Annotated in this window: 46 protein-coding genes, 1 tRNA gene and 1 pseudogene (2 of these 48 running past the window's edge); 24 read left to right on the top strand and 24 right to left on the bottom strand. The window is 72.9% G+C overall.

What is annotated here, in order from left to right; all coding sequences use genetic code 11:
- Both IE207_RS14860 and IE207_RS14855 read left to right on the top strand, forming a co-directional pair.
- A protein-coding gene (locus IE207_RS14860) for an MFS transporter (RefSeq protein WP_190184618.1) crosses the window boundary here: on the top strand, nt 1-1,104 show its 3' portion. Its footprint begins 186 nt before the window's first position; the window shows 1,104 of its 1,290 coding nt (coding positions 187-1,290); the start codon falls outside the window, past its left edge; the stop codon is at nt 1,102-1,104.
- 40 nt (nt 1,105-1,144) lie between these two features.
- Nucleotides 1,145-2,176, top strand: coding sequence for a TolB family protein (locus tag IE207_RS14855; RefSeq protein WP_190184617.1), 1,032 nt, complete (start codon nt 1,145-1,147; stop codon nt 2,174-2,176).
- Nucleotides 2,177-2,241: 65 nt separating this feature from the next.
- Here the strand turns inward: IE207_RS14855 and IE207_RS14850 are convergent, their stop codons facing one another.
- Entirely contained in the window at nt 2,242-2,928 is a 687-nt protein-coding gene (locus tag IE207_RS14850) for a GNAT family N-acetyltransferase (protein WP_190184616.1), read from the bottom strand.
- A gap of 140 nt (nt 2,929-3,068) precedes the next feature.
- On the opposite strand from IE207_RS14850, the gene IE207_RS14845 reads away from it, so the two are divergent.
- The 3 genes from IE207_RS14845 to IE207_RS14835 are packed head-to-tail and all read left to right on the top strand — an operon-like array spanning nt 3,069 to nt 5,919.
- The gene (locus tag IE207_RS14845) at nt 3,069-3,899 is read left to right on the top strand and encodes an alpha/beta fold hydrolase (RefSeq protein ID WP_190184615.1); all 831 of its coding nucleotides are present in this window, start codon (nt 3,069-3,071) and stop codon (nt 3,897-3,899) included.
- Nucleotides 3,900-3,953: 54 nt separating this feature from the next.
- Nucleotides 3,954-5,192 carry an MFS transporter gene (locus IE207_RS14840; protein WP_190184614.1) on the top strand — a complete coding sequence of 413 codons (1,239 nt, stop codon included), beginning with the start codon at nt 3,954-3,956 and terminating at the stop codon, nt 5,190-5,192.
- Between the two features lie 37 nt (nt 5,193-5,229).
- Nucleotides 5,230-5,919, top strand: a complete 690-nt coding sequence (locus tag IE207_RS14835) for a (2Fe-2S)-binding protein (protein ID WP_229873729.1) — start codon at nt 5,230-5,232, stop codon at nt 5,917-5,919.
- Between the two features lie 98 nt (nt 5,920-6,017).
- On the opposite strand, the gene IE207_RS14830 is transcribed toward IE207_RS14835, so the two are convergent.
- Nucleotides 6,018-6,980: a hypothetical protein gene (locus tag IE207_RS14830; protein ID WP_190184613.1), complete on the bottom strand. Its 963-nt coding sequence runs from the start codon at nt 6,978-6,980 to the stop codon at nt 6,018-6,020.
- 139 nt (nt 6,981-7,119) lie between these two features.
- Nucleotides 7,120-7,542, bottom strand: coding sequence for a hypothetical protein (locus tag IE207_RS14825; protein WP_190184612.1), 423 nt, complete (start codon nt 7,540-7,542; stop codon nt 7,120-7,122).
- Nucleotides 7,543-7,664: 122 nt separating this feature from the next.
- On the opposite strand from IE207_RS14825, the gene IE207_RS33770 reads away from it, so the two are divergent.
- Nucleotides 7,665-8,087: a transposase gene (locus IE207_RS33770; RefSeq protein ID WP_190184611.1), complete on the top strand. Its 423-nt coding sequence runs from the start codon at nt 7,665-7,667 to the stop codon at nt 8,085-8,087.
- Nucleotides 8,088-8,174: 87 nt separating this feature from the next.
- Here IE207_RS33770 and IE207_RS14815 read toward each other — a convergent pair whose 3' ends face one another.
- A complete protein-coding gene (locus IE207_RS14815; RefSeq protein ID WP_190184610.1) occupies nt 8,175-9,935 on the bottom strand; it encodes a S8 family peptidase in 1,761 nt (586 codons plus the stop codon).
- A gap of 259 nt (nt 9,936-10,194) precedes the next feature.
- Nucleotides 10,195-11,619: a cation:dicarboxylate symporter family transporter gene (locus tag IE207_RS14810; protein ID WP_229873728.1), complete on the bottom strand. Its 1,425-nt coding sequence runs from the start codon at nt 11,617-11,619 to the stop codon at nt 10,195-10,197.
- Nucleotides 11,620-11,723: 104 nt separating this feature from the next.
- Here IE207_RS14810 and IE207_RS14805 point away from each other — a divergent pair, with 104 nt between their 5' ends.
- Entirely contained in the window at nt 11,724-13,406 is a 1,683-nt protein-coding gene (locus tag IE207_RS14805) for a sensor histidine kinase (protein WP_190184609.1), read from the top strand.
- Complete coding sequence (locus tag IE207_RS14800) at nt 13,403-14,119, top strand: response regulator (RefSeq protein WP_190184608.1); 717 nt, start codon at nt 13,403-13,405, stop codon at nt 14,117-14,119. Before IE207_RS14805 ends, IE207_RS14800 begins: the two co-directional genes overlap by 4 nt.
- Here IE207_RS14800 and melC2 read toward each other — a convergent pair.
- Both melC2 and melC1 read right to left on the bottom strand, forming a co-directional pair.
- On the bottom strand, nt 14,077-14,922 hold the full coding sequence (melC2, locus tag IE207_RS14795) for a tyrosinase MelC2 (protein ID WP_190184607.1): 846 nt from the start codon (nt 14,920-14,922) through the stop codon (nt 14,077-14,079). The genes IE207_RS14800 and melC2 overlap by 43 nt on opposite strands.
- Nucleotides 14,922-15,329, bottom strand: a complete 408-nt coding sequence (melC1, locus tag IE207_RS14790; RefSeq protein ID WP_190184606.1) for an apotyrosinase chaperone MelC1 — start codon at nt 15,327-15,329, stop codon at nt 14,922-14,924. Before melC1 ends, melC2 begins: the two co-directional genes overlap by 1 nt.
- Nucleotides 15,330-15,595: 266 nt before the next feature.
- Between melC1 and gad the strand changes: the two genes are divergently transcribed.
- On the top strand, nt 15,596-16,987 hold the full coding sequence (gene gad / locus IE207_RS14785) for a glutamate decarboxylase (protein WP_190184605.1): 1,392 nt from the start codon (nt 15,596-15,598) through the stop codon (nt 16,985-16,987).
- 24 nt (nt 16,988-17,011) lie between these two features.
- Here the strand turns inward: gad and IE207_RS14780 are convergent, their stop codons facing one another.
- Nucleotides 17,012-19,507 carry a DEAD/DEAH box helicase gene (locus IE207_RS14780; RefSeq protein ID WP_381352108.1) on the bottom strand — a complete coding sequence of 832 codons (2,496 nt, stop codon included), beginning with the start codon at nt 19,505-19,507 and terminating at the stop codon, nt 17,012-17,014.
- Between the two features lie 90 nt (nt 19,508-19,597).
- Entirely contained in the window at nt 19,598-21,388 is a 1,791-nt protein-coding gene (locus tag IE207_RS14775; RefSeq protein WP_190184604.1) for a sigma-70 family RNA polymerase sigma factor, read from the bottom strand.
- Between the two features lie 249 nt (nt 21,389-21,637).
- Here IE207_RS14775 and IE207_RS14770 point away from each other — a divergent pair, with 249 nt between their 5' ends.
- From IE207_RS14770 to IE207_RS14755, 4 genes are all read left to right on the top strand, one after another.
- Nucleotides 21,638-22,276, top strand: coding sequence for a bifunctional 4-hydroxy-2-oxoglutarate aldolase/2-dehydro-3-deoxy-phosphogluconate aldolase (locus IE207_RS14770; RefSeq protein WP_229873727.1), 639 nt, complete (start codon nt 21,638-21,640; stop codon nt 22,274-22,276).
- Between the two features lies 1 nt (nt 22,277).
- Nucleotides 22,278-23,291, top strand: a complete 1,014-nt coding sequence (locus IE207_RS14765; protein WP_229873726.1) for a PfkB family carbohydrate kinase — start codon at nt 22,278-22,280, stop codon at nt 23,289-23,291.
- A 91-nt stretch (nt 23,292-23,382) separates the two neighbouring features.
- The gene (locus IE207_RS14760) at nt 23,383-24,462 is read left to right on the top strand and encodes an NAD(P)H-dependent amine dehydrogenase family protein (RefSeq protein WP_190184602.1); all 1,080 of its coding nucleotides are present in this window, start codon (nt 23,383-23,385) and stop codon (nt 24,460-24,462) included.
- Nucleotides 24,459-24,938 carry a carboxymuconolactone decarboxylase family protein gene (locus tag IE207_RS14755; RefSeq protein ID WP_190184601.1) on the top strand — a complete coding sequence of 160 codons (480 nt, stop codon included), beginning with the start codon at nt 24,459-24,461 and terminating at the stop codon, nt 24,936-24,938. Before IE207_RS14760 ends, IE207_RS14755 begins: the two co-directional genes overlap by 4 nt.
- A 64-nt stretch (nt 24,939-25,002) precedes the next feature.
- Here IE207_RS14755 and IE207_RS14750 read toward each other — a convergent pair whose 3' ends face one another.
- Nucleotides 25,003-26,649: a GMC oxidoreductase gene (locus IE207_RS14750; RefSeq protein WP_190184600.1), complete on the bottom strand. Its 1,647-nt coding sequence runs from the start codon at nt 26,647-26,649 to the stop codon at nt 25,003-25,005.
- A gap of 212 nt (nt 26,650-26,861) precedes the next feature.
- Between IE207_RS14750 and IE207_RS14745 the strand changes: the two genes are divergently transcribed.
- A tRNA-Trp gene (locus IE207_RS14745) sits at nt 26,862-26,938 on the top strand.
- A gap of 556 nt (nt 26,939-27,494) precedes the next feature.
- Here the strand turns inward: IE207_RS14745 and IE207_RS14740 are convergent.
- On the bottom strand, nt 27,495-27,665 hold the full coding sequence (locus tag IE207_RS14740; RefSeq protein ID WP_190184599.1) for a hypothetical protein: 171 nt from the start codon (nt 27,663-27,665) through the stop codon (nt 27,495-27,497).
- Between the two features lie 273 nt (nt 27,666-27,938).
- Here IE207_RS14740 and IE207_RS14735 point away from each other — a divergent pair.
- Nucleotides 27,939-28,230, top strand: a pseudogene (locus tag IE207_RS14735) (transposase); the annotation flags it as partial.
- Here IE207_RS14735 and IE207_RS14730 read toward each other — a convergent pair.
- The 6 genes from IE207_RS14730 to IE207_RS14705 all read right to left on the bottom strand — a co-directional run bounded on the left by IE207_RS14730 (nt 28,214) and on the right by IE207_RS14705 (nt 37,124).
- A complete protein-coding gene (locus tag IE207_RS14730; protein WP_190184741.1) occupies nt 28,214-28,756 on the bottom strand; it encodes a GNAT family N-acetyltransferase in 543 nt (180 codons plus the stop codon). The pseudogene IE207_RS14735 and the gene IE207_RS14730 sit on opposite strands and share 17 nt — an antisense overlap.
- 434 nt (nt 28,757-29,190) lie before the next feature.
- Nucleotides 29,191-30,798, bottom strand: a complete 1,608-nt coding sequence (locus tag IE207_RS14725) for a N,N-dimethylformamidase beta subunit family domain-containing protein (protein ID WP_229873725.1) — start codon at nt 30,796-30,798, stop codon at nt 29,191-29,193.
- 704 nt (nt 30,799-31,502) lie between these two features.
- Nucleotides 31,503-33,896 carry a polysaccharide lyase 8 family protein gene (locus IE207_RS14720; protein ID WP_190184598.1) on the bottom strand — a complete coding sequence of 798 codons (2,394 nt, stop codon included), beginning with the start codon at nt 33,894-33,896 and terminating at the stop codon, nt 31,503-31,505.
- Nucleotides 33,897-33,946: 50 nt separating this feature from the next.
- On the bottom strand, nt 33,947-34,786 hold the full coding sequence (locus IE207_RS14715; RefSeq protein WP_190184597.1) for a sugar phosphate isomerase/epimerase family protein: 840 nt from the start codon (nt 34,784-34,786) through the stop codon (nt 33,947-33,949).
- The gene (locus tag IE207_RS14710) at nt 34,783-35,943 is read right to left on the bottom strand and encodes a dihydrodipicolinate synthase family protein (RefSeq protein WP_229873724.1); all 1,161 of its coding nucleotides are present in this window, start codon (nt 35,941-35,943) and stop codon (nt 34,783-34,785) included. The genes IE207_RS14715 and IE207_RS14710 overlap by 4 nt, the downstream gene beginning before the upstream one ends.
- Nucleotides 35,940-37,124, bottom strand: a complete 1,185-nt coding sequence (locus IE207_RS14705; RefSeq protein WP_190184596.1) for a Gfo/Idh/MocA family protein — start codon at nt 37,122-37,124, stop codon at nt 35,940-35,942. The genes IE207_RS14710 and IE207_RS14705 overlap by 4 nt, the downstream gene beginning before the upstream one ends.
- A 191-nt stretch (nt 37,125-37,315) precedes the next feature.
- Here IE207_RS14705 and IE207_RS14700 point away from each other — a divergent pair, with 191 nt between their 5' ends.
- From IE207_RS14700 to IE207_RS14690, 3 genes are read left to right on the top strand one after another with little or no spacing between them, the layout of a single operon-like run.
- Nucleotides 37,316-38,392 (top strand): LacI family DNA-binding transcriptional regulator, encoded by a 1,077-nt coding sequence (locus IE207_RS14700; RefSeq protein WP_190184595.1) that lies wholly within the window; start codon nt 37,316-37,318, stop codon nt 38,390-38,392.
- A complete protein-coding gene (locus IE207_RS14695; protein WP_190184594.1) occupies nt 38,389-39,240 on the top strand; it encodes a sugar phosphate isomerase/epimerase family protein in 852 nt (283 codons plus the stop codon). Before IE207_RS14700 ends, IE207_RS14695 begins: the two co-directional genes overlap by 4 nt.
- 31 nt (nt 39,241-39,271) lie before the next feature.
- Nucleotides 39,272-39,682 (top strand): hypothetical protein, encoded by a 411-nt coding sequence (locus tag IE207_RS14690; RefSeq protein ID WP_190184593.1) that lies wholly within the window; start codon nt 39,272-39,274, stop codon nt 39,680-39,682.
- Between the two features lie 20 nt (nt 39,683-39,702).
- On the opposite strand, the gene IE207_RS14685 is transcribed toward IE207_RS14690, so the two are convergent.
- From IE207_RS14685 to IE207_RS14665, 5 genes are all read right to left on the bottom strand, one after another.
- Nucleotides 39,703-40,689, bottom strand: a complete 987-nt coding sequence (locus IE207_RS14685; protein ID WP_190184592.1) for a hydroxyacid dehydrogenase — start codon at nt 40,687-40,689, stop codon at nt 39,703-39,705.
- 47 nt (nt 40,690-40,736) lie between these two features.
- Nucleotides 40,737-41,600 carry a carbohydrate ABC transporter permease gene (locus tag IE207_RS14680; protein WP_190184591.1) on the bottom strand — a complete coding sequence of 288 codons (864 nt, stop codon included), beginning with the start codon at nt 41,598-41,600 and terminating at the stop codon, nt 40,737-40,739.
- On the bottom strand, nt 41,597-42,445 hold the full coding sequence (locus tag IE207_RS14675; protein ID WP_190184590.1) for a carbohydrate ABC transporter permease: 849 nt from the start codon (nt 42,443-42,445) through the stop codon (nt 41,597-41,599). Before IE207_RS14675 ends, IE207_RS14680 begins: the two co-directional genes overlap by 4 nt.
- A gap of 1,205 nt (nt 42,446-43,650) precedes the next feature.
- Nucleotides 43,651-45,012 carry an ABC transporter substrate-binding protein gene (locus tag IE207_RS14670; protein WP_190184589.1) on the bottom strand — a complete coding sequence of 454 codons (1,362 nt, stop codon included), beginning with the start codon at nt 45,010-45,012 and terminating at the stop codon, nt 43,651-43,653.
- A 177-nt stretch (nt 45,013-45,189) separates the two neighbouring features.
- Nucleotides 45,190-46,278, bottom strand: coding sequence for a substrate-binding domain-containing protein (locus IE207_RS14665; RefSeq protein WP_190184588.1), 1,089 nt, complete (start codon nt 46,276-46,278; stop codon nt 45,190-45,192).
- Nucleotides 46,279-46,469: 191 nt separating this feature from the next.
- Between IE207_RS14665 and IE207_RS14660 the strand changes: the two genes are divergently transcribed.
- The 4 genes from IE207_RS14660 to IE207_RS14645 all read left to right on the top strand — a co-directional run bounded on the left by IE207_RS14660 (nt 46,470) and on the right by IE207_RS14645 (nt 51,708).
- Entirely contained in the window at nt 46,470-48,323 is a 1,854-nt protein-coding gene (locus IE207_RS14660) for a glycoside hydrolase family 35 protein (protein ID WP_190184587.1), read from the top strand.
- Nucleotides 48,324-48,339: 16 nt separating this feature from the next.
- Nucleotides 48,340-49,398 carry a galactose-1-phosphate uridylyltransferase gene (gene galT / locus IE207_RS14655; protein ID WP_190184586.1) on the top strand — a complete coding sequence of 353 codons (1,059 nt, stop codon included), beginning with the start codon at nt 48,340-48,342 and terminating at the stop codon, nt 49,396-49,398.
- Nucleotides 49,395-50,552, top strand: coding sequence for a galactokinase (galK, locus tag IE207_RS14650; protein ID WP_190184585.1), 1,158 nt, complete (start codon nt 49,395-49,397; stop codon nt 50,550-50,552). Before galT ends, galK begins: the two co-directional genes overlap by 4 nt.
- 220 nt (nt 50,553-50,772) lie before the next feature.
- Entirely contained in the window at nt 50,773-51,708 is a 936-nt protein-coding gene (locus IE207_RS14645; RefSeq protein WP_190184584.1) for an aldo/keto reductase, read from the top strand.
- A 168-nt stretch (nt 51,709-51,876) separates the two neighbouring features.
- Here IE207_RS14645 and IE207_RS14640 read toward each other — a convergent pair whose 3' ends face one another.
- Both IE207_RS14640 and IE207_RS14635 read right to left on the bottom strand, forming a co-directional pair.
- Nucleotides 51,877-52,743 (bottom strand): ABC transporter permease, encoded by an 867-nt coding sequence (locus IE207_RS14640; protein ID WP_190184583.1) that lies wholly within the window; start codon nt 52,741-52,743, stop codon nt 51,877-51,879.
- The gene (locus IE207_RS14635; protein WP_190184582.1) at nt 52,740-55,487 is read right to left on the bottom strand and encodes an alpha/beta fold hydrolase; all 2,748 of its coding nucleotides are present in this window, start codon (nt 55,485-55,487) and stop codon (nt 52,740-52,742) included. Before IE207_RS14635 ends, IE207_RS14640 begins: the two co-directional genes overlap by 4 nt.
- A gap of 316 nt (nt 55,488-55,803) precedes the next feature.
- On the opposite strand from IE207_RS14635, the gene IE207_RS14630 reads away from it, so the two are divergent.
- The gene (locus tag IE207_RS14630) at nt 55,804-57,336 is read left to right on the top strand and encodes an ATP-dependent DNA ligase (protein WP_190184738.1); all 1,533 of its coding nucleotides are present in this window, start codon (nt 55,804-55,806) and stop codon (nt 57,334-57,336) included.
- Nucleotides 57,337-57,399: 63 nt separating this feature from the next.
- Nucleotides 57,400-57,671, top strand: the 5' end (the start) of a protein-coding gene (locus IE207_RS14625; protein ID WP_229873723.1) for a helix-turn-helix domain-containing protein. It continues 388 nt past the right edge of the window; the window shows 272 of its 660 coding nt (coding positions 1-272); its start codon is at nt 57,400-57,402; the stop codon falls past the right edge of the window.

Here is a 57,671-nt window from a genome sequence, read left to right as displayed (position 1 = left end):
GTCGCCGGACTGGGCCTCACCCCCCTCGGCTTCGGACTCCTCGACGGCCTCTACAACGGGGTCAGCGCCCTGGTCCGGCTCACCGGAGGGCACCTCGGCGACCGCCTCGGCCGGCACAAGGCCCTCGCGGGGATCGGCTACGGGCTCTCCGCCCTGTGCAAACCGCTGCTGCTGCTCGCGCACACCCTGCCCGCCATCGGAGCGGTGCTCGCCCTGGACCGCACCGGCAAGGGCCTGCGCACCGCGCCGCGAGACGCCCTGATCTCGCTGGCCGCCGCCCCCGCCGAACGCGGGCGGGCCTTCGGCGTGCACCGGGCCATGGACACGGCGGGCGCACTCATCGGCCCGCTGCTGGCCTTCCTCATCCTGCGCGGCGCCGCCGATGGCTACGACGCCGTCTTCACCGTCAGCGCCTGCGTGGCCGCCCTCGGCGTGCTCGTCCTGGTGCTCTTCGTGCCAGGCCGCCGGACCCGGCCGGCCGCCGACGCGGCCCCCGTCTCGCTGAGGGCCTCCGTCGGGCTGCTGCGCGGCACCGGACTGCGCCGCATCACCCTCGCCGCGCTGCTCCTGGGCCTGTGCACCGTCAGCGACGCCTTCGTCTTCCTGCTGCTCCAGCGGGCCGGCCACTTCCCCGACCGCTGGTTCGCCCTGCTGCCACTGGGCACCGCCGCCGCGTTCCTCCTCCTCGCGCTGCCGCTGGGCCGGCTCGCCGACCGCGTCGGGCGCCGCCGCGTCTTCCTCGGCGGCCACCTCGCGCTGCTCGCCGCCTACGGGCTGCTGCTGACCGGCGGCACACACCCCGCGCTGCCGTACGCGGTGCTGCTGCTGCACGGCACGTTCTACGCCGCCACCGACGGGGTGCTCATGGCGGCCGCGGCCGCCGTGGTGCCCGCAGAGCACCGCGGGGGAGGCCTCGCCCTGGTCCAGACCGGGCAGGCCGTCGCCCGGTTCGCCGCCTCCCTCGGCTTCGGCGCCGCCTGGACCGTCTGGGGCGCGCGCCCCGCGCTGGCCGTGGCCGCCGGACTCCTGGCCGTGGCCCTGGCCGGCTGCGCGCGGCTGTACTCCGCGGACGCCGATGAGGAAACCGTCGCCGAAGCCGTCTGAACCCGCCCCCACACCCCCCCCGCGTGTCCGAAAGGCCCCCATGACCCTCCAACGCCGGATCCTGATCCTCGTCACCGCCGTCGTGCTGCTCTCCGCAGTGGGGGTGATCGCCGTCGTGCGGGCCTCCTCGCGGGCCGACGAGAAGGACCGGGCCCGGCCGGGGGGCCCTGAGGTCACCCGCGGCGAGGTCTCCCTGACCCCGGCGGACGGCGCGCCGCGGATCGTCTTGCGGAACATGGCGTGGGGCCCGCACCGCGACGAGCTCGTCACGGTCCCGGCCGCCTCGCCCGGCGGACCCCGTACCGCCTCCGGGGTGAGCTGCCTGCGCTTCCACTCCGCAGCGGGCACCGGGGTCTGCCTCCAGGCCGAGAAGGGCGGGGTCCAGGAGCAGTACCGGGCGGTCGTGCTGGACGCCCACCTCAAGGTGGTCTCCTCGCACCCGCTCGCCGGGATCCCCACCCGGGCCCGCGTCTCGCCCGGCGGGCACCTCGCCGCCTGGACGGTGTTCGTCGGCGGGGATTCGTACGCCGGTACGAACTTCTCCACCCGGACCTCACTGCTCGATCTGCGCACCGGCCGGTACGACGCCTCGCTGGAGGACTTCACCATCGTCAAGGACGGCAAGGCGTACCGGAACGCCGACGTCAACTTCTGGGGCGTCACCTTCGCCGCCGACGAGCAGACCTTCTACGCGACGCTCGCGACCGGCGGTCAGACCTACCTCGTCCGCGGGGACCTCACCGCTCGCACGGTGACCACGCTCCGCGAGAACCTCGAATGCCCCTCCCTGTCGCCTGACGGCACCAGGCTGGTGTTCAAGAAGCGGGTGCCGGGCCTGTCCGCCGACGCGCCGTGGCGGCTCTACGCCCTGGACCTGGCCACGATGAAGGAGACCCCGCTCGCGGAGCAGCGCAGCGTGGATGACCAGGTGGTGTGGAAGGACGACCGGACCGTCGTCTACGCCCTGCCCGGCGACTTCGGCGCCGATCTGTACGCACTGCCCGCCGACGGCACGGGCACCCCGGCCCCGCTGATGACGTCGGCCCTCGCACCGGCCTTCCTCGGGAGCTAGCGGGAAGGGACGGGGCGAGGGCCGACGTGGAAGGACCGCCCGGCCGGACGCAGGACGCAGGACCGTTACGCCGGAACCAGCGCCTTGCGCCGCCGCCTGCGCGGCGCCGCGGGCGCCAGCCTGAGCTCGATGATCGAGCGGACCGTCGGCCACTCCTCGTCGAGGACCGAGTAGAAGGCAGTGCTGCGCACGGCGCCGTCCAGCCCCCGCGAATGGGCCCGGCGCACCCCTTCGCAGGTGAAGCCGAGACGTTCCATCGCGGCCCGCGAGCGGCCGTTGCGCGCGTCCGCGCGCAGCGAGACGCGGCGCACGCCCCAGGTCTCGAAGGCGTGGCGGAGCATGAGCAGCTTGGCCTCGGTGTTGATGCCGGTGCCCTGCGCCTGCGGGGACAGCCAGGTGTTGCCGATCTCGGCGGCGTCGGGGACCGCCGTCGCCGGATCGCCGAACGGGACCCCCGGCACGGCAGGCCACACGAGCGGCCCCTGCCAGTAATCGAGTTCCAAGAACCGGGTCGAACCGACGACCCGCCCATCGGTGGCTCTGACCACCGCGAACGGGAGGGATCGACCGGCCGCCTGATCGGCGAGCGCGCGGTCGATGTACTCGCGGGACGCCTGCAGCCCGTGCGGCACGGGAGTGAAGGCGTAAGTCGTACGATCCTCGGCACCGGCCACGGCCAGGGCCTCGGTGTGGTGGGGGGCGAGGGGCTCCAGCCGCACGGAGCGGCCGGCGAGGAGTACGGGTACGGGCACGGAGCCTTCGGTCCTTCTGGGCGGTGGGGTGGTTGCACAGTCTGCGCTCCTGACGTCACCCCCCGCGCAAAACGCGGGTGAAAGGCAACGGGCTGTCAGGTGAACGCGAGTGGCTCAATGTAGCTCCTTAAGGTGCTCTCATGAACCCCCAAAATGGCAACGCCGCGACGATGTTTTTCGACGACCTTGGTCCGCGGGGCGCGGAGCCGGTGCTCCTGGTTCACGGACACCCGTTCAACCGCACGATGTGGGCTCCCCAGGCCACCGCGCTGGCCGCCGCCGGCTACCGCGTGATCACCCCTGACCTGCGGGGATACGGGGAAAATCCGGCGCGGCCGGGCGTCACGCCGTTCGCCGCGTTCGCGGACGACCTCGTCGCCCTCCTCGACCACCTGGACATCGAACAGGCGGTCGTCGGCGGGGTGAGCATGGGCGGTCAGATCGCGATGGAACTCTGGTTGCGCCACCCGGGTCGGGTACGGGGTCTCGTCCTGTCCGACACCTCCCCGGTTCCGGAGACGCAGGAGGGCAAGGCGTTCCGTCGAAGCCTCGCCGACCGGCTCCTCGCCGAGGGCATGAAGCCGTACGCCGACGAGGTCATCGACAAGATGCTGGCGCCCTACAACGTCACCGGGATGCCCGGGGCGGCCGCCTCCGTCATGGCGATGATGCGCGCCACCGACCCCGAGGGCGCGGCCGCCGCCCTGCGCGGCCGGGCCGAGCGGCCCGACTACCGTCCCGCGCTGGCCCGGCTGCCCGAGTCGGTGCCCTGCCTGGTGCTGGTCGGCGCGGACGACGTCTACACCCCCGTCGCGGACGCCGAGGCCCTGCACGCGCTCATCGCCCACTCCCGGCTCGCCGTGATCGACCGGGCCGGGCACCTGCCGGGCGTGGAGCGGCCGGACGCCTTCAACCGGGCGCTGCTGGAGTTCCTCGCGGACGGCCGGTCCGAGCGGCAAGTGGCCCGCTGAAACGCCGCCCCACTGGCCCACAGCGGCGGGCCAGTGGACTGGTCCAATGATCAGGTGACCATATGCTTCCTGCCCCCGCCCGGCGCGCCGCGCCGCCTGGCCGCCGCCCAGCTGAGCAACTCCGTCGGCGACGGCGCCTACTACGTGTGTTCGGCGCTCTACTTCAACCTGGTGGTGGGCCTCTCGCCCGGCCAGATCGGGCTCGGCCTGACCGTGGCCTGGGCCACCGGCTCCGTCGCCGGCGTCCCGCTCGGGGCCCTCGCCGACCGGCGCGGGCCCCGGGGCACCTCGGTGCTGCTGGCCGTGGCCACCGCCGCCTCGGTGGCGTCCTTCCTCGTCATCCGCTCGTTCTGGGCCTTCCTGCTCGCGGTGGTCTGCTACGCCACAGCCCAGTGCGGGCTCGCCGCCGCCCGTCAGGCGCTGCTCGCCGGGGTGGTCGCGCCGGGGGACCGGACCGGGGTGCTCGCACACCTCCAGGCCGTCCTCAACGCCGGACTCGCGGTGGGCGCCGCCCTCGGCGGGCTCGCCCTGAGCGCCGGCACCGAGCGGGCCTACCTCACGGTGTTCGTGCTGGACGCGGCCGGCTTCCTGCTGTGCGCCGCACTGCTGCTCCGGTTGCCCGCGGTGGCACCGGCGGCGGGGCGGGCGTCCGGGCAGCCGCGGCTGGCGGTGCTCCGCGACCGGCCGTACGCCCTGGTCACGCTGCTCAACGCGGTCCTGCTGCTGCGGATGCCGCTGCTGAGCCTGGCGATCCCGCTGTGGGTCGTGGAGCGCACCCAGGCCCCCGGGTGGCTGGTGTCGGCGCTGTTCGTGCTCAACACCGCCGCCGTGATGCTGTTCCAGGTGCGCGTGGCCCGGCAGGTGACCGGCCTGGAGAGCGCGGGCCGGGCCGTGCGCCGCTCCGGGCTCGTGATGGCCGCCTCCTGCGGGGTGTTCGCCTTCTCGGCGCTGCCCGGGGCCGGGTGGGCCGCCGCGCTGCTGCTGGTGGCGGGCGCCGTGCTCCAGGTCGACGCCGAGATGCGCCAGTCCGCCGGGTCCTGGCAGATCGGCTTCTCGCTGGCCCCCGCCGGGCAGATGGGCCAGTACCAGGGGTTCTTCGGGACGGGCGTACCCGTCGCCCGGACCGTGGGGCCGCTGCTGCTGACCTCGCTCCTCCTGCTGTGGGGCATCCCGGGGTGGCTGCTGCTGGGCGCCGTGCTGGCGGCCGCGTCGTACGCCATGGGCCCGGCGGTGCGCCGGGCCGGGGCTGTTCACCAGCGGAGCGAGCCCTCGGGTGCCGTCGTACAAGGGTGACGTCCTACAGGAGGCGGCCGCCTGAGATCATCACCGGATGGAAGAGACCGGTATGGAGGAGGTGCTGCGGCGGCTGGCCGCCGTCGGGCCCTTCTTCCGCGTGCCGTACGGGAACACGCCGCCCGGCGCGGGCTTCCGGCCGCTCGCGGAGCTGTACGGGGAAGGCCTCGGGCCCTACGTCTGCGAGATCGGGCGGCGGCTCGGCAGCGGGCCGGGCAGGGTGGCCGCCTCGACCGCGCAGTTCGGCATCGCCTCGCGGCTGTGGTCGCTCGGTCTGGGATGCGCGGCGCTCTCGGGGCGCGTGCCGGACCTGGGCCCGGACCGCGTCTGGTGGCGGTTGCCCGAGGCGGGCTCGCTGGAACTGTGGCTGCCGCGCCCCGACCCGGGAGCCCGGCCCGCCGAGGCCCTCGCGGAGATCCTGCCCGGCCACCTCGGCGTCCTGGACGCGGCGCTGCGCGAGCGGTTCGGGGTATCGCCCCGGGTACTGCGCGGGAACAGCGCCTCGGCCCTGGTCGGCGCGTTGCGCGTGCTGATCGACCGGGTACCGGCGGGGCCGGTGGTACGCCTGGCCGCCTCCCTGCTCGCCGCCGACGGCCCCCTCGCCGGGACGGGCACCTTCATCCACGAGGACGGCCTCGGCGTGGCCTTCACCCGCCGCAGCTGCTGCCTCTACTACCGCGTCCCCGGCGGAGGCCTCTGCGGCGACTGCGTCCTGCGGACGAGATGACGCGGCGGGCGCACCGGTCCACCGACGCGGTGGAGATCGCCTGGCTGACCGCCGCAGTGGGCGGCATCGACTCGGACGAGGGGCCGCCGCTGGGGGACTCAGCCGTTGAGCGCTGCGGTGGCGGCCTTCACCTGGGCCTGTAGGTCGGTCTTGATCTGCGCCATGGCGGCGGCGTTCTCGGCGATCGCCTGCTGCTGGTAGGCGAAGTCGACGGAATACCAGACGCCGACCAAATTCGTCCTGTGCCGGCAGGCCGCGTCGGCCGTCGCCACCTGGATCTCGTGCGGCGTGGGCCCGGGGCTGTCCCACCACGTCTTGTCGCCCAGCGCGGCCACCGGATCCGGGTAGCTGAAGCCGCCCTCCTTCATGCACTGCGACCACTGCCCGAACACCGCCCGGGTCCGGGCGTCCTTCTGGGAGTCCAGCAGTGTACGGAACTTGAGGTCCTCTGCGAGCTGCGCGTCGCCCACTCTGCCGTCCACGGCGCCGGTCAGCGCTTTGACGGCCTCCCCGACGCAGCCGTGGTCCGGCACCGTCTGGCCACTGATGACCTGCCCGCCGGGGCCGAACTTCTGCTTGACGTCGGACGACCCCCGTAGGGCGACCGTCATCTCCTGGCTCAGTTGCGGCCTGGGGGGCATCGATTCGGCGCCGGCGTCACCGCCCTCCGAGTGATAGCCCCACTTCGCCATCACAGCGGCATTCTGCGGCCCGTAACGGCCGTCCCTGCGGGTGGTCGGCGCATCGGTGCCGCGCGTCGGCCGGGGCGGTACCTGGGGCACGTAGTCGAAACCGAAGCGTGCCATGCAGCTCGTGCCGAGCCGCGCCTGGGCCCTCTCGACCGTGAACATCTGCTCCGGATCGAACAGATAGGCGTCCAGGGGCAAAGGGCGGTCGTTCGCCGAATCGAGCACGGGTGTGGCGGACACCGGGGGCGGAACCACCACGCGGGTCGGTGTGCCGGTGCCGCGCTTCGCGTCCGGGTCGGCGCTCGTACAGCCGGCCAGCAGCAGCGGCAGGGCGACCAGGAGGACGAGGGAGCGAGGCGGGCGGCTGAACACAGGCGTGATGTCTCTCGGTTCGGCGAGGCGGGCGGGCGTCGACGGCTGACGCAGGTGGTGCCGCAGCGGTCTCCGGCCGGTGTGAATGGACGGAGACCGCTGTCGCGGCTGTCAGTTCTCAGACGTGGTCAGCTCCGGCTCAGCCGAAGAACCCGGCCGCGTTGTTGTTCTTCATCTGCGCGTTGAGGTCCCTGTACGCGTAGTCCGGGACGGTCTGGCAGGCGTAGCTGCAGTTGCGGTCGCCGCTGCCGTAGTAGACGGTGAAGGAGCCGGCGTAGTAGCTGTCGACCGCGGCGGCGTGGTTCTTGACCGAGACGCCGGCGCCACTGGAACCGTAGGCGCCCCCGCTGAAGTAGTAGCCCGAGTAGTTCGAGATGTCCGAGGTCTGGAAGAACACGGCCCCATGGCCGCTGCTGCTGGAGTTGTAATACAGGCAGACGGTCTCGCTGTGGCCACTGCAGTCGGCCAAGCTGGAGGCGGAGGCAGTGCCAGTGGTCGCCACGCCTGCGGTCAGAACGGTGCCGGCCATGGCGGCGGCGGCGAGAAACTTACGTATGCGCATCGTCGTCTTCTTTCCTGACGCCGGTAACTCCGGCGCTGTTCGCTCATGTTAAGGCACTGTTGGGAGTTGTGATCACTGCGGCGATTCGGCCCGGCACCGCCCCCGACTGGTAAAAAGTTCATGTGACGCGACGTGAACTGAACGATGAGGAATGGGGGTTGGTCGAGCCGTTCCTGCCGATCGGGCGGTACGGCCCCTACCCGCAGCGTCTGCGCGATCAGTTCGAGGGCGTCGTCTGGAGGTTCCGAAGTGGAAGCACGTGGCGGGAACTGCCGGAGGAGTTCGGCAATTGGCAGACGGTTTACGACCGGTTCGCCCAGTGGTGCGACGCCGACGTGTTCGCCTTCCTGACAGAGGCGTTGAGCCCCGGGGCGGCCCGGCGCGACCAGGCGGACATGTCCCTGGTCACCACGGACTCCGCGGCGGCCCGTGCACACCACGACGACGCGGCCAGGGCGGTGGTGGGACCGGAGGTCCTGGCGGCGCTGCAAGAGGCCGCAGCGGCGGAAAAGAGGCGACGGAAACCAGGTGGACCGTCCCGGTGACGGCCGAGTCGCAAGCGTGGTGGGGTCACCACGGCAGCGGGCTCCGGGGGCGGCGGCGCCGCGTCCCGGAGCCCGGGGGCCGGGAGCCTAGAAGGTCAGGTTCCAGGCGTCGATCTTGCCCGTGTCGGAGGCGGCGTTGTCGTTGACGCGCAGCTTCCAGGTGCCGTTCGCGACCTCCGAGGAGGCGTTCACGGTGTAGGTCTGGGCGATGTTGTCGGTGCTTCCGCCGGCCCGGTTGTGCAGGGTGTAGACCGAGCCGTCCGGAGCCACCAGGTCGACCTTCAAGTCACCGATGTAGGTGTGCTTGATGTCCACGCCCACCTTGAGGGTGGCCGGCGCGTTGCCGGTCACTCCGGAGACGGTGATCGGGCTCTCCACGGTCGCGTTGTCGGCGATGGCGAAGTCCCCGAGGTTCTCGAAGTACTTGCCGGGCGGCGGGGTGGTCCCGACCGCCTTGAGGGCGTCGACCTGTCCCTCGCCGAAGAACGAGTTGTTGGCCGTGGTGCCCGTGCAGCGGTTGTCCGACGGGCAGGCGGTGTCATTGGCCTGGGCGGCCAGCTTGGCGCGGATCTGCGCCGGGGTGATGCCCGGGTTGGCACTGGCGATGAGCGCCGCGACGCCGACCACGTGCGGGGTGGCCATCGAGGTGCCGCTCTTGGTGCTGTAGCCGCCGCCGGGAGCCGTGGAGTACACGTTGCTGCCCGGCGCCGCCACGTCGATGACGCCCTGGCCGTAGTTGGAGAACGAGGCCTTGGTGACGCCGGTTCCGTTGGCCGCGACGGTGACCACGCCCGGCAGCTCGGTCGGGATGTCGAGGCAGGCGTTGGTGATGGTGCGGGTGACCGGCGTCGAGTCGTTCGGGCTCGCGGAGTCGGTCGTCTTGTGGGCGAGGTCGTAGTCCTCGTTGCCCGCCGCGGCGATCTGGAGCGAGCCCTTGCCCTCGGCGTACTCCTGGGCGCGCTTGACGCCCTCGATGATGGCGGCCTGATCGATGTTGTCCGGGCAGTTGAACTGCCAAGGGTCTGTGTAATAGCTGTTGTTGGTGACCTTGAAGCCGTGGTCGCCGGCCCAGACGAATCCGCAGATGGTGTTCTCGGCGAAGAAGAACGAGTTGCCCGGCTCGGCGACCCTGACCGCGGAGATCTTCACGCCGGGGGCGACGCCGACGACGCCCTTGCCGTTCTTGGCCGCGGCGATGGTGCCCGCCACGTGGGTGCCGTGGGTGTCCACGTCCCGCCAGGCGCCCGTGCGGGTGTCCGGCTTGCCGTAGGCGCAGGAGACGGAGTCGGCCGCGTCGAAGTTGGGTGCGAGGTCCTGGTGCTGGTCGTCCATGCCGGTGTCCAGGATGCCGACCTTGACCGACGCGGAGCCGGGGTTGACGGCCCAGGCCTGGTCCGCCTTGATCTGGCTCATGTCGGCCCGCACCGGCTCGCCGGCCGGGGTGGACGCCTGGGCCGGGTTGGCGGGCAGCGCCGGGTTGTAGGCGTCGGCCGGGACGTCCGAGGTGCGGGTCGCGCCGACCTGCTGGACGCCGGCGACGCCGCGCATGGTGGCGGCGAAGCCGCTGGACGCGGAGTGGGCGACGATCACGCCGATGGCGTCGAAGCTGGAGAAGACGGTGCCGCCGTTGGCCGCGATGGCCGAGCGGACCGCCGAACTGTCACCGGGAGCGGTGATGACGAGGTAGGCGCGCGTGCCGGCAACCCAGGTCGCACTCTGGGAAGCCGGCGCGGCGGCCGGAGCGTGGGCCTTGGCGGCCGGCGCGGTGGAGGGGGCGACGGGGAGCGTGCCCGCGAGGGCGCCGGGAGCGCCGAACGCGAGGGCGGCGCCGAGGGCGGCCGCGAGCACCAGTGTCCGTCGAGGTCGGCTGGATATGTGGGGTATCAATGCGTCCTCCGAAGACGGCCCGGCGGTGCTGGTGGCACCGGCCGGGCCGTGCGAAACGAGTGGTGGACGCAAGATGTCAGACACGTGGCCCTGTACGGAAGTACCTTTCAGCGCAGGGACGTTCCGAGGGGCATGGCTGAAAAGTGATGTTTGCTGAGAGCGTGGGGAGCCGGCCGGGCCGGGCACCGTGGGGGCGAACCCCGCCCGGCCGGTCCCGGTCTCAGGCCGGTACGCCGTCCTTGCCGGCTCCGGTCGCGGTGGCTCCCGTCGGGGCGGGCGCGGGAGTGGCGACGGGCGTGGAGGCGGGCGCGGGCGTGGCGGCGGGCGCGGGCGGTTCCCCCGGCAGGGGCGCGTGCCCGTCCCCGGTCGGCGCGTTCTCATCGAACGGGAGCCTTCCGGAGAGGACTTCGGCGGCTCGGGCGCGGTCGAACTCCTTGGTCCACGTTCCGATGAGGACCGTCGCGATCGCGTTGCCCGCGAAGTTCGTCATCGCCCGCGCCTCGCTCATGAAGCGGTCGATGCCCACGATCAGGCCCACTCCGTCCACCAGTTCCGGCCGGTGCGACTGGAGGCCGCCGGCCAGTGTGGCGAGGCCCGCGCCGGTCACACCGGCCGCGCCCTTCGATGCCACGATCATGAAGAGCAGCAGCGAGATCTGCTCACCCAGCGCGAGGGGTTTGTCCATCGCCTCGGCGACGTAGAGGGAGGACATCGTCAGATAAATGGCGGTCCCGTCCAGGTTGAAGGAGTAGCCCGTCGGCACGGTGATGCCGACCACCGGACGCGAGACGCCGACGTGTTCCATCTTCGCGATCAGCCGCGGCAGCGCCGACTCCGACGAGGAGGTGGACAGGATGAGCAGGAATTCCCGCCCCAGGTAGCGCAGCAGGGCGAACACGCTGATCCCCGTACACAGCCGCAGCAGCGTCCCGAGCACCACGAACACGAACAGCACACAGGTGACGTAGAAGCCGATCATGATGACGGCCAGCGATTTCAGCGCGTCGACGCCCGTCGCGCCGACCACCGCGGCGATCGCACCGAAGGCACCGACGGGCGCCGCCCACATGATCATCGCGAGTACCCGGAACACCAGCTTCTGCAGGTGGCCGATCCCGCGCAGCAGCGGTTCGCCCGCCGTTCCCATCGCCTGGAGCGCGAAGCCGCAGAGCAGAGCCACCAGCAGGGTCTGGAGCACCTGGCCCCCGGTGAAGGCGGAGACCAGCGTCGTCGGGATGATCCCGAGCAGGAACTCCGGCGTGCTCTGCGCGCCGCCCGCCTTGGCCTGTGCCTCGCCGGCGTGCCGCGCCGCCTCCGTCAGGTGCAGACCGCTGCCCGGCTCCAGCAGGTTCCCCACCAGCAGTCCGATGGCCAGCGCCACCGTGGACATCACCATGAAGTAGCCGAGCGCCAGACCGCCGACCGCGCCCACCTTCGCGGCCTTGCGCACCGAGCCGATGCCCAGCACGATCGTGCAGAAGATCACGGGCGAGATCATCATCTTGATGAGGTTCACGAAGCCGGTGCCCAACGGCTTGAGTTCGACGGCCACGCCGGGCGCGGCGAAGCCGACGGCGATGCCGAGCAGCACCGCGGCGATCACCGCGATGTAGAGATAGTGGGTCTTGTCGCGCCTGGCGGCCACGATGCCTCCTGGTGGTGAATGCGTTCCGGGAGACCATCGCCCACCCTGTGACCCCGGTCACCCTTGCGTTCATTGAGTTCACGGCCGGGTGCACACTGAACGGCATGTTCCGCCTCCCCCGACCGCCCCGCAGCCTCGCCGGGCAGCTCTTCGCCATGCAGGTGCTGCTGGTCGCCGTCGTCGTCGCCGGCTGCGCGGTCTTCGCCTACGCGAGCGCGCGCGGACAGGCCGAGGACGCCGCCCGGCGCCAGGCCGGGGCCGTGGCCAGGGCCGTAGCGGACTCGCCCTCGGTCCGGGACGCGGTACGGGGCGCGGGGCGCGGGAGCGACCCGTCGGCCGCGCTCCAGCCGTACGCGCAGCGGGTCCGCGCCGACTCCGGCGTGGACTTCGTGACGATCATGGCGCCGGACGGACGGCGCTGGACCCACCCCGACCCGCGCCGCATCGGCGAACGCTTCCTGGGCAACACCGCCCCCGCCCTACGCGGTGAGACGTTCAGCGAGACCTACACCGGCACCCTCGGGCCGTCCATCCGCGTGGTCACCCCGCTGCTGGACGACGGCCGGGTCCTCGGCATGGTCAGCGCCGGCATCACCGTCCGGGCGATCAGCGCCCGCCTCGCCGAGCAGCTCACGGCGCTCGCCTGGGTCGCCGCGGCCGCCCTCGCCCTCGGCGGCGCCGGGACGTACGTGGCCAACGCCCGGCTGCGCCGGCACACCCACGGCATGAACGCCGCCGAGCTCAGCCGGATGTACGACTACCACCAGGCGGCCCTCCACGGCGTCCGCGAGGGCCTGCTGATGCTGGACGGCCGGCGCAGGATCACCCTGATCAACGACGCGGGGCGCGAGCTGCTGGGCCTGTCGGGGGAGGTGCGCGGCGCCGGCGCGGCCGACCTCGGGCTGCCCGCGCCGCTCACGGGAGCCCTGCTCGCCGACCGCCCCCGCGTCGACGAGCTCCACCTGACCGCCGACCGGGTCCTCGTCGTCAACAGTTCCCCGGTGGCGGGCGGCGGCCGCCGCGGCACGGTGGTCACCCTGCGCGACCACACCGAGCTCCAGGTGCTCACGGGGGAGTTGGACCACGAGCGGGGATTCACCCAGGCGCTGCGCTCCCAGGCTCACGAGGCAGCCAACCGCCTGCACACGGTGGTCTCCCTGATCGGGCTCGGCCGCGTGGACGAGGCGGTGGAGTTCGCCACCGCCGAGCTGGAACTCGCCCAGGCCCTCACCGACGAGGTGGTCACCGCCGTTGGGGAACCGGTGCTGGTGGCGCTGCTCCTCGGCAAGGCGGCGCAGGCGCACGAGCGCGGCGTGGAGCTGGTCGTCACCCCCGACAGCAGCGGCGCGGACGGAGGCCCCGGGAGCCCGCCGGCGCGGGACCTCGTGACGGTGCTCGGCAACCTGATCGACAACGCCGTCGACGCCCTCACCGGGGTCCCGGGCGGGCGCGTCGCGGTCACCGTCCGCTCCGACGGCCGGACGCTGCTGATCCGCGTCGCCGACAACGGTCCCGGCCTGCCCGAGGGGTCCGGGGCGGACGTCTTCCGGCGCGGCTGGTCCGGCAAGGGCGACGGGCGCGGGCTCGGCCTCGCCCTGGTCCGCCAGGTCGCGCACCGCCACGGCGGCACGGCGCAGGCCGCACAGGGGCCCCAGGGTGGAGCGGTGTTCACCGTGACGCTGCCCCTCGGTGCCGGCGTGACGCCGCCCCCCGGCGCCGCCGCGACGCTGCTGCCCCTCGGTGCCACCGTGACGCCGCCCCCCGGCGCGGCAGGGGCCCGGTCGTGAGTGCGGCCACGAGCGCGGCCGGGGAAGTACGGGTACTCGTCGTGGAGGACGACCCCGTCGTGGCCGACGCGCACGCCCTCTACGTCGGCCGGGTGCCCGGTTTCACCGCCGTGGCAGTGGCCCACTCGCTGGCCGGGGCCACCCGCGTCCTCGAACGCAGCGGCGTCGACCTGCTGCTGCTCGACCTCACCCTGCCCGACGGCAACGGGCTGCGCTTCGCGCGCGGACTGCGGGCCGCCGGACATCCCGTCGACGTGATCGTGGTGACGTCCGCGCGGGACCTGGCCGTCGTCCGCGAGAGCGTCTCGCTGGGCGTGGTCCAGTACGTGCTGAAACCCTTCGCCTTCCCCACCCTGCGCGAACGGCTGCTGCGCTACGCCGCGTTCCGTGCCACGGCGGGGGAGGCGGCCGGCCAGGGCGACGTCGACCGGGCGCTCGCCGCGCTGCGCGCCCCGGCGCCCGCCGAACTCCCCAAAGGCCTGAGCGCCCCGACCCTGGACCGGGTCGCGGCGCTGCTGCGGTCGGCCCCCGACGGGCTGACCGCGGCGGCGGCGGCCGGGGCGGCCGGGATCTCGCGGATCACCGCCCGCCGCTACCTGGAACACCTGGTGGACACCGGCTGCGCGGACCGCACCCCCCGGTACGGCCAGGTCGGCCGGCCCGAACTGCACTACCGCTGGCTGGCGGCGGCCGGCTCGGCGTCGAAGGTGTAGAACTTCCGGTGGTCGAGCATGTCGGCCGGGGTCACGTTGTTCCAGGGCCGCATGGTGTCGTTCAGGTCCACGACGTTCGGCGTACCGGCGGCCGGCAGGTACGGGGACTGCGGATGGCGGGCCTGCCATTCGGCCCACAGTTTGTCGATGAAGGCGTGGTGCAGCCAGAACACCGGGTCGTTGGGTGACACCCCGGTGGCCATCTGGCCGCCGACCCACACGTGCACCCGGTTGTGCAGGTTGGCGCCGCGCCAGCCCTCCAGGTTGTTGCGGAACCCGTTCGAGGAGCTGTTCCAGGGGGCCGCGTCGTAGACCGGCATGGCGAGGACGGCGTCCACCTCGGCCTTGGTCGGCAGCTGGGCGACGCCCTCACCGAGCGCCCGCCGCAGGTAGGCGCGTCCGTCGACCCGTACGTTCACCTGCCACTTGCCCGCCGCGTAGGCGAACGGTCCGTCCAGGACCTGTCCGTCGCGGGCCCGTCCGGTGCCGCCGAGGAAGTCGGCCGCCCAGAGGGAGGCGCGGGGGGTGCGGTCCGCGGTCCAGTCCCAGTAAGGGAGCGAAACGCTTTTGTCGACCGCTTGCAGGGCGGCCTCGAATTCGAGCAGGAAGCGGCGGTGCCAGGGGAGGAAGGAGGGGGAGCGGTGGCCGACCCGGTCACCCGTATCGGTGTCGCCCATGATGAAGCCGTTGTGGGTGGTGACGAAGTGGTCGTAGCGACCGGTGCGCTTGAGTTCGAGCAGTGCGTTGGTGAAGGCGCGCTTCTCCTCGGCGGTGAGCGCGGCCTGGTTCTTGCGGACGGTCATCACATGCCACCCATCGGGACGAGGGCGGCGCCCTGGAGTTCGCGCACGGCGGCGCGGGCGAGCGAGAGCGGGTCGGAAAACGTCTCGTAGTGGTTGACGACGCTGATCCAGGTGCCGTCGGCGTTCTGCATCACGTGCAGTTCGCGGCCGTCTATCCGGACGGCGGGCAGGCCGGCCGAGTGGTGGCCGCCGTGGTGGGCGCCCCCGGTCGCCGGGGTGATCTGGATGCGGCGGCCCTGGTAGACCTCGTCGACGTTTCCGGTGTTGCCGGTGCTTGCGGCGCCGTCGGCGGATATCCCGGCGCGGGAGTCGGTACCGGCGGCGTACGCGGTGGCGCCCGCCAGGCCTAGGACGGTGAGCGCGCCGGCGGTCGTGCCAAGGGCCTGCCGGCGGGTGATCTTGTTCATGGACGTAGAACTACCAGCACGGCCGGGCCAGTTGACCGTTATCCGGACATCGGCTGACAAGTTGCACATAGAACGAATTGAGTGATCCTCTCGTCCCGGCCGACGGGAGCGGCTGCCGCCGGAAGATCTGCTGTGAGAAGCCTACTCGCCGGTAATTATTGCGGCCGCGTTGCGTCCGCATGAACGGGGTCACATCGGCGACTCGGCCGGAAGATATGACATCCACCCAGCCCGGATCGCATCGTTCTGTCACCTATAGTCCCGATATGGCTCTTCATGAGATGAAGGACGCACACGCCACCGACGCCGAAACGGACGTGTTCGCGTCCGCCCTGAGCGGCCAGGTCCTGCCCAAGCACCGGATGCCCGACGACCACTCGCCCACCGAGGTGGTCTACGAACTGCTGCGCAACGAACTCCTCCTCGACGGCAACGCCGCCCAGAACCTGGCCACGTTCTGCACCACCTGGTCCGACGACGGCGTGCACCGCCTGATGAACATGTGCCTCGACAAGAACATGATCGACAAGGACGAATACCCACAGACGGCCGAGATCGAGGCCCGCTGCGTCAGCATCCTGGCCGACCTCTGGAACGCGCCCACCGGCGGCGCCGCCACCGGCTGCTCCACCACCGGCTCCAGCGAGGCCGCCATGCTCGGCGGCCTCGCCCTCAAATGGCGCTGGCGCACCCGCCGGCGCGCCGAGGGACTGCCCGCCGACCGGCCCAACCTCGTCTGCGGACCGGTGCAGGTCTGCTGGGAGAAGTTCGCCCGCTACTTCGACGTGGAACTGCGCCAGGTCCCCCTGGAGCCCGGCGCGACCGGACTGCGCCCACACCAGCTCGCCGAGTACGTCGACGAGAACACCATCGGCGTCGTCGCCATCCTCGGCGTCACCTACACCTGCGTCTACGAGCCCGTCGCCGAGATCGCCGCCGAACTGGACCGCATCCAGGCCGAGCACGGCTGGGACGTACCGGTCCACGTGGACGCGGCCAGCGGCGGCTTCGTCGCGCCCTTCCTCCACCCCGACGTCGTATGGGACTTCACACTGCCGCGCGTGGCATCCGTCAACGCCTCCGGGCACAAGTACGGGCTCGCGCCGCTCGGCGTCGGCTGGATCGTGTGGCGCACCGCGGACCTCCTCCCCGACGAACTCGTCTTCGACGTGGACTACCTGGGAGGTGACATGCCGACCTTCGCCCTCAACTTCTCGCGCCCCGGCGGCGAGGTCATCGCCCAGTACTACCTCTTCCTGCGCCTGGGACGGGGCGGGTACCGCCGCGTCCACCAGGCCTGCGCCGACACCGCCCGGTACCTGGCCCGGGAGATCGACGCGATCGGGCCCTTCACCCTGCTCTACGACGGCGAGGGCGCGCTGCCCGCCGTGTCCTACACGCTCACCGACCCGGTCGGTGCCGGGTTCAGCCTCTACGACCTCTCCGACCGGCTGCGTGCACGCGGCTGGCAGGTTCCCTCGTACCCGCTGCCGGCCGACCGCGGTGACACCGTCATCCAGCGCGTCCTGATCCGCCACGGGGTGACCCGCGACCAGATCGCGCTGCTGGTGGCGGACATCGGCCGGGCGGTGGAACAGCTGCGGGCCGCCCCGCACGGGGTCTCCGCGGTGGCGCCCCGTTCCGGGTTCCACCACTGAGCCGCACGGCCGATACCCGCGGCTTCACGACGGGGACGCGGAGGCGGAGGCGGACGCGGACGCGGAGGCGGACGGGGATGACGGCGCCGACCAGACCATGCCGAGCGCCGTCAGGTCCGCCGCCCGCTCCGGGCTGAGGGAGGCCGCCCGGGCGCGCTGGTTCGCGATCCAGGAGCCGAGGCGGACCTCCCGCCCCTCCACCCGCTCCACGTGCGTGCGCGGCACCCGCAAATGCCGCTCGCGGTGGTGGAACTGCCGGGCGGCCGCCAAGTGCGCCGCCCACGCGGCGGCGTGGCTCAGCCGCTGCCGGGGCCGCTCCGCCTCGCTCGCAGGCGTCACTCCCAAGGTGTGCTCCAGCAGCCAGCGCTGGGCCCAGGACAGCCGGTCCCACGACAACCGCTGACCACGTACCCAAAGGCCCAGGTCCTCGCCCTGCGCCACCACCTCGCCCGGGCCCAGCGGCAGCCGGCCGCCCGCGTCGAGGTGGACCCGCGTCAGGTGGAAGGCCCGCTGCCAGGAGATGTCCCAGGCCGGGCACCAGGACGCGTCGATCTCCTCCAGGGCCTCCCGCCGCTCCTGGGACAGCGCCCCCGGCCCCTCCCTGCGGGCCGCCGCCCGGTTGTTCTTGACCCACACCCCCACCGCCACACCCCGCCACGTGGCGTCGACGGGCGGCAGCAGGTGCCCGTGCTCCGCCGCCCAGGCGCGGGCCGCCGCCAGGCCCTCCTCGAAGGCCACGTCGAAGTGGCTCCACACCATCCCGAGCCCGTCCAACTGCGCCGTCCGCTCCCGGCCCAGGGCGCCGCGCCGGTGGGTGCGCCGCACGTCCGCGATCCACTGCCCCAGCGGGAACCGGGCCAGGCCCGCGGGCCGGCGGGCGTCGCCCGCCGGCACCTTGTACGCGAACGGCACCTTCAAGTCCCCGTGCTCGGCCGCGTACGCCCGCGCGGCCTCCACCCCGCGCCGCCACTGCTCGTGCTCCGGGTTCAGCACCCGCAGCCGGATGAACGCCGCGAGCAGCGCCGGGTCCCGGGGGGTGGAGAAGCTCAGCAGCGCCTCCGCGCCCGGCCGGTGCGCCTGCGAGCCGGTCCGGCCGCCCGGCGCCTGCGGCTGGGCCAAGGCCTCGACGAGCCGGGTGTCGTGCGCCCGCAGCGCCTCCAGGAGCCGCGCGAGGTCCCCGTACGCCCGGGACGTCAGCATCGTCTCCGGTGTCTCGCCCGGACCCAGCAGCACCGGCACCACCAGCGAGGCCACCTTCCCCTCGCCCGGCCGGATCCGCAGCGCCCGGCCCACCGCCTGGACCAGGTCCGGCATGGATCCCCGTACGTCGGCCCAGAAGACGGAATCGCACTCCTTGGTGTCGACGCCCTCACCCAGCACCCGGACACTGCCGAGGAACGCCTTGTCCGCGACCCGGCCGTCGGCGAACGCGTCCAGGACCCGCCGCCGGTGCGGGGCCGTGTGCTGCCCGCACAGCCACTCCGCCCAGACGGTCCGCGGATACACCGGCCGCGGGGTCCGGCTCGCCTGCCGCAGCCGGGCCGCGACCGCCGGGAGCCCGGCCGCGAAGGCCTCCGCCTCCTTGGTCAGGTGGTGGAAGACGAGCGTCCGCCGGAACCCCTGGTCCGCGGCAGCCTTCACCAGCGCCGCCTGGAGCGCCGCGAGCCGGGCCCCGCGCACCGCGTCCGAACGGCCTTCGGGGCCGAGGAGGACCGCCGACTGGAAGTCCGGGTCGGACACGTCCACGCACACCACCCGGTACGGTGCGCAGATCCCGCGGTCGATGGCCTCGGACAGGGTGAGGGTGTGGCAGCGGGCCCCGAACGGGCCGTCCGCGTCGTCCTCCATCGAGGCGACGAGCTCGCCGCGGCCGCGTTCCTCCCGGCGGGCGGGGATCGGGGGCCGTTCCGGGGGGAGGAGCTCCCCGGGCGGCTCGCCGTCGCGCCACACCCGCGGCGTGGCCGTCATGTACAGCCGCCGCACGGACGGGATCCGGGCGTTGTCGTGCACCACCGCCCAGGGCTTGCCGATCCGCCCGGACGTGCGGTGCGCCTCGTCGACCACGATCAGGTCCCAGCCCGGAAGCCCGGCCCGGTGCGCGCCTTCGATGGTGCCCAGGCCCAAGGAGGCGTAGGTGGCGTACACCGTCAGCCGCTGCGCCGGGGCGGCGCCCCAGCGCGCCAGCACTCCCGCGTCCGTGGTGGTGGGCACCCCCGCGTCCTCGGGCCGCATCGAGCACACGGCCAGCGCCCGCCCGGTCCGGCCGCCCTCCCGCCAGACCGCCGTCGTCTGCGCGAGCAGGTCGAGCGACGGCACCAGCACGAGGACCCGGCCCGCCCGCAGCTCCTCGGCGGAGCGCACGGCGACGAGGGACTTGCCGGACCCGGTGGCCATGATCACCTGCGTACGCAGGCCCCGCTCGGGCACCCGGCCCGTCGAGGGCAGGTCCAGGGCGCGCACGACGGCGTCCACGGCCTCGCGCTGGTGCGGACGGAGTTCCTGCCGTGCCACGTACCTCACCCCGACCACTGTGATCTGCTGTTTCGGCTCCAGGCCCTATCATGCCCGGATTCTGAACCAGAAGGGGGAGGCGGGCGCGGGAACGCCCACTCACATGCGGGCGCCGAAGTTCTGCGTCCACCAGGGCCCGTCCGGGCCCTGGTGGACTCCCACGCCGATGTCCTTGAAGGAGCAGTTGAGGATGTTCGCGCGGTGGCCGGGGCTGTTCATCCACGAGTCCATCACCGACTCGGGCGTCTGCTGCCCCCTCGCGATGTTCTCCCCGTACGTGGACCAGCGGTACCCGGCTGCGGTCGTCCGCGTGCCCGGGTCGCCGCCATCGGGGTCGGTGTGCGAGAAGTAGTCCCGCCGCGCCATGTCGTCCGAGTGCCCCTGGGCGGCGTTGCGCAGCTGAGGGTCTTCCTTGAGGGGGCCGCATCCGGCGGCCGCCCGCTCGTTGTTGACCAGGGCGATCACCTGGGCGGCGGTGCCGCTCGGGGCGGCGGGCGCCGGGGCGGGGGCCGCCGTACGCGGTGCGGACGGGGTGCTCCGGGTCCGCGACGGCGTCGGGGCGGCACTCGGACTCGCCGACTGGGACGGCGAAGCGGAGGCCGAGGGGGAGGCCGACGCGGACGGGGAACCCGAGGGCGAGGCGGAGCCCGGGGCCGAGGGCGCCGCGGTTCCCGCACCGGTCGCGGACAGCGCGGACAGCGGGGCGGCGGGCGCTCCGCCGTCCGCCCGGGTGGAGCCCGAACCGGGCAGGGTGCCGAGGTAGGTCAGACCGCCGCCCGCGACGCAGGCGGCGACCACCGCTCCGGCGACGACCCGGCGGCGGTGCCGGCGCTGCCTGCGCTGTGCCCCGCGGCCGCCCGCCGGGTCGGCGCCCGCGTCGCCGGAGTCGCCCGAGCGGCGGCGGGCCGCCCGACCGGGACCCGCTACCGCGGGCGTGAGCTGGGTGGCGGCGTCCGCGAACGCCCCTTCGGTGCCGGTGCCCGCGCCGGCGCCCGCGCCCGCGCCCGCGCCCGCGCCGGCGCCGGGCATCGCTCCCATCGTGCCGGCGCCCGGTATCCCGCCCGGTATCGCGAACGCGGCGCCCGCCCGGGCGAGACCGGCGCCCGCGACGGCCGACCGTACGCCCGCCAGCAGCGCCACCCCGACCGGCACCAGCGCGAGCCCGGCCAGCAGCCCCTCCGCCGGAACCAGCCCGCTCCACAGCCCCGAACACCGCACGCACTCGCGGGCGTGCCGGGCGATGCGCTTGCGCCACAGCGCCGACGGCTGCCCGTCCCAGCTCGCCGCCAGCGTCCGCAGTGCCTCGCAGGGCGGCTGCGCCTCCAACGCCCGCTCCACCACCCGCGCCGCTTCCAGCTGGGCCTTCATCCGCTGCACCCGCACCGCCGTGTGCTGCGGCGAGAGTTCCAGGGCCGCCGCGACCTCCGGGCGGGTCAGCTCGCCGGCGCACTCCAGCCACCACAGCGACAGCAGCGCCCGGTCGTCGGGTTCCAGCCAGCGCGTGGCGCGGGCCGTCTCGCGGCGCTGACCGGCCAGGTTGAGCCGTACGACCGTCAGGTCCGCGAAGTCGGCGCCCGGGTCGGCGACGTCCGCCGCCGCCTCCAGGCCGGTCGCTCCGGTGCTGCGGTCCTGCCAGTGGGCCCGTATCCGGTTCATCGTGATCGCCACCAGCCAGGACCGGAAGCTCTCGTCCGCCCGCAGACCTGCCAGCCCGTCGAGCACCCGCAACATGGTGTCCTGCACGACGTCGTCCACATCGCAGGACCCGTTCAGGGCCCGTCCGACGATGTTGTAGACGAGCGGCAGACAAGCGCCGACGAGCTCGTCCTGCGCGCGGGGATCGCCCGCGCGGGCCGCTGCCACCAGCGCTGCCGTGTGCTGTGTACTCATGTGAAGTTTCCCTGTCCGTACCGGCGGTCGATGATGCCCAACAACTGGGAGACCGCCGAGAGGGGCCCCGATAACACTTTCCGGCAACTCTTATCCGGAAGTCGGATCATCCGCGACCTTAGTCGCCCCGATCGGGGCGCCGGCGTCCGCGTCCCGTTGACAGCTGCGCTCCCCCCACGGGTAAGGTCTGGACCAATGAAGTGCCGCTGCGCGGAGCCGGGTTGGGGCCCGCAGAAGGGTGGGGGTCCCTTGTCCTGTCATCCCTTCGCGGTCCTGGCCGCCCAGCGGCTGCTGCCGGTCCTGCGGGACGCCGACGCGGACCAGGCCGTTCGCCGGACCACCGCCCTGCTCGCCGCGGGGTGCCGCGCGGTGGAACTCACCACCTCCGTCCCCGGCTGGGCCGCGGCCGTCGCCCGCACCGCCCCGCTCGCCGACGCCCATGGCAGGGCCGCCCTGATCGGCGTCGGTACCGTCACCGGCGCCGCAGACGCCGAGCGCGCCCTCGACGCCGGCGCCGGCTTCCTCGTCTCCCCCTACCCCGCCCCCGAGGCCCGCGCCGTCGCCGCCGAGCGCGGGGCGGTGTTCATCGAGGGCGCCTTCACCCCGGGCGAAGTGGCCTCCGCCGTACGCTCCGGCGGCGCGGCGAAGGTCTTCCCGGCGCACGTGGGCGGCACCGGCTTCATCCGCTCCCTCAAAGCGGTGCTCCCCGACGCCCTCATCATCCCGACCGGCGGCATCCGGCCGGCGCAGGTCCGGGACTGGCTCGCCGCCGGGGCGGCCGCCGTCGGGATCGGCAGCGGGCTGCCCGCCGACCCCGGTGAACTGGCCGCCGTCTTCGCCGAACTGGCGGGGCCCTGCTGCTGTGATCCCGCCGGGCCGGGCCGCTGACATGGCCGCGCCCGCCGACATGGCCGCGCCCGCTGACATGGCCGCGCCCGCGCCCCGAGGCCGCGCCGGCGCGGCCTACGACGTGCTCGTGCTCGGCGAGGTCCTGGTCGAGATCCACGCCGATACCGCCCCGCACGCCGCCGTCGACGGCACCGCCGCCCGGATCTCCTACTCCGGCGACGCCCTCAACGCCGCAGCCGCCGCGGCGGCTGCCGGGGCCCGCACCGCCCTCCTCGCCGTCGTCGGTGACGACGAGCTGAGCGTGCCCCTGCTGGAGCGGGCCGCCCGACTCGGCATCGACGTCTCCCACGTGCGCCGCTCCCCGCGTCCCAACGGCGCCTACCTGCTCTGCGCCGACACCGGCGGCGACCGCGCGTTCGTCTACTGGCGCACCGGCAGCGCCGGCTCCACCCTCTCCCCACGCCACATCGAGTCCTGGCGCGACCTGCTGACCGCCTCCACGGCCCTGGTCACCAGCGGCATCACCGGCGCCCTCTCACCCGGCGCCCGCGACGCCGTGCTGGCCGCCGCCGAAACCGTGCACGGGGCCGGCGGGCACCTCACGTACGACCCCAACTTCCGCCCCCGGCTCACCCGCCGGGAGGATGCACGGGAACTCCTGGCGCGCGTCGCCCCGCTGACGGGGCTCCTCAAGACCTCCTGCCCGGCAGACGCCCTGGCCCTCGTGGACACCGACGACCCGCTGCTCGCGGCCGCCCGCTACCGGGCACTCGGCGCCCGCGCCGTCGCCGTCACCGCGGGCCCCGGCCGGCTGCTGCTGGACGACGGGGTACGCGCGACGTACCGGCCGGTTCCCGTCAACCCCGACCCGGTCGACGCGACGGGCGCCGGCGACTGCTTCACCGGAACCACCACCGCCCGGCTGGCCCTGGGCGACCCCCTCGCGCGGGCGGTGGCGTACGGGACGGCCGCCGCCTCGCTCTCCGTGTCCGGCCGCGGCGGCACCGGGCGCGTCCCCGCGTTCAGCGAGACGGCGGCCCTGGCGGGGCTCTGAGCCCGGCCCTCGCGAGATCCGGCCGGCGCCCCGTCGAAAAACCTCCTTCACGGCACTGGGCACCTCCACGGCCTCTCGCTACCCTCCGCGCATGATTCCCACGGTGGTCTGGGGCACCGGCAACGTCGGCCGCGCGGCTATCCGCGCCGTCGACGCCCACCCGGCGCTCGAACTCACGGCAGTCATCGTCCACGATCCGGCCAAGGCCGGCCGCGACGCGGGTGAACTGGCCGGCCTGGAACACGCGCTGGGCGTCGCGGCGAGCGATGACGTCGAGGAGGTGCTGGCCGCCCGGCCCGCCGCCGTCGTGTACGCGGCGTCCGGCGACACCCGTCCCGACGACGCCCTCGCCGACATCGCCCGGGCCGTCGCCGCCGGGGCCGTCGTCGTCAGCCCCGCCCTGTACCCCCTCTACGACCACCGCAACGCGCCACCGGAGTTCCTCGATCCGGTGCTGGCGGCCATCGCGGCCGGCGGCGGCTCGCTGTTCGCCTCCGGCGTCGATCCCGGCTGGGGCAATGACGTCCTGCCGCTGCTGATCAGCGGACTCGGCACCACCGTGGACGTGATCCGCTGCCAGGAGATCTTCGACTACTCCACCTACGACCAGCCGGACTCCGTCCGCTACCTGGTCGGCATGGGGCAGCCCATGGACTTCGAGCCGATGATGCTCATGCCGTCCGTGCCGACCATGGTGTGGGGCGGCCAGATACGGATGATGGCCCGGGCGCTCGGCGTCGAACTGGACGAGATCCGCGAGGCGTCCGCCCGGCGCGCGCTCGACACGGCGGTGACCACCCGCACGATGGGCGAATTCGAGGCCGGCACCCAGGGCGCGATCCGGTTCGAGGTCCAGGGCATCGTCGAGGGCGAGGCCCGCCTCGTCATCGAACACGTCACCCGCATCCACCCCTCCTGCGCCCCCGACTGGCCACAGCCGCCCGACGGGGCCGGCGCACACCGGGTGATCATCGAGGGGCGCCCGCGCATCGAGGTGACGATCGAGGCCACCGACGAGGGGGAGAACCGCTCCGCCGGCGGCAACGCCACCGCCGTCGGCCGGCTGGTGGGGGCGATCGACTGGCTCGTGGACGCGCCGCCGGGAATCTACGACGCGCTCGACGTCCCGCTGCGCCCCGCAGTCGGCAAACTCGGAAGGAATCAGCCATGAGGATCGACGTTCCGGAAGGTCAGCACCCCATCGAGTACGTCTGGGGCGACCTGGTCCCCGGCATCGGGATGGCCGCGGCCAATTTCTCCCTGTCGGTCTACGCCCACACCACCTTGGGCCTGCGCGAGTTCGAGGCGGCCCGGCTGCGGATCGCGCAGATCAACGGGTGCGTCTTCTGCCTCGACTGGCGCACCGACCGGGACGGCGAGAAGGTCGAGGAGGACTTCGCCGACGCGGTGACCGAGTGGCGCACCACGAAGGCCTTCGACGACCGCACGCGGCTGGCCGCCGAGTACGCGGAACGCTACGCGCTGGACCACCACGGTCTCGACGAGGAGTTCTGGGAGCGGATGACGGCCCATTACAGCCAGGTGGAGATTGTGGAGCTGAGCATGAGCATCGGTTCCTGGCTCGCCTTCGGACGCCTGAACCATGTGCTGGGTCTCGACAGCGTCTGCGTACTTCCGGGGAGCTGACACGGTCCGGGGCCGGCCGGTGGCCCGTCGCGGGCTCGCGGCCGGCCCCGGTTCCTCGGAGCCGCTACAGATCAGTGGCGATGATCTTCTCGATGTTCCGTTCGGCGAGCGCCGTGATGGTGACGAACGGATTGACGCTGGTGTTGCCGGGGATCAGCGCTCCGTCGATCACGTAGAGGCCGGGATGGCCGTGCAGCCGCCCGTAGTTGTCGGTGGCCTTGTTCAGGACGGCGCCGCCGAGCGGGTGGTAGGTGAGGTGGTCGCCCCAGATCTTGTTGGTGCCGAACAGGTCGCTCCGGTAGATGGTCCCCTCCTTCGAGTTGATCTTGTCGAAGATGGTCTTGGCCATGTCGATGGCCGGCTGCTTCCAGGCCGTCTGCCAGTTCAGCTCCGCCTTGCCCGTCGCCGCGTTCCAGCTGAATTCGGCGCGGTTGGGGTTCTTGGTGATGGAGAGGTAGAAGGAGGCGTACGTCTCGATGCCCGTGGGCAGCGGTGCCACCTCGGCGAACGCCCCGCCCGCGGCCCAGTTGTCGATGCCGCCGCACGGGATCGTCGCCTGGAGCTTGCCGGTCGGGTCCCAGAGGTGGTTCGCGCGGCCGCACATGACGTTGCCGTTGTCGCCCCATCCCTTGCCGATCTCGTTGTTGAGGTTGGGGAGGGCTCCGGTGGCCTTCAACTTGACCAGCAGCTTGCTCGTGCCGACGCTGCCGGCGGCGAAGAACACCCGGTCGGCGGTGACGGTCTTGGTGGCGATCGTGTCGCCGGTAGTGTTGAGCTGTTCGATGACGACGGTGTAGCCGCCTCCGGTCGTGGGGGTGACCGTGGTGACCTTGTGCAGGGGCGAGATGGAGACCTTTCCGGTCGCCTTGGCGGCCGCGAGGTAGGTCTTCTGGAGCGACTTCTTGCCGTGGTTGTTGCCGTACAGGATCTCCCCGTCCAGCGCCGACTTGGTGGCGGTTCCGGCCGCCTCCTGCTTCATGTAGTCCCAGTCGTAGACGTCGGGCACGAACACGAAGGGGAAGTTGGAGCGCTGGGCGTGCTTGCGGCCGACGCGGGCAAACTGGTAGCAGTCGACCGTGTTGAACCAGTCCGGGTCGACGAGGCCGACGCCGAGTCCGGCGTTCGCGCGCGGGTAGTAGACGTTGTACATCTCGTCCGCGTTCACGGACGGGAGCACGGCGCCGAAGTTCTCCCGCTTGGGAGTGACGGCCATACCGCCGTTGACGAGGGAGCCGCCGCCGACACCGCGGCCCTGGTAGACGATGATGCCGCCCATCTCCTCGGCGTCCAGGATGCCCGTGTACTTGGGGATGTCCCGGTCGATGGGGAAGCCGAGGAAGTAGTTCAGCGGGGCCTTCGTGCGGGTGCGCAGCCAGTACGAACGCTGGTCGGGACTGAGGGTGTTGCAGAAGATCTTGCCATCCGGGCCGGGGGTGTCCCAGGCCATGCCCATCTCGATCATGTGGACGTCGACACCCGCCTGGGCGAGACGGAGTGCGGCGACGGAGCCGCCGTAGCCGGTGCCGATGACGAGGGCCGGGACATGGGCCCCGGTGTCGATGGGCGCGGACGAGGTGTTGGCGGGTTTCGCCTGGACGGGGGTGGGGTTGACTGCCAGGGCCATGGCTCCAAGAATGGAACTGGTTCCAGCGATGAAACTGCGGCGCGAGATGCCCTGGGATACCTTGCTGGTCAGGGATTTGTCACTCATGTGACGCTCCTCACTCTCGATGGAGTGAGAACAAGTTCTACTGTCGGCGGCTTGGTAAGTCACTACATACGACGGGGTAATTTCTGGCTGGTTCCGGATGGGTGGACGGCACGCCGCTCCGGTGGCTCACCCACTCGCCGTCTCAGGCAGCGGACACCCTGCGGAATTCGTTGGATCTTCGGGTCCGCCCGTGCCATGGTTGGTCTCGCCGAAGGGGTGTAGCTCAGCTGGCCAGAGCAACGGTCTCCAAAACCGTAGGTCGCAGGTTCGACTCCTGCCGCCCCTGCCAAGTGACACATGTGTGATGACGTGCTGACCAGCGTGTTTGGTTGCTCTGCATCGCAGGTGTCCATGTCCGCCACCCGGCCGATCGCAACCCGCCTCAGCGTCATGGTTGCTCTCTGGTCATCCGGAATGCGAGTGCTGAGGTCTTCCACGTGGAGGCCTTGAGCCCGCTGTCGGCGCAGTAGTCCCGCAGCCACTTCGTTCCTACCTCAATCGCATGCTCGGCGGAGCGCACTTGTGAGTGGACCTCGCCCCAAAGCACGCTGGCTGCTGGCTCCTGGACGCCCGAAGTCGGCGGCACGGGGCACGACAGACACGGTCGATTCTGCTTCGGCCCGGAGGAGCTCCGGCAGCACGCTGGCGTAGGTGTCCGATGTGATCTGTCGGGAGCTGTGCCCGAGTCGTTCTTGAAGGGACAGCGTTGCTGAGCGATGGCGGAGATCGTGCAGTCGAACCGGCGGAAGGCCCGACAGGTGTACGAGCCGTCTGAATCGCCGGCTGACCCGGTCTGGACGGTAGGGCTCGCCGTTCTCCTGTGTGAAGACTCGACCCGACTCGACTCAGGCGTTCTCCCCTGACCACTCGGCGCGTTCGGTGTCCTGGGCGACGCGATGGGCCGCCAGCACTCGGCCGGACTCTTCAGTCATGGAGATGGTGCGTACGCTGTCAGCCTTGGGTGCCTCGTCGTACATGTGGTACGCGACTTCGACGGTCTGGGCCGAAATGCGCATCCATGGTGCGGTCAGGCTGGCCTCGCTCCAAGGGAGGGCGCACATCTCGCCGCGCCTGGGCCCGAGGAAAACGAAGGTATGCCACAAGGCGTAGTGGCGGTCTTGCCGGACGAAGTCGAGAAACCGGCCCCCATCTCCGCTGTCCACACCATGACGGGACCTGGCTTCTCGCCGGTTCGACGCCAGTGTTCAACCCGCTCGGGGTCCACACCCGGGGCTTGGGCCGCTTGATCGATGGAGCTCGACGAGTGCAGCCCAGTTGGTGTGGCTCAGGTGCGCGCCGACAAGGCGTACGCCTCCCGAAAGAACCGCGCCTACCTGCGGCGGCGCGGTATCCGCTGCACCATCCCGGACAAGGCCGGCCAGGCCCGCAACCGCAAGAAACGCGGTTCGCGCGGCGGCCGGCCGCCGAAGTTCGACCCGCTGGACCTACAAGGCTCGGCATGCGGTCGAGTGCGGTATCAATCGCCTCAAGACGCACCGGGCCGTTGCCGCGAGGTACGACAAACTCGCGGTCCGCTACGAGGCCACTGTCCTCGACGCCGCCATCAACGAGTGGTTGTGACGTACTGGACCGACCGCAACTCGAACACCCGTACGCGCCGACCGCCGGTGGGATTGACCGTCTCACGGACCGGATGCATCCCCAGTTTGGTCATGATTCGTTCGGAGGCGTCGTTGCCCACTTGAGTGATGCTGACGATCCGCTCCAGCCCTCGCTCTTCGAACCCGAACCGTACAGCGGCCGCAGCGGCCTCGGTGGCCAAGCCCTGACCCCAGTGAGAACGTCCCAGCCGCCAGCCGACCTCAACCGCCGGGAGTACCTCCGGCAAGAAGTCGGGCACCGAAAGGCCCGTGAACCCGGCCAACTCGCCAGTGGACCGGATCTCCACGGCGAACAGGCCGAAGCCCTGTGACTCCCACTCGCTCTCCCACGCCTGGACCCGGCCGCGTGTCTGCTGTTCGTCAAGGACGCTGCCGTCGCGGATCCACCGCATGACCTCGGGGTCGGCGTTGACGGCAGCCATGGGCGCAACGTCTTCCTCGCGCCAACGGCGAAGGATCAAACGGGGAGTCTCAAGCGTGACCATCCAATGATTCTGGATCACTATGGACTCTCCTCCATCCTCACCAGGCACTTTCGATACACGCCCTATACCAACGACCTCCTCCCCGCCTTCGAGTTCAAGCCCCACTACGTAGGCCACCGCCCCCGGGGGGACGCCTTCACCAACGCACTCACCGCCGCCATCGCGGAGCAGGGCAACCGCAGCCGCAACGCCGCCGAAGCCCCGACAGGCGAGGAGCCGCCCACGGATCCGCCCATCGACGCGGCCCCCGGCCCTGACCCGGAGGAATCCGCCACCGCGTCCACCGATGAACCGATGCAGGTCAGCGAGCCCGCGGCTGAGCCAGAAGCGTCCGTTGGACGCCCGGCCGAGATCTTTCCCGGCCGGGCGTCCGGCCTTGCGGGCTTTCGGCGTTGTGGGCGTCCGGCGGAGGGCGTTCGGCGTCGGCGGGTGGTTCAGGAACGCCCGTAGACCGCCTTGACGTTGTCCTGGGCGGGATGTGTGCGACCGGCCGGGCCGGCCGCGAAGACGCGCAGCAGGTTTTCCGTTACCCGGGTCGTCAGCGCGCCCGCGCGGGCGTCCAGGCCGTGGTTGGCCCCGCTGCGGCCGTCGCCCGTCGCGTCGAGGGCCTCGACCCAGCGCATCGTCCCCGTCGCGAACACCCCGGCGCCGCTGGGAACGGTGTAGTACGCCGAGTCCTGGTGGCTGGGCCGGCCCTCGCACACGACGGGGGAGTGGGCGAGTATCTCGATCGGACGGGGCGTCGGGAAACCGGTGTCGACCTTGTCGTACTCGACGCCGACCAAGTGCGCGAAGCTGTCGCCCGCCTTCACGCCCGTACCCTCGAACAGCCAGTGGCCCGGGTTGGTCACGACGTAGGGGGCGTCCACCGGGTAGCCGTCGTAGATCACTCCGAGCAGGGAGCTCTCCGGGTCGGCGGCGGGGGGCGAGCGGAAGTCCACGGTGGCCGGATGGCCGCGCCGGAAGCCCGGGTCCTGCTCGTAGGAGGACTTGTAGCAGACCACCGTCCGGTCCGGGCCCAGGTCGGAGGCCTCCAGCCGGATCCGGCGGAAGCAGCAGTTCGCGCCGAGGACGGCCATGTTCGTCCCCGCGTCGCGGGCGGCGGTGAAGTGCGCCCGCTGTTCCGGGGACCAGTACTCGTCGTGTCCGAGCGACAGCACGGCAGCGGCGCCTTCCAGCAGCCCCTTGTCCCGCGCGACGTCGGTGGTCGTCGCGTAGGCGAGGGGGATGCCGAGCCGCTCCGCCAGCGCGATCAGCGGCGCCTCGTACACCAGGAACAGGCCCGCGCCGTCGTCGTACTCGTACGGCCGGTCGAAGGTCACGGCCAGCGAGCGGGTGGCGTACGCGCCGTTCGGGCCATCGTAGCTGCCGTAGCCGCCCCAGCGGTTGTAGGCCTGCCAGGTCGCCACCGCGTTCACGATGACGGTGCGTCCGGCTGTGGCCGCGGAGCGGACGGTGATCGGTACGAAGCGCTGGCCCTGGCCGCCCTGGGCGTCCAGGCGCAGGAGGTAACAGCCTTCCGGCCAGTCCTTCGTGTCGACCGTGGCGGTGCGGGTCCAGTGGGTGCGGACCATCCGGGTGGCGGAGTCGACGGTGTGCTCGGGCTGTCGGACGCCGGGCAGGGCCTGCGAACGCCACACCAGCCGGGCCCGCGCGCCGCCGTACCAGCCCATGCGGTACGCGGAGACGGTGAAGCGGGGGGCGGTGGTGGACACGTGGAGGCCGAACGCCTCCCCGGGCAGCACGCTGACCTTGTCGGCGAAGCCCTCGATGGCGCGGGCGGGGCCGGCTTGGGTCACGTGCCAGTCGGCGTGACCGGGCCGGGCGTTCTCGACCTTGACGTCGATCCCCCGCGCCGCGCCCGCCGCCTCCTCGGGGCGCTGGCCCCCGCCCCCTTGCTCGCTCGGCTTCCTCTTCCCGCCCCCGCTGCCGCACCCGGCCAGCGCCCCGAGCCCGGCGGCTGCCGCCCCGGTCGCGGCGACCACGAGAAACCGCCGCCTCCCCGCCCCTTCGCCCGCCCCGGCCGTCTGCTCCTGTTCCATACGGCGCACGCTATGCCACACCCCCGCCCGCATCCGCCGTACCCCCCTCGCCCCGCCGCCTGCTTCGCCCGACGGACCTCAGGAACGCATGCCCACGCGGGCCCCCGTCGCGGCAACCCGCACGCCGCTGCCGCGCGGGCGGCCCGGTTTGCCCCGGCGGGGCCTTGCGGGCGAAGCCCCGGGGCATGTCCGCCCTCTCCGGCGGCCCGCGTCGGGATCGCGGCCGCTCGTAGCGCCGCCGCGGGGCGGGACCTGCGGAGGGGTCCGGCAGCGCGCGACTTCCCCGTGCCTGCTGCCGGACTCCCGCTCCGGTCGCCTCCCGGGGCGTGGCCGCCTGGTGTGCCCCGGTGGGGCCCGCGTCGGGGGTCGCTCGTAGCGCCGCCGCGGGGCGGCGGGCCTCTGGGGCGAAGCCGGCGGACGTGTAGCCCGCTCCGGGTTCCGCGTGTGCGCTGGCGTTTGGCGCAGGCCCCGGGACGCCGGAAGGCCGGCCGCTCGCATCGCGGCTCCCACGCCGACTCGGTCTCCGGGCCTGCCGTTGAGGTCCGCGGGTAGGCTGCGGCCCGTGCTCCGTGTTGGCTGTGCTCGGGCGGTCCAGCCGACACCCGCCACGGGTGTGCCGGCGCGGTTGCCGCAGCGGGCGCCCGGGTCAGCCTGCTCGTCGAAGCCCCCGGCGGAGTACCGCGCCCAACTGGCCGGACGGTGCGTTACCCCAGCCGCACCACCACCTCCTGCCCGGCTCCCGCGGCCCCCGTGAGGTTGCCGAAGGCGAGCCGGAGGCGCGTGCCCGGTTCGGCCGTCACCACGCTTGGCGGCCGGGACACCACCGCTGCTACGGGCCGGTTCCACACCACCGTCAGCGCGGCCAGCGCCCGCGCAGGGTCCGCGACGGACAGCAGGGCCGTGCCGTCGGGTCTCTCCCGCACCGTGACCGAGCACGCCGCGCTCGCCTCCAGCACGCCGACCGTCCCCGCCTGCCAGAAGTTGACGCCTGTGAAGCCGAGCGACTCCACCGACACCCCTTGGGCCGCCTCGGTGTTGGCGAGCACCCGCAGCCAGCTCACGGAGGCGGCCCGGGCGGCCGTCTGCGCGGCTGTGGCTCCCGGCAGCATCTGGTGCACGTACCCGGCGGCGACCGGATCCGTGCCGTGGTCGTACCAGATGCTGAGGTAGCGCCGAGTCAGGGCCGTCGTCGTGCCCGCGCGGTTGATGTCGCTCCACCGGCCTGTGCGCGCCTCCCGGAGGACCTTGAACGCCGCCGGCCCGGACATCACGTACCCGCCGAAGCCCGCCAGGTGGGCCCAGCCGGGCGAGGGGAAGGAAGCAGACCAGCCCAAGGCGGCCGGCTGCACCGTGCCGCCGACGGTGAGCGCATGCGTGCCCGCCGCGCCGAGGTTGCGGTTGTCGATGACCGACTCGACGGGCACTCCGTCCGTCGAACGGATCCCCGCGCCCAGGCAGACGATGGTGTCCGCGAGGAAGAACCACGATTTCCGCGCCGTCATCGTGCTGCCCAGGCCCCGCAGGTGCTGGCCGACCGACGCGAACTCCCCGTCGGTCGTACCGCCCACCCACACCGCGTCCGGCCGCGAGGCGCCCCAGTCACCTCCCGCGCCGTCGGCGAGCACCAGCCGCGATACGGTGGTGCCGGGCAGTCTGTACGGGTCCACCGTCGGCCAGAAGGCGTCCGAGTACTGGCCGTTCCCGTAGCCGGCACCCCACCAGGCGAGCATCCCGCTGCCGGTGTGCCAGCCGCGCAGGTTCTCGCCGTTTCCCGTCTCGTAGTGGGCGATCCGCTTCGATGCCATGGACAGCGCGGCGGCCCAGCCGGGCCGCCGGTGCGTGGCCCGGTCCATCGACGCGAACAGCCGGTGGCCGACCGGCTCGGGCAGCCCCGCCACCCCCGTGTCCGCCCGCACCTCCGCCAGTCGCGCGAGAGCGGACAGTTGCAGGGTCTGGTCGTCCATCGGCGGGCTGTAGTAGTCCCGCGCCATCCACCCCTTGACCAGCCCCCGCCACCGGGCCCGTTCGGCGCTGCTCGCGCCCTCCGCCAGCAGCAGGATCCCGGCCAGCACCGCATGGCCCCGCGTGTGGTCGTCCTGCTGGACCCGGCGGGCGTCCAGCTCGGGCACGCCCCGGCTGACCGCCCGGCCCGACACCGCATCCATGACCAGCCCGTTGAACAGGAACGGCGCCCAGGCCCGCTCGACCGCGTCGAACACGATCTGCGCGTTCGGATCGGTCACCTCCCACGGGGTCTTCCGCAACAACGCGAACAGCATGCCGAGTCCGCCGAGCAGCACCGCGCCGTAAGTCCCGGTGTAGGGCACCCAGGTGTGCTGGACGAAGGAACCGTCCCGGTAGAGCCCGTCACCCGAGGAGACGTACGGGAAGACCGGCGCGAGCGCGTCCCGGGCCAGAGAGATCTTCGCCGCATCGGCGCCGACCACTCCGCGCAGGGCCAGTACCCGGCAGAGGTCCACCCGGTTCGCTCCCGTACTCGTCCCGCTGTAGGAGGCGACGACGGAGTCGGGTACGAAATGGTCGACCGCCGCGCAATAGTCGGCGAGGCGGGCCGTCGGCAGGTCCGTCTGAAGCAGGACGCAGAGGTCGAGCAGCGCCTGTGGGGCGCCGATCTGCCAGCAGTACCAGTTGCCGTACGGCAACTGGCCCGCGTGGTACACGTCCGTGTACAGATGATCGAGCCCGGTCAGCAGCGCCGTGCGCATCGCGGCCTCACCGGTGTGCGCGGTACCCGGCCGGACGTAGGCTTCGGCCATGGTGCGCAGCCGGTAGTAGCTCTGCATCATCTTCTCGGGATCAGTGGCGAACCCCAGGTCGGGCCAGAGTGTTCTCGGCGCGGGAGACATGGCGGCACGCCAGCCCTCGGCCTGTTCGCCGAGTTCCGCGAGCCGCGACCGGAACGGCTCGGCCGTCGACGGGAAACCTGCTCCCAGATAGAGCCCGCGCCACACCGTGCGCATCGTCTCGTACGTGTCCGCGGCCGGCTCGCCCCCGGCACGCGCGCGGGGGACGCCGAGCCACAGCGCACCTCCGCCCGCCGTGGAGAGGAAGGCGCGCCGACTCCATGGGTCTGTCATCGCTTTCTCCGTTTCCCGCACTCACCGTCTGGTCCCACCCGGAAGTCACCTCATGCGACGTACCGGCGATAGCGTTCGATCACCTCCCGCAGCACCTCTGATCCCTCCCGGGCCCACAGTCCCGGATGGAAGATCTCCACCTCGACCGGCCCGCGGTAGCCCGCCCCGTCGGCCAGCTCCCGGAACCCCCGGAGATCGATACACCCGTCACCGAGCTGCCCCCGTCCCAGCAGCACCCCCTCGGGGAGCGGAGTCACCCAGTCGGCCACCTGGACCGACACGATCCGGCCGCCCGCACCGGCCCGGCGCAGATCCTCCGGGAGCCGCTCGTCCCACCACAGGTGGTAGGCGTCCACCACCACCCCCACCTGCTCCGCGGGGAACCGCTCGGCCAGATCCAGTGCCTGGCCCAGCGTGGAGACCACACAGCGGTCCGCGGCGAACATCGGATGGAGGGCTTCGATGCCCAGCCGCACCCCGTGCCCGGCGGCCCACGGCGTCAACTCGCCCAGGATGTCCGCGATGCGCTCGCGGGCACCGGCCAGATCGCGTTCCCCGGTGGGCAGCCCGCCGGAGACGAGGACCAGTGTGTCCGCCCCCAGTTCGGCGGCCTCCTCGACCGCCCGCCGGTTTTCCCCAAGGGCCGCGGCCCGGCCCACCGGGTCGGCGGCCGTGAAGAAACCGCCCCGGCACAGCGAGCTGACGCGCAGCCCGGCCCCGGCGATCAGTTTCGCCGTCTGCCGCACCCCGAACCGCCGTACCGGCTCCCGCCACAGGCCCACCGCCCGTACCCCGGCCGCCGCGCAGCCGCTGACCAGTTCGGGAAGGGACCACTGCCGGACCGTCTCCTGGTTGAGGCTGAACCGGGCCGGCGCCGATAGCCGGTTCACGAGGTCACCCCGTACGCCGCGAACAACTGCCGCATCCGGGCCTCGGCGAGCCCCGGATCGGGGAAGAGACCCAGCCGGTCGGCAAGTTCGTACGCCGTGGCCAGGTGGGGGAGGGAGCGTGCCGACTGGAGCCCGCCCAGCATCGCGAAGTGCTCCTGGAACCCCGCCAGCCAGGCCAGCAGGACCACGCCCGTCTTGTAGTAGCGGGTCGGCGGGGCGAACAGATGCCGTGCCAGTGCCACCGTGGGGTCCAGCAGTTCCCGGAAGGCCACCGGGTCGCCCCGGTCGAGCGCGCCCGCCGCCCGCGCCGCGATCGGGGCGATCGGATCGAAGATCCCGAGCAGGGCGTCGCTCGCCAGCTCTCCGTCACCGTGGATCAGTTCCGGATAGTGGTAGTCGTCCCCCGTGTAGCAGCGCACGCCGGCCGGCAGCCGGCGCCGGATGTCCACTTCCCGGCCCGCGTCCAGCAACGACACCTTGATCCCGTCCACCTTCCCGGGATACTCGGCGATGATCTTCAAGAAGACTTCGGTGGCCTCCTCCGCGTCCTCGTGTCCCCAGTAGCCGGTCAGCTCCGGATCGAACATCGGTCCCAGCCAGTGCAGTACCACCGGCGCGCTGCTCTGCCGGAGCAGCTCCCCGTACACCTGCAGGTAGTCCTCCGGGCCCCGGGCCGCCTTCGCGAGCGCCCGGGACGCCATCAGCACGGCCGTGGCCCCGCACGCCTCGCTGTGCGCGAGCTGCTCCTCGTAGGCGGCCGTGATACCGGCGATCGAGTGCGCCCCGGCCGGCGCCAGCTGATCGGTGCCGACGCCGCAGACGATCCGGCCGCCCACTGCCCGCGCCTCGGCCGCCGAGCGACGGATCAGCTCGGCGGCGGACGGCCAGTCCAGGCCCGTACCGCGTTGCGCCGTGTCCATGGCCTCCGCGACCCCGAGCCCCTGAGCCCACAGGCGGTGCCGGAAGGCCAGCGTGGCGTCCCAGTCGACGGCGGCCCCCGCTTCCGACGAGGCCGCGAGCGGGTCGGCGACGACATGCGCCGCCGCGTAGAACGTCCGGCTCCGCGCCGGGCCGCAGACCAGCGGCGGGAGCGGGTCACTGTTCGGGTGGTACTCCCGGTACCCGCCCTCCGGGTTGGGCAGCAGGATGGCGTTCACAGGACCACCTCCGGCACCCGCAGCCGCCGGCCCTCCGCCGAGGACCGCAGCCCCAGCTCGGCAAGCTGCACCCCGCGTGCCCCGGCCAGGAGGTCCCACCTCCAGGGCTCGCCGCGCACGACATGGCGCAGGAACAGTTCCCACTGGGCCTTGAAGCCGTTGTCCGCCGGGGTGTTGTCGGGCACCTCCTGCCATTGGGCGCGGAAGGACTCCGTCTGCGGCAGGTCCGGATTCCAGACCGGCTTGGGTGTCCCCGCCCGGTGCTGGAACCGGCAATCGCGCAACCCGGCCACCGCCGAACCGTGCGTCCCGTCCACCTGGAACTCCAGCAACTCGTCGCGGTGGACCCGGACGGCCCAAGAGGAATTGATCTGTGCGACCGCGCCGCCCTCTAGTTCGAAGACGCCGTACGCCGCATCGTCCGCGGTGGCCTCGTACGGCTTGCCCTCCTCGTCCCAACGGCGGCCGATGTGCCGACGGGTGAGGGCCTGCACCGAGCACACCCGGCCGAACAACTCGTGCAGCAGGTACTCCCAGTGCGGGAACATGTCGGCGGTGATGCCCCCGCCGTCCTGCGCGCGGTAATTCCAGGAGGGCCGCTGGGCCGGTTGCCAATCTCCCTCGAACACCCAGTAGCCGAACTCCCCGCGTACGGAGAGGACCTCACCGAAGAAGCCGCCTTCGATCAGGCGCCTCAGTTTCAGCAGACCCGGCAGGAACAGCTTGTCCTGGACCACGCCGTGTCTGACTCCGGCCGCCTCCGCCAGCCGCGCCAGCTCCAGGGACGACGAGAAGGAGAGGGCGGTCGGCTTTTCGCAGTAGACGTGCTTGCCCGCCGAGATGGCCTGACGGACGGCAGCCTCCCGGGCGCCGGTCACCTGCGCGTCGAAGTAGACCTCCACCTCGGGATCGGCCAGCACCTCGGCCAGGTCGGTGCTGACCTGGTCGAGCCCGTGCCGGTCGGCGATCGTCCGCAACGCCTCCTCCCGCCGGCCCACAAGCACCGGCTCCGGCCAGAGCACGGTTCCGTCCCCGAGATCGAGGCCTCCCTGCTCCCGCAGCGCGAGGACGGATCGCACCAGGTGCTGGCGGTATCCCATCCGTCCGGTCACACCGTTCATGGCGATCTTGACGGTGCGCACCGAGCGGTGTGCCTTGTCGACTGCCCTGTCTTCCACCATGGGGTTCCCCTCCTTCACGTCAGGATCGTGGAAAGCGCTTTCATACGCATCAGGCTAGGACTGGGCGCGCCACGAGCACAACACCCGAACGAGTGATGGAAAGCGCTTTCCGGATCGGGCAGACTGAGATCACGACGGACAGGACGACGATCGCCCGGCCACCACGTGCGGGGCAGGAGGAGGGGTGCGACATGGCAGTGACTCTCGCCGAGGTCGCGGCGCACGCGGGCGTTTCATCCGCCACGGTCTCGCGTGTGCTCAACGGCGGACACCCGGTGGCCGGATCCACCCGGACCCGGGTGGAACAGGCCATCGAGGAACTCGGATACATCGCTAACGGCCCGGCCCGGGCCCTCGCGGCCGCCACCTCCGACCTCGTGGGCGTACTCGTCCACGACGTGGCCGACAGCTTCTTCGGCATCCTCGCCGGGTCCTTCCAGAAGGCCCTCGCGCCCACCGGTCAAGGAGACGGCCGCAGGCTCGCCGTCGTCTGCAACACAGAGGGCGTTCCCTCAGCCGAACTCGACTACCTCGCCCTGCTGGAGGGGCAACGGGCAGGCGGGGTCGTGCTGACGGGCGGGGCGGTGGAGGAACCGCACCACAGCGCCGCGCTCACCGCCCGCATCAGCCGCATGGCGCTCGCCGGCACCCGAGTGGTGCTCTGCGGGAGACCGCCGCTGTCCGTGCCCGCCGCACTCCCGGTCGCCACCGTCATGTTCGACGACCACGGCGGAGCCTTCCGCCTCGCCGAACACCTGCTGACACTCGGCCATCGGCGCATCGCCTACGTCGCCGGGCCGCCGGGCCTGAGCACCACCCGGGAACGGCTCGCAGGACACACCGCCGCGCTGCGACGGCATGACCCAGCCCTGCCCGACGCCTGCGCCCCGCTCACCGTGCACGCCGGCTTCGAACGCTCCGCCGGGTATGACGCCACCCGTGAACTGCTCCGCCGAGGAGCGCCCTTCACCGCCGTCGCCGCGGCCAACGACACCGTCGCGGCCGGTGTGGCAGCGGCCCTGGGAGAAGCCGGCAAGCGCATCCCCGAGGACGTCTCGGTCGCCGGCTTCGACGACCTGCCGTTCAGCGTGGACACCGCCCCCGCCCTCACCACCGTCAGAGTCCCGCTGCGCGAGGCGGGGGTGCTCGCCGCGCAACTCGTCACCGGCCGCAGAGCCGCGCCCCCGGGCCGCATCACCACCCTGCCCACCGAGCTGATGGTGCGGGCGTCCACCGCACCGCCGCCCCGCGAAGGGAGCCGACCGTGAGGTACGCCTTCTCCACGCTCGGCCTGCCCGGAACCCCGCTCGCGCGCAGCGCCGCCCTCGCCGCCGAGCACGGATACGACGGCCTGGAACTGCGCGCCCACCCCGAGGAACCCCTGCATGCAGACAGCCCCCGCGGCGACCGTGCTGCGGCCCGGCGCACGCTCGCGGCCGCCGCAGTCACCGTCCTTGGGGTCGCGGGATACGCCAAGGTGGCAGGCGCCGGAGAGGACGGGCCGGTCCTGGCCGAACTGCGCTCCCTGGTCCGGCTCGCCGCCGACCTCGAAGCTCCCAACGTCCGCGTCTTCCCCGGCGGCGGAGAACTGCCCGACGCGGACGCCGACACCCACGCCATCCGCAGACTGCGCGCCGCGGCGCCGTACGCCGAGCGGCATGGCGTGCGGATCCTGCTGGAGACCCACGACTCGCACCGCACCGGGACCGCCGTCGCCCGGGTACTGGAGGGGGTCGGGGACCCGGGCACCGGCGCGCTGTGGGACGTACTGCACACCTGGCTGGCAGGTGAGCAGCCGGCCGAGTCGTGGCGCGCCCTCGCGCCGCACCTGGGCTACGTACAGGTCAAGGACGTGGCCTCGGCCCGGGACCTCACACCCCTCGGCCTCGGCGACGGAGTACTTCCGCTCGCAGAAGTGACGGCCCGCGTACCGCCGGACGGCTGGCTGTGCTGGGAGTACGAGAAACGCTGGTACCCCGAAGCAGCGGACCTCCCGGACCGGCTGACGCGAGGTCGGGAGCATCTGGCGCGGCTGAGGGGGGAGCCCGCAGAGGTGGGCGCGCCGGCCGCCGAACCGGTCCGGCGGCCACAGGACCCGGGAGGAGGCACACCATGACCAGACGGCTGTCCGCGCGTACCATCGGTCCGTGCCCCGCAATCCGAGGAAGCCCCGGCGACTGGTCGTCGATGGGCGCGAGTACCTGTGGACGCTCCGCCACAGCCACCGTGTGCTGGACAGCGGCCGGTCCGCGGACTGCCGAGAGACCCTCACCCTGTACCCGCAGCCGGCCGGCACCGGCGGCCCGCTGCGCATCGTCTTCGCCAGTGGACCGGACCGCTACGTCCCGGGTGGGGCTCCGATGGGCTCGGGGGACGTGGGATACGTCCGGGGCGGGTCGCTGAACCTGCACGAGCCGGGCGCCGTTCGGGCCCTGCTCGACGCGGCGTCGGCCCGTGGGTGGCAGCCGGGGGAGCGGTGGGCGGCGGAAGTCGACGGCTGGCTCCTGCTGGAGGCGGCTGCTGCTGCGCGATCCGACGCCGCCCCGACGGGCGCGTAGGACGTCCGCCGGGACAGCGTTCAGGCGGAGTAGGCGAGCCGGGCCGGGTCGACGGGGTAGCGGAAGGGCAGGCCGTGGGCGTAGCGCTCCAGCTCTGCGACAGCCGTCGCGGCCAGGCGGTCCAGCTCACCGCCCAGTGAGCCGGCCACATGAGGGGTGAGGAGCACGTTCGGCAGGTTGAAGAGGGGCGAACCTGCGGGCAGCACCTCTGGTTCGGTGTGGTCGAGAACCGCGTGCAGCCGCCTCGTGACCAGTTCCTCCGTCAGCGCCGCGGTGTCCACGAGCGAACCCCGGGCGGTGTTGATCAGAGTGGCGCCGTCCGGCATCAGGGCCAGCCGTGCGGCGTCCAGGAGGCGGCGGGTCCCGGGCAGCTCGGGCGCGTGCAGGCTCACCACGTCGCTGCGGCTCAGCAGTTCGTCGAGAGCGCAGGCCTCGCCGCCGAGCGTCGCGATCTCGGCCGGGTCGGCGTACGGGTCGTGCACCAGCACCCGCAGGTCGAAGGGTCGCAGCAGCTCGAGGACCCGCCGCCCGATGAGCGAGGCGCCGATGAGCCCGACGGTGCGTCGGTAGTTGCCGACTGCCGGATAGCAGCCCAGCAGATCAATGGGGCCGCGGGCCGAACGGTAGGCGTGCGCGGATTCCAGCACCCGCTTGTTGGAGAACAGGATCGCGGCGAGCGTGTACTCGGCGACCGGCACCGCGTTGGCGATGGCTGCGCTGGAGACCAGCAGGCCGCGGTCCCAGCAGGCTTCGGTCACATGGTGCTTGACGCTGCCGGCGGCGTGGACGACGGCACGCAGCCGGGGCATCCGCTCCAGTGCGCCGGCGTCGAGGGGCGGGCAGCCCCAGCTGGTGAACAGCACCTCCGCCTCGGCGAGACGGCGGCCCAGCCCCGGGTCGTCGTCGCCGAAATCGCTGACCAGCAGTTCGGGGTCCAGGTCGGCGACACGGACCAGCTTCGGCAGGATCCGGCCGCTGAGAACCGCTGTACGGGTACCGGGGCTCATGGCGAGGACCGTGGCCGGGCGACGCGCCGAATACGAAGGAGAAGAGGTCACTTGACGGCTCCTGCGGTGAGACCCGAGCGCCAGAAGCGCTGGAGGCCGAGGAAGGCGAGCACGAGCGGGACGACGGAGACGAGAGATCCGGTGATGACGAGCGGGTACAGCTCGGGCTGCTGGTAGACGCTGCGGTTCCACATGAACAGGCCCAGACTGACGGGATAGAGCCGCTCGTCGTTCAGCATGGTCAGGGCCCCGTAGAAGTTGTTCCAGACGGCCGTGAAGGTGAACAGGAAGATCGTCACAAAGCCCGGCCACAGCATCGGCAGCGACACGTGGGCGAAGAGCCGCAGTTCACCCGCGCCGTCGACGCGGGCTGCGGCCAGCACCTCGTCGGGGACGTAGCCCTCGGCGAAGACGCGGGCCAGATAGACCCCGAAGGGGTTGACGAGGGCGGGTACCAGATAGGCCCAGTAGGTGTTCACGGCGCCGGCGGCCGAGGCCATCAGGTACAGGGGCAGCTGGAGGACGGTTGCCGGTACGAGCACCCCGGCCAGGACCACGCCGAAGAGCCGTTCCTTGTGGCGGAACTCGTAGGCGTGGAAGGCGTAGCCGCAGGCCACGCTGATCAGGGCGGAGAGGGTCGAGCCGGCCACGGTGTACAGGAGGCTGTTGCCGAGCCAGCGCCCGAAGATGCCGTGGTCGTAGGTGAAGACGTCGCCCAGGTTGGTGAGGAGGTTGAAGCGGCCCGGGGTGTACGGGCCGGTGGCGAAGAGGTCCCGGCGGTTCTTGGTCGCGGCCAGCACCAGCCAGGCGAGGGGCATCAGGGTGTAGGCGGCGACGAGGAGGAGCGCAGCGTTGACGGCCGTCCTGGAGAGGAGCCGGGGCGCGCGGCCGGGGGTCAGGGTGGTGGTCATGCGGACCTCCAGCGGTTGCCGAGCTTGGTCACGACGTAGGAGGCGGCGCCGGCGACCACGGCGAGGAGCAGCGCGCTCGCGGCCGCCAGGCCGTAGTCGTGGCTCTTGAAAGCGGCGCTGAACACGTACATGGTCGGCGACCACGATTCGCCCATGCCGGTGGCGCGGAGTTGGAGGAGCTGAGGGGCGTCGAAGAGCTGGACGGCGCCCACGCAGGTGAACAGGACGGTCAGGACGACCGTGGGTCTGATGCCGGGCACCTTGACCTGGAAGGCGGTGCGGAGGGCGCCGGCGCCGTCCATGGTGGCGGCTTCCACGGTTTCCCGGGGGATGGCCTGTAGCCCAGCAAAGAAGATGATCATGTTGTAGCCGGTCCACTGCCATGCCGAGATGTTGATGACCGACAGCAGGGCCTCGTCACGGCCGAAGAAGTTCCAGGACAGGCCGGCCCGGTCGAGGGCGGCGAGGACGGGGCTGAGGCCGGGGGTGTAGAGGTAGAGCCAGATGACCGCCGAGATGAGGCCGGGGACGGCGTGCGGCAGGTAGAGGGCGATCTGGAAGAAGCGCTTCGCGCGGGCGAGGGCGGAGTCGAGCAGCAGGGCGAGGACGAGGGCGCCGCCGACCATGACGGGGATGTAGAGGAGGCAGTAGAGGGCGATGTGGCGGAACGAGGCCAGGAAGAGTGGATCGGTGAAGGCCTTCGTGTAGTTCCCGACGCCGCTGAAAACCCGTTCGGTGCCGCCGAAACCGAGACCGGACTGCTGGTCGTGGAAGAGGCTCAGCCAGGCGGCGTAGCCGACGGGGGCGACGGTGACGAGCGCGAAGAGGACGAAGAACGGCGCCATGAAGAGGCCGGCCGCGGATGTCCCGCGGCGGCGGGGGATGCGCGCGGTCGGCCCGGTGGCTGCCGCGGCTGCCGGTACGGCGGGGCTGCCGGTTGGGCCGGACGGCCCGGTTGTTGGCCCGCGGCGTTGGCCGGCGGCGTCGACCTGAGGGGCGGCCGACGCGATCCCGGCTCGCGCGAAATCCGTCGATGCGCCGCGGGCGGCCGCCTCTCGCCGAGCCGGAAGGCCATCCCCCACGGCGTGAATCCCCGCCCGGCCCGCCCGAACCTCTACGCGGTCGGCCGAATCCTCGGGCCGGGGCGCCGGAGCCTCCGCACGGTCAGCCGGGGCTTCCGTCCGGGCCGCCGGCCTCTCTGCCCGGTCATCCGGCCGGGCCGCCGGGACCTCTCGCCGGTCGGCCGGAGCCTCCGCCCGGTCGGCTGGAGCCTCCGCCCGGTCAGCCGGGGCTTGCGTGCGGTCGGCCGGAGCCTCCGCCCGGTAGGCGGGACTCTCGAGCGGGGTCGTCGGATCCTCCGCCGGGTCGGCCGCCCAGTCAGCCGTCCGGGCCGCCGGGACCTCCGTTCGGTCAGTCGGATTTCCTGCCCGGTCGGTCGGGGATTCTGCCCGGTCAGCAGCCCGGGCCGCCGGGACCTCTCGCCGGTCGGCCGGAGTCTCCGCCCGGTAGGCGGGAGCCTCCGCTCGGTCAGCCGGGGCTTCCGTGCGGTCGGCCGGAGCCTCCGTCCGGTAGGCGGGACTCTCGGGCGGGTTCGTCGGATCCTCCGCCGGGTGGGCCGCTCGGTCAGCCGTCCGGGCCGCCAAGACCCCCGCTCGGCCAGCCGCTCGGTCGGCCGTCCGAGCCTTCGGGGCCCCCGCTCGGTCGGCCGCCCCGTCATCCGGCCGGGCCGCCGGGACCTCTCGCCGGTCGGCTGGAGCCTCCGGCCGGGCCGCCGGAGCCTCTCCCCGGCCAGCCGGAGGCTCCGTCCGGTCGGTCGGAGCCTCTCCCCGGTCGGCCGGGGTTTCCGCCCGGCTGGCGGGACCTTTTGGCGGGCCGGAGGGAACCTCTCTCCGGCTCGCTGGGGTCTCCGGCCGGTCGGCCGCCCGGTCAGCCGGAGCCTCTCGTCGGTCGGCCGGTGGCTCCGGCCGGGCCGCCGGGGTGTCGATGTGGCCGGCGGTAGCCGCTGCCGCGGGTTGCCCGGCCGTGTCGGTGGCGTGCCGGTCGGCGGGCATCAGCCGGCCAGGCCGAGGCCGCGGTCCTTGATGGCCTTCTCGGCGGCCGACTGGCCCTCGGACAGGGCCTTGACCATGTCCGGCCCGGCCGCGCCCTGAGCGGCGTTCACCTGGAGCTGCGCCGGCCCCCAGGTCCACCCCGGAACGATCGTGGCCGCCGCCGCGCCCGCGACGGCGTACGGGTCCTGCCCCTCGAAGTACGAGGCGTCGAACAGTTTCGCAGCCTCCGCCCGCATCTCCGGGTTCGCTGGCAACGCGCTGCTCGGGGACTTGAGCGAGCTGAGCCGCGCCCGGATCGCCTCCGGCTCGGTGGTCACCCAGCGGATGAACTCAGCGGCCGCCTTCGTCTGCTTGCTGCCCTTGGGCACGATGTACGATGTACCGCCGTACATCCCGGTCGCCGCTCTGCCGTTCCACGTCGGCAGTGGCGCGATGCCCCACTTGCCTTTCAGGTCCGGGTAGTTCACCAGGAAGGTACCGGCCGTCCAGGCGGCGCCGATGACCGTCGCGACCTGCCCAGAGGAACGTTCCTTCGCCTCACCCTCGCCCCACAGCGGAGTCTTCGAGGCGACCCCGGACGCCATCAGCCCGTTCCAGTACTCGGCCACCCTCCTGGACGCCGGGTCATCGATGGCGACCTTCCACTTGTCGCCCTGGGTTCCGTACCACTTGGCGCCCGCCTGCCACGACAGCCCCGCCAGCACCGCCGGATCGCCGCCGCCCATGTTCGTGATCCTCACCGAGGGGTCGGCCTGGTGGATCTTCTCCGCGGCCGCCCCGTACTCGTCCCACGTCTTCGGCACGGCCACCCCGTACCTCTCGAAGATGTCCTTGCGGTAGAAGAGTTCGAGCGGGGTCACGTCGAACGGCACCGCCCACGTGCGGCCGCCCAGCTTCACCAGGGACTGCACGGCCGCCGGGAACTTCTCCGCGACGAGCGTGCCCGACGTCCCGCTCAGGTCCTCCAGGTTGCCGCCGCTCGCGAACTCCGGGAGCGCGGAGTAGTCCATCGTCGCGACGTCGGGTGCGTTCGCGCCCTTGACCGCGTTCGCCAGTTTCGCCGCCCCGTCAGGGCCGCCCGGGACCGCCGAGAACTTCACCTGGATGCCGGGGTGCGTCTTGTTGAAGGCGTCGGCGGTCTGCTGCGCGCCCGCCGAGGACGACCAGTACGTGATCGTCACCGGCCCCCGCGCCGCACCCGCCGCCTGACCGGACTTCGATGCGGCCTGCCCACCGCCGCACGCCGTGGCCACCAGGAGCACCGAGACGGCCGAGGAAGTGAGGGCGACCCGGCTCGCGCCGGGCGGACGCGGCGTTCCCGACGCACGGGAAGAGGAACGGAGGCGGAAGCTGCGCGGCATGGTTCGGCTCCTACGGACGACCGCCGGCCACGGCGGATGGGAGACCGCTGCGGTGGGAAGGCGCGGCGGATGCGAGAACGCGGCCCATCTTTTGCACGAACCCGAACACCGTCAAGAGCGAATGCGCAACTCGATCAAAACAATCATTTAAGGCAGAGCCGATGCCGGTCCCCGTTTTCACGATCGAACGGTCAGCCGCGGCAGCAGTTCCAGGTGCTGCCCCGGCCCGTCCTGCCCCGCGCCGCCCAGTCGGTCCAGCAGCAGTTCCGCCGCCCGCGCGCCGACCTCCCGCTTCGCCGGCGCCACCGCCGTCAGGGGCACATCGGCCATCCCGGCCACCTCGTCGTCATACGTGATCACCGCCAGGTCCTCCGGCACCCGCACCCCCCGCGCCTGGAGTCGCGGGATCAGCATGATGGCGTCCGTGTCGCTGTGGACCAGGGCGGCGCTGACCCCGCCCTCGGTCACCGCCCCGCACAGGTAGTCCAGCGTCCGGGCGAACCGCTCCGCCACCGTCAGCGGCTCCGCCGAACCGGCCGCCGGCCACGGCGGGGCCGGTTCCAGGCCGAGCGCCGCCACCGCCGCCTCGTACCCGGACCGCAGCCGGGCGGTCGTCGGCGTCTCCTGGCTGGCCAGCGCGATCCGCCGGTGCCCCCGCTCCGCCAGGTGCTGCACCGCGAGCGCCGCCCCGTGCGCGTGGTCCGACCCCACCCGGTCCAGCGCGGCCGCCGGATGCCCGGCCGGAGCCCACCGCTCCACCAGCACCGTCGGCACCGCGAGCCCGGCCGTCCAGACCCCCTCCCCGCAACCGGGCGAACCCGCCTCCCAGTTCGGCGTCAGCAGCAGCCCGTCCGCCCCGGTCGACAGCAGCCGGTCCGCCTGCGTACGGTCCTCGCCCGGCAGGTACCGGGTCAGCCCCACCGTCAGCCGCGCACCCCGTGCCTCGACCACCTCCCGGGCGCCCCGCACCACATCGGCGTAGTAGTACTCGGTGGTCGGCACCACCATCCCGATCACCAGTCCCGCCCGTCCGCCGGGCCGCTCGGGGGACCTTGCGTGCGACGCTTCAGGCGGTCGCCGCTCCACCCGGCTGATCACCCCGTGCATCCGGTGGATCTCGCCCCGGGCCGCCATCGCCTCGATGTCCCGCCGCAGCGTCACCGGCGAGATGCCCAGTTCCCTGGCCAGGTCCGCCACGCGCACGCTGCCCCGCTCCCGGACGAGCGCGAGCACCTGCGCCTGGCGCTGGTCGACATGTGGTCTCAAGGCTTCCCCCTGCGGTCGCGGTCGTCCGCAGGGCTCCCGCGGCCGGTCGCCGCCCATCATAGAGAACCGAAACGATCGATTCGATCGAAGACGTTCAACCGGTCATTGACGGCGTGGGCGGCGCGTTCATATATTCGGCTGCGACCCGCCCACCACGCCAGCATCTCGAACCCCTCCCGGGAGCCCCGCGCATGCTCACGCACGACCAGGACGGACGCCCGAGCACGCCCACGCACGACCAGGACGGATCCCCGAGCACGCTCACCTACGACCAGGACGGTTTCCGGCGCGCAGGAAGCCCCCACCGGATCGTCTCCGGAGCCCTGCACTACTTCCGGGTCCACCCCGACCTGTGGGAGGACCGGCTCACCCGGCTCCGCGCCCTCGGCGTCAACACCGTGGACACCTACGTCCCCTGGAACTTCCACGAGACCAGCCCCGGCAAGGCCGACTTCACCGGCCCCCGCGACCTCGCCCGGTTCCTGACGCTGGCTGCCGGCCTCGGCCTCGACGCCATCGTCCGCCCCGGCCCCTACATCTGCGCCGAATGGGACTTCGGCGGTCTGCCCGCCCGCCTCCTCGCCCTCGACGGCCTCCACCTGCGCTGCTCCGACCCGCGCTTCCAGGCCGAGGTGGACGGCTGGTTCGACTGCGTCGTCCCCGAACTCCTGCCGCTGCTCGCGGGGCGCGGCGGCCCGGTCGTCGCGGTACAGATCGAGAACGAGTACGGCTCGTACGGCAACGACGCCCGCTACCGCGCACACGTCGAGCGGGCCCTGACCGAACGCGGCGTGGACTGCCTGCTGTTCACCGCCGACGGCCCCGAGGACGCGATGCTCCAGGGCGGCATGATCCCGGGCCGGCTCGCCACGGCCACCTTCGGGGCCGAGCCGGCCGAGCGCCTCGCCCACCTGCGCCGCTACCAGCCGGCCGGCCCGCTCGCCGCCATGGAGTTCTGGATCGGCTGGTTCGACCACTGGGGCGAGCAGCACCACGTCCGCGCCGCCGGGGAAGCCGCCCGATCGCTCGACGAACTGCTCGCCACCGGCGCCTCCGTCAACCTCTACATGGCCCACGGCGGCACCAACTTCGGCTTCTGGGCCGGCGCCAACCACACCGGCTCACGCCCCGGCGACCCCGGCTACCAGCCCACCACCACCAGCTACGACTACGACGCGCCGATCGGTGAGGCGGGCGAACTCACCCCCAAGTTCCACGCCTTCCGCGAAGTCATCGGCAAGTACGTACCCCTCCCCGACAGCCCCCTGCCCGGACCCCTGCCCCGCATCACACCCGCCCTCGCCGCCCCCGCCGGCGCCGCACCGCTCCTCGCCCACCTCCCCCTCCTCGGCGGCGCTCCCGTCGCGCGCCCCGCGCCCGAGCCGATGGAGAAGCTCGGCCAGGACCACGGCCTGATCCACTACCGCACCACCGTCACCGGCCCCCGCCCCGCCATGCCCGTACGGATCGACGGCCTCGGCGACCGCGCCTACCTCTTCGCCGACGGCCACCCCATCGGCATCCTCGACCGCAACACCCCCGACGACGGCGTCGACCTCCCCGTCGGCGAAAGCGGCGTCGTCCTCGACGTCCTCGTCCGCGCCCAGGGCCGCGTCAACTACGGGCCGCTCCTGGACGACCGCAAAGGCATCTGGCGCGGCGTCCGCCACGGCCACCAGCACCTGTTCGAGTGGGAGATACGGCCCCTGCCGCTCACCGACCTCACCGGCCTGCCGTGGTCGCCCGAAACCCCCGGGCAGGGCCACCCCGCCTTCCACCGCTTCACCCACACCCTCCCCACCGCCCCCGCGGACGGCTTCGTCGACGTCTCCGACTGGGGCACCGGCCTGCTGTGGCTGAACGGTTTCCTCCTCGGTCACTACGACACCCCGCGCGGCCCCCAGCGCACCCTGTACGCCCCCGCGCCCCTGTGGCGGACCGGCGAGAACGAACTCGTCGTCCTCGAACTGGAACGCCCCGGTACCCAACTGCCCCTGCGCGACCAGCCCGACCTCGGCCGTCCCACGGTCGTCACCCTCAAGTGAAAGAGAAGGCCCGCACGTGAAGCGCACCGGCGCCCGGCTCGCCGACGGCCGCGAGATCCTGTACTACGACGCCAAGGACGCCGACGACGGCGCCTCCCGCGCCGTCCCCGACACCCGCGACCTCGACCCCTCCGAGCTCGCCACCACCTCCGAGGTACGCCGCGACCCGCTCCTCGGCGACGCCGTCGTCATCGCTTCCCACCGCCAGGGCCGCACCCACCTGCCGCCCGCCGACGCCTGCCCGCTCTGCCCCTCCACACCCGGCCGCACGAGTGAGATCCCCGCCCCCGACTACGAGGTGGCCGTCTTCGAGAACCGCTACCCCTCCCTCGCCGGAGACACCGGACGCTGCGAGGTCATCTGCTTCACCCCCGACCACGGGACCTCCTTCGCCGAACTCGACGAGGAGCGCGCCGCACTGGTCCTCGCCGCCTGGACCGACCGCACCGCCGAACTCTCCGCCCGCGAAGGCATCCGGCAGGTCTACTGCTTCGAGAACCGGGGCGCCGAGACGGGCGTGACGCTCGCCCACCCCCACGGCCAGATCTACGCCTTCTCCTACGTCACCCCGCGCACCACCCGCATGCTCGCCACCGTCGCCGCGCACCGCGAGCGCACCGGAGGCAACCTCTTCGACGACGTACTCGCCCGCGAACAGGCCGACGGCAGCCGCGTCGTCCTCGAAGGCGAGCACTGGACCGCCTTCGTCCCGTACGCGGCCCGCTGGCCCTACGAGGTGCACCTCTACCCGCGCCGCCGCGTCCCCGACCTGCCCGCCCTGGGAGACGAGGCGCGCGCCGAGTTCCCCCGCCTCTACCTGGAGCTGCTGCGCCGCTTCGACCGCCTCTTCGAGCGCCCGGAACCGACCCCGTACATCTCCGCCTGGCACCAGGCGCCCACGGGCGGGGGCCACGACCGCGAAGACTTCGCGCTGCACCTGGAGCTGTTCACCGTCCGCCGCGCGGCCGACAAGCTCAAGTACCTCGCCGGCACCGAATCCGGCATGGAGGCCTTCATGAACGACGTCCGGCCCGAGGACGCGGCCGCGCGCCTGCGCGAGGTGGCGAGCCCGTGAACGAGACGGCGCGCGCGTTCCGCGACCTGTACGGGCAGCAGCCGCACGGCGTGTGGGCGGCCCCCGGCCGGGTCAACCTGATCGGCGAACACACCGACTACAACGACGGCTTCGCCCTGCCCTTCGCCCTCCCGCAACGCACCGAGGTGGCCGCCGCCCCGCGCTCCGACGGCCTGCTGAGGCTCCACTCCGCCGCGACCGCCCCCGGGGTGGTCACCCTCGACCTCGGCGCCCTCGACCCGGCCCGCCCTCCGCAGGGCGCCGACCGCTGGACCGCGTACCCGGCCGGGGTGGCCTGGGCCATGCGCGAGGCGGGGCTCCCGGTCGGGGGCGCGGACCTCCTCGTACGCTCCGACGTGCCGGCCGGAGCCGGACTGTCCTCCTCCGCAGCCCTGGAGGTGGCGACCGCCCTGGCCCTGGCCGAGCTGTACGGGCTCACCCCCACCCGCCCCGAGCTGGCCGCCCTCGCCCGCCGCGCCGAGAACGCGTACGTCGGCGTGCCCTGCGGGATCATGGACCAGACGGCCTCCGCCTGCGCCACCGAAGGCCACGTCCTGCGCCTGGACACCCGGGGCCCCGAACACCGCGCCGTCCCCTTCGACTGCGCGGCGGCGGGCCTGCGCCTCCTGGTCATGGACACCCGCGTCAAGCACGACCTGGCCGACGGCGCCTACGCCGAGCGCCGCGCCTCCTGCCACCGGGCGGCCGCCCGTCTGGGCCTGCCGGCGCTGCGCGACCTCCCGTACGAGGACCTGGACCGGGCGCTGGCCCGGCTCGACGATCCGGTCGCAGGCAGGCGGGTCCGGCACGTCGTCACCGAGAACGCACGCGTCCTGCGGGTCGGTGCGCTGCTCGACGCCGGACGGCTGCGCGAGACGGGCCCGTTGCTCACCGAGGGCCACGCCTCCCTGCGCGACGACTACGCGGTGTCCTGCCCGGAACTCGACCTCGCCGTGGCCACCGCCAACGCGGCGGGCGCGTATGGAGCCCGGATGACGGGAGGCGGCTTCGGCGGCTCCGCCCTGGCCCTGATCGATGCGGAAGCCGAACCGGCGGTGGCGCGCGCCGTGACGGACGCGTTCACCCGCGCCGGGTACGCCCCGCCCCGCATCACCCCGGCCACCCCCTCGGCGGGCGCGTCGCGCGTCGCGTAGCGCCCGGGCGAGGGTGGGCCCCGCCAGGACCGGTACGCCGGCGAAGACGGCCGTCGCGTTGTCGTTCAGGTCCAGGCAACGGCCCGCTCCGTCGTGGAGGAGGTTCGGCACGTCACCCGTGTGACGCACCGTGAAGTGGCAGAGCGGCGCGGCCAGGACGGGTGCGTAGACTGCCGACGCGACCCATGACGTGCCGGACGAGTGCGGAGGAAGAACCCGTATGCGCTATCTCCACCTGGGCAGTTCAGGACTCCTGGTCTCCGCCGTCGGCCTCGGCTGCAACAACTTCGGCGGACGCCTCGACGCACAGGCCACCCGCGCCGTCGTGGACGCCGCACTCGACGCGGGTGTCACCCTGTTCGACACCGCCGACATCTACGGCGGGGCCGGCGGCTCCGAACGCCACCTCGGCCAGGCCCTCAAGGGCCGCCGCGACCAGGTCGTCCTCGCCACCAAGTTCGGCTTCGACGGGGTCGACATGGGGTACGGGCCCGCCGCCGGGGCCCGTGGCGGCCGCGCCTACATCCGGCGCGCGGTCGAGGAGTCCCTGCGCCGCCTGGACACCGAACACATCGACCTGTACCAGCTGCACAGCCCCGACCCGGCCGTCCCCATCGCCGAGACGCTCGGCGCCCTCGGCGAACTCGTCACCGAGGGCAAGGTCCGCTACATCGGCCACTCCAACCTCAGCGGCTGGCAGCTCGCCGAAGCCGCCCACACCGCCCGCGAGAGCGGCGCGACCCCCTTCGTATCGGCGCAGAACGAATGGTCGCTGCTCCAGCGCTCGGCCGAACGGGAGCTCGTCCCGGCCGCCCTGCACTACGGAGTCGGCGTCCTGCCCTACTTCCCCCTCGCCAACGGCCTGCTCACCGGCAAGATCCGCCGGGGCGCGCCGGTCCCGCCCGGCTCCCGCCTCGAAGGGCGCGACGCGTACCTCACCGAGGAGCGGCTCGACACCGTCGAGGCCCTGGCCGCGATCGCCGGGAAGTACGACCGCACCGTCCTGGAACTCGCCATCGGCTGGCTGTCCGCCCAGCCCGGCTGCTCCTCCGTCATCGCCGGTGCCACCTCCCCCGAGCAGGTCCGCGCGAACGCGGCCGTCGCGGACCGCCCGCTGGAAGCGGAGCTGCTCGCGGAGATCGACGCCGTCGCCTGAGCGGGGGGCCCGCCCCGCGACAGAACAGCCCGAGCGGGCCGGCCGCCCCGCGACAGAACAGCCCGAGCGGGCCGGCCGCCCCGCAGACAAGGGGCTTCATACAGGGAAGCCGCCGAAGACCCCGGGTCTTCGACGGCTTCCCCCGTGCGCGAGCGGCCGCGCCCGCCCTCAGGACACGATGTCCTTGCGGGCGAAGCCCCGGAACGCGAGCGCGAACAGCACCACCGCGTACGACACCGACACCGCCGCACCCTTGATCATCCCGCCCCACTCCAGCTGCGGCTGGAGCGCGTCCGCCCACGCGAACTGCCAGTGCGCGGGCAGGAACTCCCGCCAGGAGCCGAGCGCCGTCACCGCGTCCAGCACGTTCCCGACGATCGTCAGCCCGACCGCCCCGCCCACCGCGCCCAGCGGCGCGTCGGTCCGCGTCGACAGCCAGAACGCCAGCCCCGCAGTCACCAGCTGCGACACGAAGACGAACGCGACGACCAGCGCCAGCCGTGGCACCGCGTCGCCGGCGGCCAGCGCACCACCCGTGGGCAGCCTCAGCGGCCCCCACCCGTACGCGGCCGTGCCCGCCGCCAGCGCCACCACCGGCAGCAGCACCATCGCCGCCAGGCTGAACCCCAGCGCGACCACGAGCTTGCTCCACAGCAGCCGCGCCCTCGGCACCGGCGAGGCCAGCAGGTAGCGCAGCGAGGACCAGCTCGCCTCCGACGCCACCGTGTCCCCGCAGAACAGGGCCACCGGCACCACCAGCAGGAACCCCGCCGACACGAACAGGCAGGTCGCGGCGAAGTTCGCGCCCGAGGCGGTCGCGGTGTCGATCAGCGTGACCCGCCCGTCCCCGCCGCCCCGGCCGCCGTCCTGCCCCCCGCCCACCGCGAACGCGATGATCATGACGAAGGGCAGCGCCGCGAGCACCCCGCCCATCACCAGCGTCCGCCGCCTGCGCCACTGCCGCAGCGCCTCCACGCGCAGCGGGAGCGTCCGCCCGGGCCGGTACCCCGGGGCCGTGTCCACAGCAGCGGTCACGCCGCACCTCCGATCAGGGTCAAGAACGCGTCCTCGAGCCGCCGGTGCGGTCCCACCGCGGACACCGGCACCTCCAGCCGGACGAGTTCGGCGATCAGCCCGGCGGCGCTCGCACCGTCGAGCCGTACGAGCAGCCCCGCATCGGCGGCCACCACGGAACCCACTCCCTCCAACGCCGCCACCTTCTCGACCGCGCCCTCGTCCACCGGCCCGGCCAGGGTCACCATCAGCGTGTCCCCGCCGCCCGTGATCTCCGCGACCTCGCCGGCCCGCACGAGCCGCCCGCGGTCCATGACCACCAGGTGCGTGCACGACTGCTCGACCTCCGCCAGCAGGTGGCTGGAGACGATGACGGTCCGCCCGCCGGCCGCGTACCGGATCATCACGTCCCGCATCTCCCGGATCTGCGGCGGGTCCAGACCGTTCGTCGGCTCGTCCAGGATCAGCAGGTCCGGCATCCCCAGCATGGCCTGCGCGATCGCGAGCCGCTGCCGCATGCCCTGCGAGTACGTGCGCACCGCGCGCTCCAGGGCGTCACCGAGCCCGGCGATCTCCAGCGCCTCCGCCATGTGGGCGTCCTCGGCGGGCCGGCCGGTGGCCTGCCAGTACAGCTCCAGGTTGGCCCGGCCCGTCAGGTGCGGCAGGAAACCTGCGCCCTCCACGAACGCCCCGACCCGCGACAGCACCGGGGCTCCGGCCCGCACCGCGTGCCCGAACACCCGGATCTCGCCGGCGTCCGGGGTGATCAGCCCCATCAGCATCCGCAAGGTGGTGGTCTTCCCGGCGCCGTTGGGCCCGAGCAGACCGAGCACCTGGCCCCTCTCCACCCGGAACGACAGGTCCTGCACGGCGTACCGGTCGCGAGCCTTCGCGTAGCGCTTCGTCAGCCCGGTGATTTCCAGTGGTACGTCGGCCAGCGCGGGTTCGGGCTGCGGTGCGCCCGGCCGGCTCCCGCCGCGGCCCCCGCCGGTCCTGCGGACCACCAAGAGCCCCCCGGCCAGCGCCATTGCCGCGAGCGGCAGACCCCAGGTCCAGGCGGGTAGCCCGCCGGACGCCGTCCGCACCCCGTCGGCGACGGGCACCGCCAACGGCCCCTCCACCGCCACGGTGTACGTGGCCGGCTCGGCGGGGGAGGCGTAGCCCAGATCCGTCGCCGCTACCACCAGTCGCAGCCGGTGCCCGGCCTCGACGGCGTGGTCGACGGCCGGAAGCCGCAGCTCCACGCTCCGGCCCTGCCCCGCGTCCGTCACCCGCACCGGCGCCACCAGCTGACTCGGCAGCACCGCCTGCCGCCCGTCGGGCCCGACGTCGTACACCTTGCCGAACAGCACCGCCGAACCGTCCGCGGCCGTCGACCTCACGCTCACCTTGACGGTCGGGGTTCCGGTGATCCGCATCCCCTCGCCCAGCGGCTCCGACTCGAACCGGGCGTTCTGCCCCGGGAAGTCGAGCGACAGCCCGGCTCCGAAGGCGGCGAGCTGTCCGCCGATCCCGGGCAGCGAGGACAGCGACGGCGGGCTCGCACCGGCCGGGTTGACGAAGCCCTGCTCCCGGCCGGCGAGGGCGAACCCGCGCGGGCGGGAGGCCAGACCGGGGTACTCGCCGCCGCTCGCGCCCCGCAGCCGCACGGCGCCGTCGGTCGAGTCCAGTCCGCCGGAGCGCGAGACCCGGAACGCGGGACCGGTGGCCGCGCCCTCGTCGCCCTTGAGGTACCGGTCGAACCAGGCGGTCACCCGCGTCTCGATCCGGCCCGCTTCGCGCATGCCGCCGTCGTGGCCGCCGGCCGCCCAGTCCACCGCCACCGGTGCCCCGTTGGAGGCGATGGCCCTGGCCATGGCGTCGGCCTGGTCCAGCGGGAAGAGGGAGTCGTCCTGACCCTGCACGATCAGGGCCGGCACCTTGATCCTGTCGCCGACGGCGGACGGGCTGAGCCGCTCCAGCAGCGCACGGGCCTCGGCGTCGGGCTTCCCGGAAACGGCGACCCGCTCGTACATCGCGCACAGCTCCGGCTGGAACCGTCCACACCCGGCCGTGGATCCGGCCCTGGAAGCGTCGGTGGGAGCGGAGGCGGAGGCGGCTTCGGGGCCGGCGGGCGGCTGGTTCGGCGTCAGGCCCCGCGCCGAACCGGTGGTGAAGAAGACTCCGGCCCACAGCTTCTTGTACACGTCGTTCGGGAAGAGGGAGTCGGCGAGGTTCCAGTACGTGATCTGCGGGGCGATGGCGTCCACCCGGCGGTCGTACCCGGCGGCCAGCAGCGCCGCCGCGCCTCCGTAGGAGGCACCGGCCACCCCCACGCGGGGATCGCCGGCCGCGTCGAGGCGCACCTCGGGGCGCAGGGCCAGCCAGTCGATGAGCCGGGAGACGTCCTTGACCTCGTAGTCGGGGTCGTTCAGCCCGATCCGGCCGCCCGAGCGGCCGAAGCCGCGCGCCGACCAGGTGAGCACGGCGTACCCGTCGCGGGACAGCCGCTCCGCCTGCGCCCGGACGTCGTCCTTGCTGCCGCCGAAGCCGTGGCCGAGCAGCACGGCGGGACGTTTCGCCGTGCCCCGCTCCCCCTCGCCGGAGGTGAAGTACGAGATGTCGATTCCGGCGCCGGGCATCTGCACCACCTGGTCCAGGCGGTGCACCGCCGGGCCGTCGGCGGAGGCCAGGGCCGTGACCGTGCCGGTCGCCGCCAGGACGGCGACCGCGGCGGCGCCGGCGAGGAGGCGGTCCCGGCGGCGCCGGGGGAGTCGGAGCTTCATACGGGAACCCTACGGGTCCGGCCCCGGCTGCCCAGGCGCCCTCAGGCTGAGCCCGGGGCGTCCTCAAGGACTACACCGGCCGCCCTGGATACCGCACTCGCGGTACGCCGGCCCCGGGCGACGCCTGCGCGCGCCGACTCCGGCGCGACCCCGCCCCGGCCCGCGCTGCCCCTTTCGTCCCGGCGCTCCTCCCGGGGCGGCGACGCGCGCCCGCCGCTCCGGGGAGCCTCGGCCCGTGACGTGGCTGCCGTGCCCCCGCCACGCGAGGCGCCGCCCCGACCTGCGCGGTGCGCCCGGCGGCGGCACTATGGTCCGCATGCTGCTGGCCGAGGTCGCTCGCGTGTCCCGGGAGGTCGCCGAGACCTCCGCCCGTTCCCGCAAGACCGCCCTGCTCGCGGAGCTGTTCGCCGTCGCGCCGCCCGAAGAGGCCGCGCTGGTGATCGCCTACCTCGCCGGACGGCTCCCGCAGGGCCGCCCCGGCATCGGCTGGAGCGCCCTCGGCCGGGAGGTCGAGCCCGCCGACCGGCCCACCCTCACCGTCGGCGCCGTCGACGCGGCCGTCACCCGTCTCGCCGCCGTCTCCGGCACGGGCTCGCAAGCCGAGCGGCGCCGCCTCCTGGACGGCCTGCTCGGCGCCGCCACCGACCCCGAACAGCGGTTCCTGCGGAGCCTGCTGTCCGGAGAGGTACGCCAGGGCGCCCTGGACGCCGTCGCACTGGAAGGGGTGGCCGCTGCCGCCGGGGTGCCCGCCGCCGCACTGCGCCGGGCCGTGATGCTGGACGGTTCGCTGCCCCGGGTCGGGGCCGCCGTCCTCGCCGAAGGCGCCGAAGCCCTGCGGGCGGTCACGCTGCGCGTCGGGCAGCCCGTCCAGCCGATGCTCGCGGGCACGGCAGCCTCGGTGGCCGAAGCGGTGGCCGCGCTCGGGCCCTGCGCCGTGGAGGAGAAGCTGGACGGCATCCGCGTACAGGTCCACCGGGCCGGCGACGACGTACGCGTCTACACCCGCTCCCTCGACGAGATCACCGCCCGGCTCCCCGAAGTGGCCGCACTCGCCCTCACCCTGGCCGGCGACCGGTTCATCCTCGACGGTGAGGTCATCGGTGAGGGCGCCGACGGCCGTCCGGTCCCTTTCCAGGAGATCGCGAGCCGGGTCGGGTCCCGGCTGGACGTGGCGGCGGCACGCCAGACCCTGCCCGTCAGCGCCTACTTCTTCGACGTCCTGGCCGCCGGTGACGACGTACTGCTCGACCTGCCGGTCCGCGAGCGGTACGCGGTGCTCGCCGAGCTGGTGCCGGAGACCTCCCGGGTGCGCCGACTGGCCGTCGAGGACCCGCAGGCGCAGTCGGCCGACGCCGAGGCGTTCGCGGCCGAGGCGCTGCGCCGGGGGCACGAGGGCGTCGTGATCAAGGGCCTCGACTCTCCCTACGCCGCCGGCCGGCGCGGCAAACAGTGGCTCAAGGTGAAGCCGGTGCACACCCTCGACCTGGTCGTGCTGGCCGCGGAATGGGGCCACGGGCGGCGTACCGGCCTGCTGTCCAACCTGCACCTGGGCGCGCGGGCCGCGGACGGCAGCTTCGCGATGCTCGGCAAGACCTTCAAGGGCCTCACCGACGAGATGCTGCGCTGGCAGACCGGACGGCTGCGGGAACTCGCGGTGCGCGAAGAAGGGTTCACCGTGTGGGTGCGGCCGGAGCTGGTCGTGGAGATCGCCTACGACGGCTTGCAGCGCTCCACGCGCTACCCGGCCGGGGTCGCGCTGCGCTTCGCGCGGGTACTGCGGCACCGCCCGGACAAGAACGCGCAGGAGGCGGACACGGTGGAGACGGTGCTCGGCGACCGGACCGATTGAAACAGTTTTGCCTCAGAGGTAAGCAAGCTTGTCAGGTAGGCAAATCTCTGGCTCAATCGAGGCATGACTACCGGTCCCGCCCCCGGCGCCGAGACCCACGCCGACGCCGACGAACCCCCCGAAGACGAAGGACTGCCCGCCGTCGCCCCGCAGCTGCGCGAGCTGCGCCGCCGCGCCGGGCTCACCCTGGAAGCCGCCGCCGCCCGGGCCCGGCTCTCGCCCGCCCACCTGTCCCGGCTGGAGACCGGGCGGCGCCAGCCCTCGCTGCCGCTGCTCCTCGGCCTCGCCCGCACCTACGGCACGACCGTCTCCGAGCTGCTCGGCGAGACCCAGGC

Source organism: Streptomyces cirratus (assembly GCF_014650775.1).
Taxonomy (GTDB): domain Bacteria; phylum Actinomycetota; class Actinomycetes; order Streptomycetales; family Streptomycetaceae; genus Streptomyces; species Streptomyces cirratus.
Note: the sequence above shows the minus strand (reverse complement) of the source record. Positions and strands in the feature narration are given on the sequence as shown.

Coding starts and splice junctions, on each gene's coding strand:
- IE207_RS14855 (WP_190184617.1), top strand. CDS start 1,145: ATGACCCTCCAACGCCGGATCCTGATCCTCGTCACCGCCGTCGTGCTG.
- IE207_RS14845 (WP_190184615.1), top strand. CDS start 3,069: ATGAACCCCCAAAATGGCAACGCCGCGACGATGTTTTTCGACGACCTT.
- IE207_RS14835 (WP_229873729.1), top strand. CDS start 5,230: ATGGAAGAGACCGGTATGGAGGAGGTGCTGCGGCGGCTGGCCGCCGTC.
- IE207_RS14825 (WP_190184612.1), bottom strand. CDS start 7,542: ATGCGCATACGTAAGTTTCTCGCCGCCGCCGCCATGGCCGGCACCGTT.
- IE207_RS14805 (WP_190184609.1), top strand. CDS start 11,724: ATGTTCCGCCTCCCCCGACCGCCCCGCAGCCTCGCCGGGCAGCTCTTC.
- melC2 (WP_190184607.1), bottom strand. CDS start 14,922: ATGACCGTCCGCAAGAACCAGGCCGCGCTCACCGCCGAGGAGAAGCGC.
- melC1 (WP_190184606.1), bottom strand. CDS start 15,329: ATGAACAAGATCACCCGCCGGCAGGCCCTTGGCACGACCGCCGGCGCG.
- gad (WP_190184605.1), top strand. CDS start 15,596: ATGGCTCTTCATGAGATGAAGGACGCACACGCCACCGACGCCGAAACG.
- IE207_RS14775 (WP_190184604.1), bottom strand. CDS start 21,388: ATGAGTACACAGCACACGGCAGCGCTGGTGGCAGCGGCCCGCGCGGGC.
- IE207_RS14765 (WP_229873726.1), top strand. CDS start 22,278: ATGGCCGCGCCCGCCGACATGGCCGCGCCCGCTGACATGGCCGCGCCC.
- IE207_RS14760 (WP_190184602.1), top strand. CDS start 23,383: ATGATTCCCACGGTGGTCTGGGGCACCGGCAACGTCGGCCGCGCGGCT.
- IE207_RS14755 (WP_190184601.1), top strand. CDS start 24,459: ATGAGGATCGACGTTCCGGAAGGTCAGCACCCCATCGAGTACGTCTGG.
- IE207_RS14750 (WP_190184600.1), bottom strand. CDS start 26,649: ATGAGTGACAAATCCCTGACCAGCAAGGTATCCCAGGGCATCTCGCGC.
- IE207_RS14740 (WP_190184599.1), bottom strand. CDS start 27,665: ATGCGCATTTCGGCCCAGACCGTCGAAGTCGCGTACCACATGTACGAC.
- IE207_RS14730 (WP_190184741.1), bottom strand. CDS start 28,756: ATGGTCACGCTTGAGACTCCCCGTTTGATCCTTCGCCGTTGGCGCGAG.
- IE207_RS14725 (WP_229873725.1), bottom strand. CDS start 30,798: ATGGAACAGGAGCAGACGGCCGGGGCGGGCGAAGGGGCGGGGAGGCGG.
- IE207_RS14720 (WP_190184598.1), bottom strand. CDS start 33,896: ATGACAGACCCATGGAGTCGGCGCGCCTTCCTCTCCACGGCGGGCGGA.
- IE207_RS14705 (WP_190184596.1), bottom strand. CDS start 37,124: ATGGTGGAAGACAGGGCAGTCGACAAGGCACACCGCTCGGTGCGCACC.
- IE207_RS14700 (WP_190184595.1), top strand. CDS start 37,316: ATGGCAGTGACTCTCGCCGAGGTCGCGGCGCACGCGGGCGTTTCATCC.
- IE207_RS14685 (WP_190184592.1), bottom strand. CDS start 40,689: ATGAGCCCCGGTACCCGTACAGCGGTTCTCAGCGGCCGGATCCTGCCG.
- IE207_RS14680 (WP_190184591.1), bottom strand. CDS start 41,600: ATGACCACCACCCTGACCCCCGGCCGCGCGCCCCGGCTCCTCTCCAGG.
- IE207_RS14675 (WP_190184590.1), bottom strand. CDS start 42,445: ATGGCGCCGTTCTTCGTCCTCTTCGCGCTCGTCACCGTCGCCCCCGTC.
- IE207_RS14670 (WP_190184589.1), bottom strand. CDS start 45,012: ATGCCGCGCAGCTTCCGCCTCCGTTCCTCTTCCCGTGCGTCGGGAACG.
- IE207_RS14660 (WP_190184587.1), top strand. CDS start 46,470: ATGCTCACGCACGACCAGGACGGACGCCCGAGCACGCCCACGCACGAC.
- IE207_RS14645 (WP_190184584.1), top strand. CDS start 50,773: ATGCGCTATCTCCACCTGGGCAGTTCAGGACTCCTGGTCTCCGCCGTC.
- IE207_RS14635 (WP_190184582.1), bottom strand. CDS start 55,487: ATGAAGCTCCGACTCCCCCGGCGCCGCCGGGACCGCCTCCTCGCCGGC.
- IE207_RS14630 (WP_190184738.1), top strand. CDS start 55,804: ATGCTGCTGGCCGAGGTCGCTCGCGTGTCCCGGGAGGTCGCCGAGACC.